This is a genomic window from Saccharothrix coeruleofusca (assembly GCF_017876325.1).
In the GTDB taxonomy this organism is placed as follows: domain Bacteria; phylum Actinomycetota; class Actinomycetes; order Mycobacteriales; family Pseudonocardiaceae; genus Actinosynnema; species Actinosynnema coeruleofuscum.
This window is the reverse complement of the sequence record NZ_JAGINV010000001.1, coordinates 3,649,842-3,705,342: the sequence shown is the minus strand read 5'-3', so window position 1 is coordinate 3,705,342 and position 55,501 is coordinate 3,649,842. Positions and strand designations below refer to the sequence as shown.

General features: G+C 72.9%; 52 protein-coding genes, 4 tRNA genes and 1 pseudogene (2 of these 57 only partly in view). 26 read left to right on the top strand and 31 right to left on the bottom strand.

All coding sequences use genetic code 11. From position 1 onward, the window contains the following. Positions 1-138: the end of a phosphotransferase gene (locus JOF41_RS16730; RefSeq protein ID WP_209620076.1), read on the top strand. Its footprint begins 795 nt before the window's first position; 138 of the gene's 933 nt are visible here — the last part of the coding sequence; its start codon lies off the left edge, out of view; it ends in the stop codon at positions 136-138. A gap of 19 nt (positions 139-157) precedes the next feature. Here JOF41_RS16730 and JOF41_RS16725 read toward each other — a convergent pair whose 3' ends face one another. Both JOF41_RS16725 and JOF41_RS16720 read right to left on the bottom strand, forming a co-directional pair. Further along, positions 158-799 carry a hypothetical protein gene (locus JOF41_RS16725; RefSeq protein ID WP_209620074.1) on the bottom strand — a complete coding sequence of 214 codons (642 nt, stop codon included), beginning with the start codon at positions 797-799 and terminating at the stop codon, positions 158-160. A gap of 129 nt (positions 800-928) precedes the next feature. Continuing rightward, positions 929-1,588 (bottom strand): helix-turn-helix transcriptional regulator, encoded by a 660-nt coding sequence (locus JOF41_RS16720; RefSeq protein WP_189225188.1) that lies wholly within the window; start codon positions 1,586-1,588, stop codon positions 929-931. 240 nt (positions 1,589-1,828) lie between these two features. On the opposite strand from JOF41_RS16720, the gene JOF41_RS16715 reads away from it, so the two are divergent. The 9 genes from JOF41_RS16715 (at position 1,829) to JOF41_RS16675 (ending at position 11,575) form a co-directional block, all read left to right on the top strand. Next, positions 1,829-3,352: an XRE family transcriptional regulator gene (locus JOF41_RS16715; protein ID WP_189225189.1), complete on the top strand. Its 1,524-nt coding sequence runs from the start codon at positions 1,829-1,831 to the stop codon at positions 3,350-3,352. A 31-nt stretch (positions 3,353-3,383) separates the two neighbouring features. Continuing rightward, entirely contained in the window at positions 3,384-5,642 is a 2,259-nt protein-coding gene (locus JOF41_RS16710; protein ID WP_189225190.1) for an ATP-binding protein, read from the top strand. A 244-nt stretch (positions 5,643-5,886) separates the two neighbouring features. Further along, positions 5,887-6,528 (top strand): DJ-1/PfpI family protein, encoded by a 642-nt coding sequence (locus JOF41_RS16705; protein ID WP_307867714.1) that lies wholly within the window; start codon positions 5,887-5,889, stop codon positions 6,526-6,528. Then, the gene (locus JOF41_RS16700; RefSeq protein WP_209620068.1) at positions 6,525-7,544 is read left to right on the top strand and encodes an ABC transporter substrate-binding protein; all 1,020 of its coding nucleotides are present in this window, start codon (positions 6,525-6,527) and stop codon (positions 7,542-7,544) included. The genes JOF41_RS16705 and JOF41_RS16700 overlap by 4 nt, the downstream gene beginning before the upstream one ends. Position 7,545: 1 nt before the next feature. After that, the gene (locus JOF41_RS16695; RefSeq protein WP_209620065.1) at positions 7,546-8,640 is read left to right on the top strand and encodes a FecCD family ABC transporter permease; all 1,095 of its coding nucleotides are present in this window, start codon (positions 7,546-7,548) and stop codon (positions 8,638-8,640) included. Further along, positions 8,637-9,476, top strand: coding sequence for an ABC transporter ATP-binding protein (locus JOF41_RS16690; RefSeq protein ID WP_209620062.1), 840 nt, complete (start codon positions 8,637-8,639; stop codon positions 9,474-9,476). The genes JOF41_RS16695 and JOF41_RS16690 overlap by 4 nt, the downstream gene beginning before the upstream one ends. A gap of 176 nt (positions 9,477-9,652) precedes the next feature. Continuing rightward, complete coding sequence (locus JOF41_RS16685) at positions 9,653-10,612, top strand: alpha/beta fold hydrolase (protein ID WP_244991206.1); 960 nt, start codon at positions 9,653-9,655, stop codon at positions 10,610-10,612. Beyond that, positions 10,609-11,151, top strand: a complete 543-nt coding sequence (locus tag JOF41_RS16680) for a cupin domain-containing protein (RefSeq protein ID WP_189225194.1) — start codon at positions 10,609-10,611, stop codon at positions 11,149-11,151. The genes JOF41_RS16685 and JOF41_RS16680 overlap by 4 nt, the downstream gene beginning before the upstream one ends. Positions 11,152-11,194: 43 nt before the next feature. Continuing rightward, complete coding sequence (locus JOF41_RS16675; protein ID WP_209620058.1) at positions 11,195-11,575, top strand: winged helix-turn-helix transcriptional regulator; 381 nt, start codon at positions 11,195-11,197, stop codon at positions 11,573-11,575. A 402-nt stretch (positions 11,576-11,977) separates the two neighbouring features. Here JOF41_RS16675 and JOF41_RS16670 read toward each other — a convergent pair whose 3' ends face one another. Further along, entirely contained in the window at positions 11,978-12,310 is a 333-nt protein-coding gene (locus JOF41_RS16670) for a nuclear transport factor 2 family protein (protein ID WP_189225196.1), read from the bottom strand. A gap of 142 nt (positions 12,311-12,452) precedes the next feature. On the opposite strand from JOF41_RS16670, the gene JOF41_RS16665 reads away from it, so the two are divergent. The 3 genes from JOF41_RS16665 to JOF41_RS16655 all read left to right on the top strand — a co-directional run bounded on the left by JOF41_RS16665 (position 12,453) and on the right by JOF41_RS16655 (position 17,246). After that, positions 12,453-12,965, top strand: coding sequence for a winged helix-turn-helix transcriptional regulator (locus JOF41_RS16665; protein WP_209620055.1), 513 nt, complete (start codon positions 12,453-12,455; stop codon positions 12,963-12,965). A 298-nt stretch (positions 12,966-13,263) separates the two neighbouring features. Next, on the top strand, positions 13,264-14,133 hold the full coding sequence (locus JOF41_RS16660; protein WP_189225198.1) for an SDR family NAD(P)-dependent oxidoreductase: 870 nt from the start codon (positions 13,264-13,266) through the stop codon (positions 14,131-14,133). A 371-nt stretch (positions 14,134-14,504) separates the two neighbouring features. Then, positions 14,505-17,246 (top strand): type 1 periplasmic-binding domain-containing protein, encoded by a 2,742-nt coding sequence (locus tag JOF41_RS16655; protein ID WP_189225199.1) that lies wholly within the window; start codon positions 14,505-14,507, stop codon positions 17,244-17,246. A gap of 49 nt (positions 17,247-17,295) precedes the next feature. On the opposite strand, the gene JOF41_RS38615 is transcribed toward JOF41_RS16655, so the two are convergent. Beyond that, on the bottom strand, positions 17,296-17,526 hold the full coding sequence (locus JOF41_RS38615; protein ID WP_209624253.1) for a hypothetical protein: 231 nt from the start codon (positions 17,524-17,526) through the stop codon (positions 17,296-17,298). A 277-nt stretch (positions 17,527-17,803) separates the two neighbouring features. Further along, positions 17,804-18,424 (bottom strand): annotated as a pseudogene (locus tag JOF41_RS38610) (FAD-dependent oxidoreductase); the annotation flags it as partial. Between the two features lie 87 nt (positions 18,425-18,511). On the opposite strand from JOF41_RS38610, the gene JOF41_RS16640 reads away from it, so the two are divergent. After that, positions 18,512-19,177, top strand: coding sequence for a TetR/AcrR family transcriptional regulator (locus JOF41_RS16640; protein WP_189225201.1), 666 nt, complete (start codon positions 18,512-18,514; stop codon positions 19,175-19,177). Between the two features lie 85 nt (positions 19,178-19,262). On the opposite strand, the gene JOF41_RS16635 is transcribed toward JOF41_RS16640, so the two are convergent. Then, positions 19,263-20,126 carry a DUF4394 domain-containing protein gene (locus JOF41_RS16635; protein ID WP_189225202.1) on the bottom strand — a complete coding sequence of 288 codons (864 nt, stop codon included), beginning with the start codon at positions 20,124-20,126 and terminating at the stop codon, positions 19,263-19,265. A gap of 172 nt (positions 20,127-20,298) precedes the next feature. On the opposite strand from JOF41_RS16635, the gene JOF41_RS16630 reads away from it, so the two are divergent. Continuing rightward, the gene (locus JOF41_RS16630; RefSeq protein ID WP_189225203.1) at positions 20,299-20,742 is read left to right on the top strand and encodes a hypothetical protein; all 444 of its coding nucleotides are present in this window, start codon (positions 20,299-20,301) and stop codon (positions 20,740-20,742) included. A gap of 6 nt (positions 20,743-20,748) precedes the next feature. On the opposite strand, the gene JOF41_RS16625 is transcribed toward JOF41_RS16630, so the two are convergent. Further along, positions 20,749-23,916, bottom strand: coding sequence for an AfsR/SARP family transcriptional regulator (locus JOF41_RS16625; protein ID WP_209620051.1), 3,168 nt, complete (start codon positions 23,914-23,916; stop codon positions 20,749-20,751). A gap of 145 nt (positions 23,917-24,061) precedes the next feature. Here JOF41_RS16625 and JOF41_RS16620 point away from each other — a divergent pair, with 145 nt between their 5' ends. Then, positions 24,062-24,868 (top strand): alpha/beta hydrolase family protein, encoded by an 807-nt coding sequence (locus tag JOF41_RS16620; protein ID WP_189225205.1) that lies wholly within the window; start codon positions 24,062-24,064, stop codon positions 24,866-24,868. A gap of 49 nt (positions 24,869-24,917) precedes the next feature. Beyond that, the gene (locus JOF41_RS16615; protein WP_209620048.1) at positions 24,918-25,928 is read left to right on the top strand and encodes a methyltransferase; all 1,011 of its coding nucleotides are present in this window, start codon (positions 24,918-24,920) and stop codon (positions 25,926-25,928) included. Between the two features lie 6 nt (positions 25,929-25,934). Here the strand turns inward: JOF41_RS16615 and JOF41_RS16610 are convergent, their stop codons facing one another. From JOF41_RS16610 to JOF41_RS16600, 3 genes are read right to left on the bottom strand one after another with little or no spacing between them, the layout of a single operon-like run. Further along, the gene (locus JOF41_RS16610) at positions 25,935-26,783 is read right to left on the bottom strand and encodes a metal ABC transporter permease (RefSeq protein WP_244991202.1); all 849 of its coding nucleotides are present in this window, start codon (positions 26,781-26,783) and stop codon (positions 25,935-25,937) included. Between the two features lie 26 nt (positions 26,784-26,809). Then, on the bottom strand, positions 26,810-27,550 hold the full coding sequence (locus JOF41_RS16605; protein ID WP_209620042.1) for a metal ABC transporter ATP-binding protein: 741 nt from the start codon (positions 27,548-27,550) through the stop codon (positions 26,810-26,812). Then, complete coding sequence (locus tag JOF41_RS16600) at positions 27,547-28,464, bottom strand: metal ABC transporter substrate-binding protein (RefSeq protein WP_209620039.1); 918 nt, start codon at positions 28,462-28,464, stop codon at positions 27,547-27,549. Before JOF41_RS16600 ends, JOF41_RS16605 begins: the two co-directional genes overlap by 4 nt. A 203-nt stretch (positions 28,465-28,667) precedes the next feature. Between JOF41_RS16600 and JOF41_RS16595 the strand changes: the two genes are divergently transcribed. Then, positions 28,668-29,516 carry an ATP-grasp domain-containing protein gene (locus JOF41_RS16595; RefSeq protein ID WP_209620037.1) on the top strand — a complete coding sequence of 283 codons (849 nt, stop codon included), beginning with the start codon at positions 28,668-28,670 and terminating at the stop codon, positions 29,514-29,516. A gap of 33 nt (positions 29,517-29,549) precedes the next feature. Here JOF41_RS16595 and JOF41_RS16590 read toward each other — a convergent pair whose 3' ends face one another. Together JOF41_RS16590 and JOF41_RS16585 are read right to left on the bottom strand one after the other, a co-directional pair. After that, positions 29,550-30,761 carry a PP2C family protein-serine/threonine phosphatase gene (locus tag JOF41_RS16590; RefSeq protein WP_189225319.1) on the bottom strand — a complete coding sequence of 404 codons (1,212 nt, stop codon included), beginning with the start codon at positions 30,759-30,761 and terminating at the stop codon, positions 29,550-29,552. Positions 30,762-30,883: 122 nt separating this feature from the next. Continuing rightward, a complete protein-coding gene (locus tag JOF41_RS16585) occupies positions 30,884-31,450 on the bottom strand; it encodes a TetR/AcrR family transcriptional regulator (protein WP_189225210.1) in 567 nt (188 codons plus the stop codon). Between the two features lie 120 nt (positions 31,451-31,570). On the opposite strand from JOF41_RS16585, the gene JOF41_RS16580 reads away from it, so the two are divergent. Next, a complete protein-coding gene (locus JOF41_RS16580) occupies positions 31,571-32,815 on the top strand; it encodes a cyclase family protein (protein ID WP_209620033.1) in 1,245 nt (414 codons plus the stop codon). A 49-nt stretch (positions 32,816-32,864) separates the two neighbouring features. On the opposite strand, the gene JOF41_RS16575 is transcribed toward JOF41_RS16580, so the two are convergent. The 5 genes from JOF41_RS16575 to JOF41_RS16555 all read right to left on the bottom strand — a co-directional run bounded on the left by JOF41_RS16575 (position 32,865) and on the right by JOF41_RS16555 (position 38,149). Beyond that, entirely contained in the window at positions 32,865-34,835 is a 1,971-nt protein-coding gene (locus JOF41_RS16575) for a CotH kinase family protein (protein ID WP_307867437.1), read from the bottom strand. Continuing rightward, the gene (locus JOF41_RS16570) at positions 34,826-35,668 is read right to left on the bottom strand and encodes a polyphosphate polymerase domain-containing protein (RefSeq protein ID WP_209620030.1); all 843 of its coding nucleotides are present in this window, start codon (positions 35,666-35,668) and stop codon (positions 34,826-34,828) included. The genes JOF41_RS16575 and JOF41_RS16570 overlap by 10 nt, the downstream gene beginning before the upstream one ends. After that, positions 35,665-36,267, bottom strand: a complete 603-nt coding sequence (locus tag JOF41_RS16565) for a DUF4956 domain-containing protein (RefSeq protein ID WP_189225213.1) — start codon at positions 36,265-36,267, stop codon at positions 35,665-35,667. Before JOF41_RS16565 ends, JOF41_RS16570 begins: the two co-directional genes overlap by 4 nt. A 336-nt stretch (positions 36,268-36,603) precedes the next feature. Then, entirely contained in the window at positions 36,604-37,515 is a 912-nt protein-coding gene (locus tag JOF41_RS16560; RefSeq protein WP_209620027.1) for an SGNH/GDSL hydrolase family protein, read from the bottom strand. A gap of 139 nt (positions 37,516-37,654) precedes the next feature. Then, complete coding sequence (locus JOF41_RS16555; RefSeq protein ID WP_209620024.1) at positions 37,655-38,149, bottom strand: DinB family protein; 495 nt, start codon at positions 38,147-38,149, stop codon at positions 37,655-37,657. Positions 38,150-38,470: 321 nt separating this feature from the next. On the opposite strand from JOF41_RS16555, the gene JOF41_RS16550 reads away from it, so the two are divergent. The 4 genes from JOF41_RS16550 (at position 38,471) to JOF41_RS16535 (ending at position 38,882) form a co-directional block, all read left to right on the top strand. Further along, positions 38,471-38,539, top strand: a tRNA-Trp gene (locus tag JOF41_RS16550). Between the two features lie 54 nt (positions 38,540-38,593). Further along, positions 38,594-38,667 (top strand) — tRNA-Leu (locus JOF41_RS16545). A gap of 5 nt (positions 38,668-38,672) precedes the next feature. Then, positions 38,673-38,745, top strand: a tRNA-Leu gene (locus JOF41_RS16540). Positions 38,746-38,808: 63 nt separating this feature from the next. After that, a tRNA-Cys gene (locus tag JOF41_RS16535) sits at positions 38,809-38,882 on the top strand. Between the two features lie 94 nt (positions 38,883-38,976). Here JOF41_RS16535 and JOF41_RS16530 read toward each other — a convergent pair. The 5 genes from JOF41_RS16530 to JOF41_RS16510 all read right to left on the bottom strand — a co-directional run bounded on the left by JOF41_RS16530 (position 38,977) and on the right by JOF41_RS16510 (position 42,960). After that, complete coding sequence (locus JOF41_RS16530) at positions 38,977-39,771, bottom strand: nuclear transport factor 2 family protein (RefSeq protein ID WP_307867436.1); 795 nt, start codon at positions 39,769-39,771, stop codon at positions 38,977-38,979. Then, positions 39,768-40,115, bottom strand: coding sequence for a VOC family protein (locus JOF41_RS16525; protein WP_209620021.1), 348 nt, complete (start codon positions 40,113-40,115; stop codon positions 39,768-39,770). The genes JOF41_RS16530 and JOF41_RS16525 overlap by 4 nt, the downstream gene beginning before the upstream one ends. Positions 40,116-40,119: 4 nt before the next feature. Then, on the bottom strand, positions 40,120-40,530 hold the full coding sequence (locus JOF41_RS16520; RefSeq protein WP_307867435.1) for a hypothetical protein: 411 nt from the start codon (positions 40,528-40,530) through the stop codon (positions 40,120-40,122). A 12-nt stretch (positions 40,531-40,542) separates the two neighbouring features. After that, entirely contained in the window at positions 40,543-41,163 is a 621-nt protein-coding gene (locus JOF41_RS16515) for a hypothetical protein (RefSeq protein WP_209620019.1), read from the bottom strand. Between the two features lie 300 nt (positions 41,164-41,463). Beyond that, positions 41,464-42,960, bottom strand: coding sequence for an LVIVD repeat-containing protein (locus tag JOF41_RS16510; RefSeq protein ID WP_209620017.1), 1,497 nt, complete (start codon positions 42,958-42,960; stop codon positions 41,464-41,466). Between the two features lie 147 nt (positions 42,961-43,107). Between JOF41_RS16510 and JOF41_RS16505 the strand changes: the two genes are divergently transcribed. Next, positions 43,108-43,743 carry a DUF305 domain-containing protein gene (locus JOF41_RS16505; RefSeq protein WP_189225218.1) on the top strand — a complete coding sequence of 212 codons (636 nt, stop codon included), beginning with the start codon at positions 43,108-43,110 and terminating at the stop codon, positions 43,741-43,743. On the opposite strand, the gene JOF41_RS16500 is transcribed toward JOF41_RS16505, so the two are convergent. The 7 genes from JOF41_RS16500 to JOF41_RS16470 form a co-directional block, all read right to left on the bottom strand. Continuing rightward, on the bottom strand, positions 43,730-44,305 hold the full coding sequence (locus JOF41_RS16500) for a DUF3558 family protein (RefSeq protein WP_189225219.1): 576 nt from the start codon (positions 44,303-44,305) through the stop codon (positions 43,730-43,732). The two genes, JOF41_RS16505 and JOF41_RS16500, sit on opposite strands and share 14 nt — an antisense overlap. A 479-nt stretch (positions 44,306-44,784) precedes the next feature. Continuing rightward, positions 44,785-45,432, bottom strand: a complete 648-nt coding sequence (locus tag JOF41_RS16495) for a hypothetical protein (protein WP_209620014.1) — start codon at positions 45,430-45,432, stop codon at positions 44,785-44,787. A 48-nt stretch (positions 45,433-45,480) separates the two neighbouring features. Further along, complete coding sequence (locus tag JOF41_RS16490) at positions 45,481-45,963, bottom strand: nucleoside deaminase (RefSeq protein WP_189225221.1); 483 nt, start codon at positions 45,961-45,963, stop codon at positions 45,481-45,483. Between the two features lie 17 nt (positions 45,964-45,980). Continuing rightward, positions 45,981-48,218 (bottom strand): xanthine dehydrogenase family protein molybdopterin-binding subunit, encoded by a 2,238-nt coding sequence (locus JOF41_RS16485; protein ID WP_307867434.1) that lies wholly within the window; start codon positions 48,216-48,218, stop codon positions 45,981-45,983. Continuing rightward, positions 48,215-49,591, bottom strand: coding sequence for an 8-oxoguanine deaminase (locus JOF41_RS16480; protein WP_209620011.1), 1,377 nt, complete (start codon positions 49,589-49,591; stop codon positions 48,215-48,217). Before JOF41_RS16480 ends, JOF41_RS16485 begins: the two co-directional genes overlap by 4 nt. After that, on the bottom strand, positions 49,588-50,049 hold the full coding sequence (locus tag JOF41_RS16475; protein ID WP_189225223.1) for a (2Fe-2S)-binding protein: 462 nt from the start codon (positions 50,047-50,049) through the stop codon (positions 49,588-49,590). The genes JOF41_RS16480 and JOF41_RS16475 overlap by 4 nt, the downstream gene beginning before the upstream one ends. Position 50,050: 1 nt before the next feature. Then, positions 50,051-50,941 carry an FAD binding domain-containing protein gene (locus tag JOF41_RS16470; protein ID WP_209620008.1) on the bottom strand — a complete coding sequence of 297 codons (891 nt, stop codon included), beginning with the start codon at positions 50,939-50,941 and terminating at the stop codon, positions 50,051-50,053. A gap of 171 nt (positions 50,942-51,112) precedes the next feature. On the opposite strand from JOF41_RS16470, the gene JOF41_RS16465 reads away from it, so the two are divergent. Then, a complete protein-coding gene (locus tag JOF41_RS16465) occupies positions 51,113-52,597 on the top strand; it encodes a PucR family transcriptional regulator (protein WP_209620004.1) in 1,485 nt (494 codons plus the stop codon). A gap of 190 nt (positions 52,598-52,787) precedes the next feature. Here JOF41_RS16465 and JOF41_RS16460 read toward each other — a convergent pair whose 3' ends face one another. Continuing rightward, complete coding sequence (locus JOF41_RS16460; protein WP_209620001.1) at positions 52,788-53,138, bottom strand: Imm1 family immunity protein; 351 nt, start codon at positions 53,136-53,138, stop codon at positions 52,788-52,790. Positions 53,139-53,142: 4 nt separating this feature from the next. After that, entirely contained in the window at positions 53,143-54,552 is a 1,410-nt protein-coding gene (locus tag JOF41_RS16455) for a DUF1996 domain-containing protein (protein WP_189225227.1), read from the bottom strand. Between the two features lie 265 nt (positions 54,553-54,817). Here JOF41_RS16455 and JOF41_RS16450 point away from each other — a divergent pair, with 265 nt between their 5' ends. Further along, positions 54,818-55,501, top strand: the 5' portion of a protein-coding gene (locus tag JOF41_RS16450; protein ID WP_189225228.1) for an SMP-30/gluconolactonase/LRE family protein. Its footprint extends 243 nt past the window's final position; only the first 684 of its 927 coding nucleotides appear in the window; it begins with the start codon at positions 54,818-54,820; the stop codon falls past the right edge of the window.

The following is a 55,501-nucleotide window of genomic DNA, read 5'->3' as shown; positions in this document are numbered from 1 at the left end:
ATCATCGCCTTCCACCGCTACTACCGCCACAACGTGCGCTTCCCGAACCCGGACAGGGCGGACAGCCACCAGGAGATCGTCCGGTTCGTCCACGAGCTGGCGGACTTCCGCCCCGTTCCGGTCGGGACAGGCGCGTGATCGGCGAAGGGGGGTCAGCTCACCGGCACGGCGGGCGGTAGCCGTTGACGCGCAGCCCGCGGAAGGCGAGCCGGTTCGGGGTCTTGCCGACGAAGACGAGGCCGCGCGCCTCGGCCACGGCCGAGGCGAACGAGTGCGACGGCTCGCCCAGCTCGGGCAGCCACGTCCAGCCGTCGGGGGCGAAGCTGAAGAACCTGCGCACGAGCCTGCCGTCGGTCGAGGGCACGCGGGTGAGCCACTGGGCGCCACCGCTCCAGCGCGAGGCGGAGCGCAACTGGACGTAGAGGTCGTCGGTGGCGCTGTAGGTCAGCCAGAAACCGGCCGAGTCGGACAGGTCGGCCTGGGCTTCGAACTGGTTGCCCAGCCACACCACGGCCACGTGCCACTCGGTGCCGAGGAACTCCACCCTGGCCGCGTACCCGTGGCGCTCGCGCACGAGCAGGCTGCCGGTGGCGGGCACTGTGGTGCCCTCGCCGGAGGCGAGCCACTGCTGGAACCGGTCGATCGACGGGGTCGCGCACTCGTGGCCGCGTCGGGCCGGGGTGTCCGCGTGGGCGACCGCGGTCGAGCCGACGAGGCAGAACGCCACCGCGGCGGCGAGCGCCGCGAACGTCCTGGTGAAGGCGACCGCCGCGGCACCGTGCGTAGAAGCTCCGCGCATTCGCCGGAAACTAGCACACCGACCGGCGCGGTGGTGATCTCGCCGGGGGCCGTCGGAGCCCCGGCTCCCGGATCGGGGGAAAGCCCGTTCCGCCTGCCCCACCACCGGTCCCGCGTCCGTCAGGGGACCTCAGATCACGCCCTGGCGCAGCGCGTAGGCCACGGCGTGGGTCCGGTTGCGCAGGTTGAGCCTGCTGAGCAGGTTGTGCAGCACGTTCTTGACCGTGCGCTCGGAGTAGACCAGCTTCTCGGCGATCTCACCGGTGTCGAACCCGTCCGCGAGCAGCCGGATCACGTCCACTTCGCGCGGGGTGAAGCCGTTGGGGCCCAGGCCGCGCGGGTCGGAGGCGTTCTCCTGCAGCTCCTTGAGCGCTTGCAGCATCGCGCCGAGCTGTTCGGGGGGCAGGTCGCCCCGGCCCTCGTGGGCGTCGTGGACGGCACGCGCCAGCCGCGCCTGATCGCCGGCCTCCGTGCGCGGCACCAGGACGACCAGTCCGCGCCTGATGGCGGTCCAGAGCTCGACCCGCCGCAGGTCGTCGGCGATGATCACGAGGCGCTTGATGTCCGGCGGGAGCAGCTCTCGCAGGCCTGCGTCGGCGACCGCGACCGTGACCTCGGCCTCCGCAGGCTCGTCGACCGGCTCGACGCCGGTGGCGACCTGGAACATCGCGCGCAGGCCCGAGGCGACGAGCGGGTCGGTCGCGTGAACCGAGACCCGGACGGAGGCACGACGCGCATGTCCGCCCTGGGTGTGGCGGCGGTCGATCGGCCAGGCGGTGTGCGAACTCATGTCCACAGCGAACACGGCCGTCCTGCCTGGACACCAGCTCTGCCGGGCGGCAGCTTCTCGGCGGGCGAAAGCTGCCGGTCCGGCCGCGGCGCGCGGTGCCGGTCGGCCGGGTCGGTCGCCTGGTCGGGGGGCTGCCGACCGGTGGTCCCGCGCGGTGACCGTCCGGTTACGCCCAGCGCTCGGTTTTCCGCGGACGGAGTCTGCCGGTTGAATACACGTGTGCTCAAGGCGGACGAGACGATGCCTGCGTTCGGTCAGGCGCTGTTGGGGCACCGGCGGGCGGCCGGTCTGTCGCAGGCGGACCTCGCCCGCGCGACGGGGATGAGCGTCCGCGCGCTGCGCGAGCTGGAGCGCGGGCGGGCGAAGTCGGCCCAGCAGCGCTCGGTCGCGCTGCTGGCCGAGGCGCTGGCGCTCAGCGGCGGCGAGCGGGAGCTGTTCCTGGCACTGGCGGAGCAGGGCCGTCGCCGCCGGAACCGGCCGGTCGACCCGGCGGTGCTGCACTCCCTGCCGCTGGTCACCGACCTGGTGGGCCGCGAGCGGGAACTGCGGGAGCTGAACGAGCTCAGCGCGCGGTCCTCGACCGGGGTCGTGGTCGTCACCGGCCCGCCCGGCGTGGGCAAGACAGCGCTTGCCGTGGCGGCGGCGCACCAGCTCGTGCGGAACTTCCCGGACGGCTGCCTCGCGATCGACCTGAACGGCGTCGGCGACCGGCCAGTGGCGCCGCGTGAGGCCCTGCGCAGGCTGCTGGTCGCGCTCGAGGTGCCGGGCGACCGCGTTCCGGAGGGGGAGGACGAGCGCGCCGAGCTGTTCGGGGTCCTCCTGCGGGAGCGGCGGGTGTTGGTGCTGCTGGACAACGCGCTCGACGAGGCGCAGGTCCGGCCGCTGCTGGGCGCCGGTCCCGGCGGCATGACGCTGGTGACCTGCCGTCGCGCGCTCAGCGGGCTCACCGCGGCGCACCGGATGACGCTCGTGCCGCTGACCCCGGCCAGCGCGGTGGAAGTGCTCGCTTCCGCACTGGGGGAGGACGTGCGGCGGACGGCGCCGGAGGCGGCCCTGGAACTGGTGTCCTGCTGCGGGAACCTGCCGCTGGCCGTGCGGATCGCGGGCAACCGCCTCGCGACGCGTCCGCACTGCTCACTGGCCCACTTCGCGGAGCAGTTGCGCGACGAGGAGGTGCGGCTGAACTCCCTGTCGGCGGGTGACCGCCAGGTGCGGTCGGCGTTCGAGGTCTCCTACCGGCGGCTGTCCCCGTCCGCGCGCCGGGTGTTCCGGCGGCTCGCGGCGATCCCCGGTGACGGCTTCGACGCCGAACTCGCCGCGGCGGCCACCGGTGTGCCGCCGAGCCAGGTGGGCGCCCCGCTCGACGAGCTCGTCGAGGTGTCCCTGCTGTACCGGGTGCCGGAGGGCCGCTTCCGGTTCCACGAGCTGATCCGGCTCTACGCGGCGGAAGTCCTCGTGGACGTGGAGCCGGTGCGGACGCGGGAGGAGCTCCGCGACGCCCTGCTCGCCCAGTTCGGGCAGCGCGACCGGGACGAGTCCGGAGCTGCGCCCGACACCGGTGCGGGGACGATCGGCGACGACCGCGGGCGGGCGCTCCCGCACGTGGGTCGCGGGATGGAGCTGACGAGGCTCTGTCGCGGCGGGGCGAACCCGGTGGCGGGTGTCCCGGAAGCCCGGACGCGGGCGGTCCTTTCGCCTGCCCGCTCGGCGGACACGCGCCGTCCGGGTGGCGCGGGCGGTGTCGCGGGTTTGCTGTCGTGCTGATGGCGGCTGGTGCGCTGGTTAGGTTGGAGCGGTGGACGACAGGACGGACACCCCGTCGCAGTTCGGCGAACTGCTGCTGAGGCACCGGCGCGCGGCCGGTCTCAGCCAGCGGGCGCTGTCCCGGTTGTCCGGTGTCAGCGAGCGCGCCCTGCGTGAACTGGAACGCGGTCGGGCGCGCGCGGCGCAGCGCCGCTCGGCGGAGGTGCTGGCCGACGCGCTGGGGCTCGCGGGCGACGCCCGCGCCGAGTTCCTCGCCGTCGCGCGGGAGGGACGCAGGCGCACCGCGCGGGAAACCGCCGCGGGCGCGGCTGAGCTGCCCCCGCTGCCACCCGACCTGGTCGGCCGCGAAGCGGAGCTGCTCCGGCTGCGCGACCTGGTCTCCGCCCATCCCGCCGTGGCGATCGTGGGACAGCCCGGCGTCGGCAAGACCGTGCTGGCGACGTTCGCGGCGCAGCAGATGCGCGACCAGTTCCCCGACGGCTGCTTCGCGGTCGACCTGCGCGGCGTGGACGAGCAGCCGCTGCCGACGCGGGCGGTCTTCGAGCGGTTGCTCCGGGCGCTGGAGGTGCCGCAGAACGAGATCCCGGCCACCGAGGCCGAGCAGTCCGGGGTGTACCGGGCGGTGCTGAGCAGGCGCAAAGCGCTGATCCTGCTGGACAACGCCGCCAACGAGGCGCAGGTCCGCCCGTTGCTCACCGCGGCGCCGGGCTGTCGCACCCTGATCACCTGCCGCCGCACGCTGGCGGGTCTGGAAGGGGTGCGCTGGCTCCAGCTCGGTCCGCTGGCTGACTCCGACGCCACCGCGCTGCTGCTGTCCATCGTCGGGGGCCGGGTCCGGGCCGCGCCCGGTGAGGCGGCGGAACTGGCGGCGCTGTGCGGCAACCTGCCGCTGGCGCTGCGGATCGCGGGCAAGCGGCTGGCCACCATGCCGCACTGGTCGCTGGACTACCTGGCCGGTCAACTGCGCGACGAGCGCATCCGGCTCACCTCGTTGTCGGCGGTGGACCTGCAGGTGCGGTCGGCGTTCGAGGTGTCCTACCGCCGCCTGTCACCCGGCGGCCGCACGGCGTTCCGCCGCCTCGCGGCCGTGCCCGGCGAGGACTTCGGCGTCGACCTGGCCCGGGTGGCGACCGGGATGACCGCCAGGCAGACCCACGCCCACCTCGACGAGCTGGTGGACGCCAGCATGGTGCTCCTCTGCGGGGAGCAGGGCAGGTTCCGCTTCCACGACCTGATCCGGATCTTCGCGCGGGAGCGGTGGGAGGCCGAGCACGACCAGGCCGAGCGCGACCGGGTCACCGAGACCGTGCTGCGCCACCTGCTGAGCACGGCGTGCGCGGCGGGAGCGGTGTTCTTCCCCGACGGCGCGCGCAGCGACGAGTTCGCCTCGCTCGACCAGGCGCGCACCTGGCTGGAGCAGGAGGCCGCCAACTGGCTCGCGGCGGTGCGGGAGGCGGCGCGGCGCGGCTGGCACCGGGAAGTGCTGGAGCTGGCCAAGTCGATGCACTGGTACTCCGACGACCACTGGTTCACCGTGCCGTGGGAGGAGGTCTTCGGCGCGGGCGTGGCGGCGGCGCGGGAGCTCGGGGACCGGTCGTCCGAAGCGCAGCAGCTCAACTTCGTCGGCTGGGCGGTGCGGCGGGAGATCCCCGCGCTGGCGGCCCACGAGCAGGCGTTGCGCGTGGCCGTCGCGGCCGGTGACGAGTTGGAGCAGGTCTGGGCGCTCGGCTACTGCGGTTCGATCTACGCCAAGCTCGGCGACGGGGAGCGCGCGCGGGAGGCTCTTCGGCGGGCCGTGGCGCTGTCCGCCCGGTTCGACTTCTGGACCGTCCAGCTGCCGGTGCGCCACCGGTACGGGAGGCTGCTGCTCCGGCTCGGCGAGGCCGGGGAGGCGCTGACCGTCATGCTCGACCTGCTGGCGCAGGCGGAGGCCAACAGCGCGGGCGAGCTGCCGCTGCCGCGCAGGCGGCTGGTGGTGATCCTGATCGAAGGAGTCGCGCTGTGCCTGCACGGCATGGGGCAGTGCGAGCAGGCGGCGGACATGTTCACCAGAGCCGGCGCGGCCTACGTCGAGAACGGCTCGAAGATGCTGGAGGCGTACGCGGCGCTGCGGGAAGGTCGTTGCCGGATCGACGCGGGTGACCACGAGCGGGCCGCCGCGGTGCTCGGACGCGCGCTCGCCCTGTACGCGGAGCTGGCGATGCCCGAGGAGCACGCCCAGGTGGAGGCCGAGCTGGCGCGGCTGCCCGGAAGCGGCGGGCGGGAAGCGCCCGCGACCGGGTTCCGCTGAGCCGCTCGCGGTCAGCGGCCGGGAACGAGGACCCCGCACGGGCTGGCGGTCGCGGTGGCGGCCTGCGGGAACTGATCCGGATGCGGTGGCGACTACTCCTACGAACGGCTTGGAGCGCACCCGGAGCCGTGGCGGGATTCGCTCCGGTGCCCGCCCACCCGCCCTCTTCCGGGAGTCGCGCCGAGTGGCGACCGCCGGTCGCCGCGAGCCGACACGACAGCGGTGAGGAGTTGCAGTCTTGCGCGTGGACATCGCCGTCTTCGACGGCATGGACGACTTGGACGTGGTGGGGCCGTTCTCGGTGCTGAGCCTGGCGGGCCGCGCCGGTCTCGGCGTGGCGGTGCGGCTGACCGCGGTCGCGGGGCCGGCCAAGGCGACCACCCAGGGCGGGTTGACCCTGCACGGGGGCCCGTGGGCGCCCCGGAACGCGGACGTGCTGATCGTGCCGGGAGGCGGGTACGCGACGGGTGGAACGGTCGGGGTGCGCGCCGAGATCGTCGACGGGCGGCTGCCCGCCGCGCTGGCCGCGGCGGCCCGGCCCGGCCTGGTCTTCGCCTCGGTCTGCACGGGCGCGCTGCTGCTGGCGGCGGCAGGTCTGGTGACCGGGCGGCCGTGCACCACGCACCACCGGGCCGTCGACGACCTGGCCGCGGCCGGTGGCGAGCCGGTCGAGGCGCGCGTGGTCGACGACGGCGACCTGGTCACCGCGGGCGGCATCACCTCCGGTCTGGACCTGGCGCTGTGGCTGCTGGAGAGGTTCCGCGGGCCGGAGGCGGCGGGCTTCGCGCAGCGGGTCCTGGAGTACGAGCGCAGGGAACCGCTGTGGCGCTCCGGGCGGCACGAGTCGCGGACTGCGGCCGACGAGCGGGAAGCGAGCGCTTGGTGAGGCGAGCACTGCTGGTCCTGGGCGCGGTGCTGCCGCTGCTCGCGGTGACCGCGTGCGGCGACGCGCAGAGCCGGTCCTCGGCGGGGGCGGCGTCCTCGGCGACCGGACCGGTCACCGTCGAGGACTGCGCGGGCCGGGACGTCACGTTCGGCACCACGCCGGAGCGGGTGGTGGCGCTGGACGGGTACGCCGCGCAGGCCCTGGTCCGGCTCGGCTTGGCGGACAAGGTCGTGGGCACCGGCTTCCCCGCCCCGTTCGCCGCGGACACCTCACCCCACCGCGAGCAGCTCGCGAAGATCCCGGTGCTGTCGGACAAGCCGCCGGTCACCGAGGTCGTCGCGGCGCAGCGGCCGGACGTGGTGGTGACCGCCTTCTCGGCGTTCGGCGGTCCACCCGGCAGCCCGAAGGACGCCGACCTGACCACGATGGGCGTCAAGGGGCTGACCGCGTGCATGCCCGAGGGCGGGGACGCGGGCGGTGGCGGCGCGCTGACCGACCTCACCCCGACCTACGACTACCTGCGCAAGCTCGGTGCCGTGTTCCGCGTCCCCGACCGCGCCGAGCAGGTCGTCTCGGAGCTGCGGGCACGTGCGCGGGCGGTGGCCGACCGGGCCGGTCCGGCGGGGGCGAAGCCCCGCGTGCTGGTGCTGCAGGACAACCCGGTGGCGGGGCAACCGATCCAGACCGCGGGCGTCAACACCATCGCGCACGCCCTGATCACCATGGCAGGCGGGCAGAGCCTGTTCACCGACATCTCCTCGATGCACGCGGAGGTCTCGCCCGAGCAGGTCGTCCAGCGCGACCCGGAGGTGATCTGGGTCGTCACGGACTACACCTTCGCCAAGGTGAGGGGGCCGGAGCTGGTCGACGCGGTCAAGGACAACCCGCTGCTGGCGAACACGACCGCCGCCAAGCGCGGGAGGATCGTCTCGACCTCGCAGTTCCGGGTGTCCTTCCCCAGCCCGCTCAACGTCGACGGCCTGGAGCAGCTCGCGACCCAGATGCGCGGGGGCTGACATGACCACCACCATCGACGAGCTCGCGGCCCCGGACGCCTCCCGCGCGCGGCGGCCGCGCGCGGCGGTCCTGCCCTACCCAGCCCTGCTCGCGGTGCTGGCCGCCGCGCTGGCCGGGTCGACGCTGCTGGCCACCGGTGTCGGCCCGGTCGGTGTCCCCGCCGACGAGGTGGCCCGCATCCTCGCCCACCACCTGACCGGTGGCGGTGACACCGCGGCCACCAGCGACCTGATCATCTGGCGCATCCGCTTCCCGCGCGTGCTGCTCGGCGCCGTCGTGGGCGCGGGCCTGGCACTGGCCGGGGCCGTCGTGCAGGGCGTCGTGCGCAACCCGGTCGCCGACCCGTACCTGCTCGGCCTGTCGCACGGCGCCTCGGTGGGCGCGGTCCTGGTGCTGACCACCGGAGTCGCGGCGCTGGGCGCGCTGACCCTGCCGGTGGCGGCGTTCGCCGGTGCCGCCGCCGCGATGGCGGTGGTGCTGGTGATGGCCCGCCACCGCGGTCGGCTGCTGCCGGTGCGGCTGATCCTGGTCGGCGTGGCCATCGGGCACCTGTTCGCCGGGGTCACCTCGTTCGCGCTCGCCCGCACCGACAGCTCCGCCGCCCAGCAGCAGATCATCTTCTGGCTCCTCGGTGGGCTGTCCGGCGCGCAGTGGGCCACCTTGCCGGTGCCCGCCGCGGTGGTCGCGGGAGGTGTCGCGCTGCTGCTGGTGCGGGCGCGGCGGCTGAACGCGCTGGTGCTCGGCGAGGAGGCGGGAGCCGCCCTCGGCGTCAACACCAGCAGGCTGCGCTGGTACCTGCTGATCCTCACCACCCTGGTGACCGGCACCGTCGTCGCCGTCTCCGGCGGGATCGGGTTCGTCGGGCTCATCGTGCCGCACCTGGCCCGGATGCTGGTCGGTGCCGACCACCGGCGGATGCTGCCGGTCACCGCCCTGCTCGGCGCGCTGTTCCTGCTGTGGGCCGACGTGGCCGCGCGGATGCTGATCTCGCCGGCGGAGCTGCCGATCGGCATCCTCACCGCGTTCCTCGGCGTGCCGTTCTTCCTGCTGGTCATGCGGGCTCGCGGCCTGGCCACCCAGGAGAGCGCGTCATGAGGCTCGACATCGACGCCGTCTCGGTCGTGCTGGGGGGCCGCCCGGTCCTCCACGAGGTCGACCTGACCGTGCACCCAGGGCAGTTCACCGCGCTGGTCGGTCCCAACGGCAGCGGCAAGTCCACCCTGCTGCGCGCGGTCTACCGCGCTCGCCGCCCGGACGCGGGCGCGGTCCGGCTCGACGGCCGCGACCTGTGGGCGATGCCCGCCGCCGAGGCGGCCCGGCACACCGGCGTGCTCATGCAGGAGCAGCACACCGGGTTCGAGTTCACCGTCGCCGAGACCGTGGCCCTGGGCCGCACTCCCCACCTCGGGCTGTTCGACAGGTTCACCCGCGCCGACCGGGCGGCCGTCGACGAGGCCGTGGAGCGCACCGGCCTGACGCCCTACCGGGACCGGAGGGTGGGCGAGCTGTCCGGCGGCGAGCGCCAGCGGGTGCTGCTGGCCCGCGCACTGGCCCAGCAGCCCCGGCTGCTGGTGCTGGACGAGCCGACCAACCACCTCGACATCCGCCACCAGCTCGACATCCTCGAACTCGTCCGCGACCTGGGCATCACCGTGCTGGCCGCGCTGCACAGCCTGGATCTGGCCGCCTGCTACGCCGACACCGTCGCCGTGCTGCGAGCGGGCCGCGTCGTCGGGCACGGCAGGCCCGAGGAGGTGCTCACCCCGACCGCGATCGCGGAGGTGTTCGACGTGGACGCCACCGTCCACCACGACGGTGGGGCCACCAGGTTCGCGCTGCGACCGCGCTGCGTGTGCCCCGAGCAGCTGTGCCACTGGAGCTGCCGCACCCGCAGGGCCGCCGCGCTGACCGAGACCACCGACGTCCGGTGAGCCGCACGCCCGACCGAGGCACCCGCGGTGCCCGACATCAGGTGGTGACGGTGGTCACGGGCAGGAAGTGACGACCGCGCGGAAACCGCTGACAGCATCTCGCTAGCAAGAAACTAGCTACTAGCGGGCCGCTTGCCGCGCTCCGGACCGGCGTTCACCCTGTCGGTGTGGAAGAAATGCGGTACATCAACGCCAACGGGGTGAACCTGGCATTCACCCGGAGCGGGACCGGGCCGCTCGTCGTGCTGTTGCACGGTTTCCCGGAGAATCACCACTCATGGCGCCACCAGGTCGAAGCGATATCCGCCGCGGGTTTTCAGGTGATCGCTCCGGATTTGCGGGGTTTCGGGGAGAGCGGTCGCCCCGAGCGGGTGGAGGACTACTCCGTCGTGCACTACGTGGGGGATGTGGTCGCGCTGATCGCGGCGGCCGGGGCCGACCGGGCCGTCGTGGTCGGCCACGACTGGGGCAGCGTGCCCGCCTGGGGGCTCGCGATGATGCGGCCCGACCTCGTGCGCGGCGTCATCGGGATCAGCGGACCGCCGATCCCGAGAGGACCGGTCGGCATGGCCACCGGCTCGAAGGGCGTGTTCCCGGACGGCAGGCGGTTCTACCTGGACTACTTCCAGGACCAGGGGGTGGCCGACGCCGAGTTCGACAGCGACCCGCGGGCGACGTTGCGGGGGATGCTGCACACGCTGAGCTACGAGAACCCGGCCGACGACGTCGACCAGCGGATGGTGGTCCGCCCCGGTGCGGGGATGCTCGGCACGTGGCGCGACCCCGGACGACTGTCCGACTGGCTGTCCGAGCGGGATTTCGACGCTTTCGCGCGCCCCTACGAGGTGCACGGATTCACCCCTTCCCTCGCCTTCTACCGCAATCTGGACCGCAACTGGGAGTTGACCGCGCCGTTCGAAGGCGTCCGGTTGACCGCGCCCGCCATGCTCGTCCTGGGGGAGCGGGACGTGGTGCGATTCATGCCCGGTGTCCCGGAACTCGTCGAGCGGCTCCCGGACGAGCACCCCGGTTTTCGTCGGACGCTGGTCGTTCCCGGCGCCGGGCACTGGGTGCAGCAGGAGCAGCCCGAAATCGTGTCGAAAACCATCATCGAATTCCTCGAGGAGTTGTCATGACCTTCTTCCCGCCCACCGCCGACGACCCCGCCTGGACGGCCCGCCGCGCCGTGATCGTGCCGAGCGGGGAAGGCGAGACCAGGGTGATCAACGGCGACGTCTTCACCGTGAAGCTCAGGGCCGCGCTCTCCACCGGCTCCCTGGGGTTCCTGGAGGCCGACGTCCCACCGGGCATCGGCGCCGACCCGCACGCGCACGGCACCGAGGACGAGGCCTTCTACCTCGTCTCCGGCGACGTCGAGTTCCTCAACGGCGACACCAGGCGGCTCTGCCGCGCGGGCGACTTCGTGTTCATCCCGCGCGGCACCCGGCACGGCTACACCAACGTGGGCAGCGGGACCGCGAAGCTCCTCGTCTTCTTCACCCCCGGCGGCGCCGAGGACTTCTGGCTGGAGGTCGGCGAGCCGCCGACGCCGCGGAACATCGGGGTGCCGTGGAACGAGGAGCAGTTCAAGGCGATCGAAGACCCCCTGCGGCGGTACAACATGACGATGTACCCCGAGGAGTTCGCTCCTCACCGGCGCAATGGGAAAGAGTGAGCGGACGCTTCGCGTGGCGCTCGCATCGCGGTAGCATCGCGTGGTGAGCGCGAATGCCGAAAGGGCCTGGCCCACAGCGCACGACGACGAGCGCTGTCGGACTTTCGTCCCACTGCTGGAACTGGTGGGCCGCCGCTGGGTGGGATTGATCATCCTCGCCGGAATGCGCGGTGCCGAACGATTCGGCCAGTACCGGGCGATGGTCGGCGGAATTTCCGACAGCGTTCTGTCGCAGCGGTTGAAGGAACTGACCCGGTGCGGGCTGATGAACCGCACGGTCGTGCCGACGACCCCGGTGACCGTGCGCTACCGGCCGACGGCCGACGGCGTCGCGCTGGTCGCGGCGCTGCAGCCGCTGATCGATTTCGCCAACCGGACGCGGCTGTTCGACGCCGCCCCGGCGGACTGCTCGACCGGCGGCTAGGCGATCGCCATCCGCCCTGGCGGGGAGAGGTGTCATCGAGCTCCTGCGGTCACTGGGGGGTCAGGAAGTTCCAACCGCCGAACCGCGGCAGCGAGCAGCTGATCTTGCCGCCGGTGAAGTCACCGGGAGTGGAAAGGCACCCGCGAACCGGTGGCGGCGAGCCCGAGGGGTGAACCGGGCGACGCTGTGGCGGCAGTGCCGCGGACGCGCCTGAGCAAGCTTTTCTCCTTTTCTTCCGGTGAACCGGGTCGCCACGCCCGCGCCGGTCCGGGGCAACCCGCCGATAATCGCACTGCCACCTACTCGCCGGGTGGTGCCTCGCGGCGCAATTGGGCAAATCGGATCACCCGCGCCGGGGCAGGATTCGACGGCCGCCCTGGCCGCTGCGCGTTCCCGATTCGCTCAGACGCGGATGCGCAGCACCTTCACGTGCCGCTCGTCGAACCGCTCGAAGTGGAACCTCATGCCCGCGATCGGGCTGCCGGGGAAGTCGCCGGTGATCGTGCAGGTCACCACCAGTCCGGTGGCGGCCGGTTCGACACCGGTGACCACGTGCTCCACGAGGGGGACCTCGGCGCGCCAGGCCCGGATGGCGTCGATGCCCACGTGCTCCCGGCCCTCGTCCTCGACGAGGGCGTCATCGGTGAACAGCTCCAGGTACGCCTCGGTGTCCGGGGAAGAGGCGCGCTCGAAGTAGCGCTGGATGATCCGGGGTGCGGTGATGGTGGTCGTCATGCCGGTCTCCTGTTCGTGCGGGTGGAGCTGCGGTGGGCGCACCGCTGACGTCGGTGGCGCGGTCGCCGCCAGGGCACCCTGTGACTGCTAGAATAGAAGCGAATGACTTCGATGTTAGCAGTGACTCGTGGGAGGTCAACACGTGGCGGCGAAGATCCGACTGGAGGACCGCGAGTGCCCGCTGTCGACGGCCCTGGGCTACGTCGGCGAGTGGTGGACGCTGCTGATCCTGCACGACTGCTTCGACGGCTACAGCCGCTTCGACCAGTTCCAGGACAACCTCAAGATCTCCACCAGCATGCTGACCAGCAGGCTCAAGACCCTCGTGGCCAACGGGCTGCTGGAGAAGAAGCCGTACCAGACCAACCCGGTGCGGTACGAGTACGTGCTGACCGAGCTCGGCCGGTCGTTGCGCCCGGTGGTCGTCGCGCTCGCCGCGTGGGGGAACGCCCGGCTCGATCCCGCCGAGCGCAGCATGATCCTCGTCGACGCGGAGACCGGGGAGGAGGCGGAGCCCGTCCTGGTCGACCGGAAGACCGGGCGGCGGGTCGACGGCGACGACTTCGTCTTCACCGCGGGCCCCGCCGCCAGCGCCGCCTTCCGGGACCGCTACGCCGCCACCGCCGAGGCGGTCGGCGGGCGGTCGGGTCGGTGACGCCGACGGCCTCGGATCGCCGCTGACGCGACGTCGCCGCCGACGTCGTCCGTTCACTGTGGATGATCGGCGGTCGGTGCGCCGGGCGTGGTGGACCGCCGTGCGCGGCGGGGCGGGGTTGCTCGCGTCGGGAGTGGCTGCTAACTTAGAAGTCACTTGGCCGTCGCATCGACGGCGACTCCCGCTGCCCGTGGCATCGGGGAGATCCGCTCCGCGCGGGCAGGCGATCACCTTCGGCAGGGGTGCCGCTCCAGCGCGCCCGACCGGCCCGCCTCCCGCGAATCACCCGGAGGAACGCATGAAGACCTGGTTCATCACCGGTGGCACCCCTGGCGGGTTCGGCATGGCCTACGCCGAGGCCGCGCTCGAACTGGGCGACCGCGTCGTGCTGACCGCCCGCCGTCCCGACGAGCTGGCCGAGTGGGCCGACGGCCACGGTGAGCGGGTGCTGGTCCTGCCCCTGGACGTGACCGACGCCGAGCGGGTCCGGGCCGCGGTCTCGACGGCCGAAGCGCGGTTCGGCGGCATCGACGTGCTGGTCAACAACGCGGGGCGCGGCTGGTACGGCTCGGTGGAGGGGATGGACGAGACGGCGCTGCGCCGCCTGTTCGAGTTGAACTTCTTCTCGGTGGTCACCACGACCCGCGCGGTGCTGCCGGGGATGCGGGCCCGGCGCTCCGGGTGGATCGTCAACATGTCCTCGGTGGCGGGGCTGCGCGGTGTCGTCGGTTTCGGCTTCTACACCGCCGCGAAGTTCGCGATCGAGGGGCTGACCGACGTGCTGCGCCAGGAGGTCGCGCCGCTGGGGATCAAGGTGCTCGCGGTGGAGCCGGGAGCGTTCCGCACGCGGGCCTACGCGGGGTTCGCCGACGAGCCGGTCGAGGAGGGCATCGCCGACTACCGGCCGATGCTCGAATCCGTCCGGGCGGGCATGGTCGAGCAGGACGGCAAGCAGCCGGGAGACCCCGAACGCGGCGTCCGCGCGGTCATCTCGGCGATGGGGTGGGAGAACCCGCCGAATCGGCTGGTGCTCGGTGCCGCCGGGCACGCCGCGGTCGTCGAGCAGTTGCGGACCGCCTTGGCCGAGGTCGAAGCGGGGGAAGCGCTTGCCAAGGCCGCGGACTTCCCCGCTGACCAGGTGTCGCGGCAGCGCTCGCCGGTGGCCTGACCGGTCAAGGCCGGACCGGGCGGGTCGCTTTCGCCGGAATCGCGAGGCGCACGAATGCGGGTTCGCTGCCACCGTGCTCTGTCTGCGGCTCGCCGCAGGTGCGCGCGGACATGTCGAAAGTAAGGAATTCACTCGTTCGGCTGATCAATTCCACTCTGCGTAAAATTCGCGACAGCACGGGGCCTCATCAGGGGGAAGTGGCGGGATGGGCGCCACCCGGGAAGCGGCACGAGCAGGCCCGAGCGCCCGTCCGGCTCCCCGCGATCGTCCGGCCACGCCGTTCCGGCGCACGTGAGCGCGCAACAACCGGGTCGACCCCGTGATACAACGGTTGAACCCCGAAAACCGCCGCAGTAGTGAGTGGGGAGCCTTTGTCCAATCCCGTGTTCCGCGGTGTCGACGACCTGCTGACGCTGGTGCGCAACCTGGTGCGCAGGCCGCGCTTGTTCGAGCGGGACCGCGAACTCGGCGTGCGCGGTGACCTGCCGCTGCCGCTGGTCTGCCTGGTCCGCGAGCCCGGCGCGGACGGTTTCCTCGCCCGCCTCGACCAGGCGCTCGACGCCAAGCTGCCGAAGGTGCCGCACGTGCTGGTCGACGTGGCCGAGCCCGGCGAGCGCTCGGAGGCCGTGCTGCCGCTGCTGCACCAGCTCCACGTCAAGCTGCGCGACCAGCAGTTGGGCCGCAACCCGCTCCGGCGGTTCGACCACTACGAGCTGGCCCACCACCTGACCGGTGTGGAGCTGCCGCCCCGGCAGGTCAAGCGGGAGGAGCCCGTCGAGACCGCGCTGCGCGCGTGGAGCAGCGGCTCCCCGCTGTCCGGCCCGGCGGCCGAGGTCGCGGACAAGGCCGGGGAGCGCGCACAGCTGGTGATGGCGCTGGCGAAGTTCGCCGGACGCCTGATCGGCCTGTACTGGGGCCGCGACCGCGTCCCCGGACTCGGGCGCGAGCGGCGGTGGTTCATGGGCCAGCCCTACATGGTGCCCAGGCACTCCCACGACTTCCTCGACTTCGCCGCCCGGCTCACGCGGGAGCGCCGGAACTTCGAGAACCCCGAGCAGGTGCGCAAGCTGCTGGTGCACGCCTTCCTGGAAGACCTGCGGGTGGCCTACCGGCGCACCAGGCTGCGGTTCCTGCCCCGCCGCCGGGGACTGCGGCGCACCGCCTACGTCACGGTGCTGCTGGACAACGTGGACGCGCCGGGTGGCTGGGAACTGCTGCGGCTGGTCAACGAGGTGCGCAACGAGACCGGCCAGCTCGACCCGCTGCTGATCATCACCGCCAGCCGCGAGCAGCCCGCTCGGCTTGCCGAACCGCCGGGGCCGAACAAGCCGAGCGTGGCCAAGAAGGCGCTGCGCGCCTGGAAGGACCGGTTGCCCAGGCGGCGGCAGCTGCTCGCCGAGGACGCCCGCTACCTCTTCGTCACCCTGCCCGGTGCCGTTCCGCCCGACGACGCCGGGCTGGACGACCAGGACAGGCAGGCGTGGGAGTCCGAGGCGCGCGAGCAGCCGAGGCCGGAACCGCGGCTGGCGCGCCGGGGCGTGGGGGAGATGATCGCGGTCTGCACGCTGCTGGCCGCGCTGGTGGCGCCGGTCATGGCGATCAGGGACCACTGGCGCGCCGACTGCGCCTTCTTCGGCGCGGTGTCCGGTGGTGTCGCCACCGCGCTGGCCCGCATCGGCGGTCACGACCAGTGCGTCGGCTACAGCGACCGCGACAGCCAGGTGTTCGGCACGAACGCGCGGCTGCGCCTGGCGCAGGAGCACGTCTTCGCGCAGAACCGGATCGCCGAGCGGCTGCACCGGGACGTCCGCGGCCGCCCCTACGTCAGCCTGGTCTACTTCGCGGGGCTGACCGCGAACGACAGCGCCCCGGCCACCGAGCACTCCGTGGCGGAGGAGCTGGAGGGCCTGGTGATCCGCCAGCGCGAGCAGAACACCACCACCTCCACGGCGGAACCGCTGCTGCGCGTGGTCGTCGCCAACGGCGGCACCGGGATGGCCGCCGCCGCGACCGTGGCCCGCGACATGATCGTCCCGCTGACCCGAGCCGATCCGAGCATCCTGGGCGTGGTCGGCCTGGACCGCAGCGTCGCCCAGACCGAGGAGGTGATCGCGGAGCTGGGCAGGCACGGCATCCCGACGCTGGGCACCACGCTGACCAAGGTGGGGCTGGGCGAGCTGTCGCCGCTGTACTTCCAGCTGGTGCCCGACAACGGCAAGCAGGCGGAGCTGCTCAGCGAGTACGCGCGCCGCATCGGGGCGACGGCGGTGACGATCTACCACCCGCCGGTCAACGGGCCCAACACCTACGTCACCTCGCTGGTCCAGGTCATGCGCGACCGGCTCGGCGGCACCGGCGTCGGGGTGTCCACGACGGGGTGGGACGACTCGCCCACCGACCTGCCCTCGCTGTGCGCCGACCAGCGCGACCGCAGCCGCGAGATGGTGTTCTACGCGGGGCGGGAGGACGACTTCGGTGACTTCCTGCGCACCGTGCGCCGCAACTGCGCGGACCCCACCGCGCTGCCGCACATCGTGGCCGACGACGCGACGTCCCGGTTCGTCGCCCACGCCCCTGGCCGGGCCCAGAACGAGTTCAACGGCCTGAGCATCTCCTACGTCGGGATGGGCGGGCTGGTGGTGCTGGCGGGGCAGCGCTGCGTCGAGGGCAGGTCGGAGTCGCTGGCGGGCGGGGCCTCCGCTCTCGACGCCTTCTGCGCGGGGTACCGGGAACTGCGCGAGGAGCTGGCGTCGCTGCCCGCCGAGGATCGTCCCGTGATGCGGTGGCCGGGGGAGCGGGTCGGCGGCCTCTACGACACGGCTGGTCTGTTCGTGGACGCGGTGCTGCGGCTGGGGGCGTCCGACCCGCCGCCGCACCGGGCGGCCGTCGCCCAGGTGTTCCGCGAGATGACCTTCCTGGGCGCGACCGGGGCCATCGAGTTCCGGGAGTCGCGCATCGCCAACGACCGCAACCTCGCCGTGCTGACCATCGCCAACGTCCGCGACTTGGAGGGCGGCGAAGGCGTTCCGCGCTGCGTGCTGATGATCGGCACGCTCTACAGCGCGGACCAGCCCAGGGAGGGCAACGGGTGCCCTCGGCCGCCGGGGCCGTGATCGCGGTGGACCGCGCCGCGCGGTACCCGCGGCGATCAGCCGCCGCGGGTCAGGAAACCCGCTCGGCGGGGGTCAGCATGGCGACCGTGCTGTGGGGCGCCTCCTCGCCGAGCATGATCTCGTAGGTGTCGTCGTTCGCGGCTTCGGCCACGCGCGTGAACATGGCCCGCTCGAACTCGGCGAGGGCGGCCTCCGGGTCGTCGGGGTGCGCGGCGATGGCCCTGCCGAGTTCGGCTCCGTCCAGCATGGCCAGGTTGGCCCCTTCCCCGTTGGGCGGCATGAGGTGGGCGGCGTCGCCGAGCAGGGTCACCCCCGGCACGCGGTCCCAGCGGTGTCCGGCGGGCAGTGCGAACAGGCGGCGCAGGACCGGCGGGGTGTCGCTGCCGGTGATCAGGGTGGTGAGCTCGGGGGCCCAGCCGTCGAACTCCTCGACGGTCCGCGCGGTCACGGTCGCGGCGTCGTCGGGGTCGACGTCGGCGAGCCAGTCCCGCGGCTTCAGCAACTGCGCGTAGGCGTGCAGGGTTCCGCCGCTCTCCCGGTGGGCCAGCAGGCCCCTGCCCGGCGCGAGCGCGAACAGCGATCCGGCGCCGACCGCCGCCGCGGCGGCGGGATGGCGGGCGTCGGCGTCGAACAGGAACGTCTCGACGAGGCAGACGCCGGTGTACCGGGGGGGTGCTGTCGGACAGCAGCGGGCGCACCCGTGACCAGGCGCCGTCCGCGCCGACGAGCAGGTTCGTGACCACGGTGGTGCCGTCGGCCAGCCTGACCTCGTGGCGGCCCGCGCCCAGCGCCCGCACACCGGTGACCTTGCTGCCCCACCGGACGGTGCCGCGCGGGAGCGAGTCGAGCAGCAGTCGTCGCAGCGCGCCGCGCTGCACCTCGGGGCGCGCTCCCGTGCCGTCGTCGGGGCGGTCGAGCAGCACGGTCCCCGTCCGGTCGAGGACCCGGTAGGACTCGCGCCCCTCCAGGACGAGTTCGCGCAATCCCCCGAGCAGGCCCGCCGCGTCGAGCGCCGCTTGGCCGCTCCAGGGCTGGACGTCGAGCATCCCGCCCTGGCGGCGCGTGGTCGGCGATGGCTCCGCCTCGTGGACGGTGACGGGGACGCCGTGCAGGTGCAGCACGCGGGCCAGCACGAGACCGCCGAGACCGGCTCCGATGATCGTGACAGGGGTGGTCATGGGTTCCTCCGGCGCACTTGTTGGATCGGCGATCCAAACGCTAGCACGATTTTGGATCGGCGATCCAAAGCCGGCATGATGAGCGCCATGGCGAAGAGGGCCCAACGGCGCGCGGACGGGCTGTCCAGGGAGCTGATCGTCAAGGCCGCGACCGAGCTGCTGGACGCGGGCGGCGAGGCCGCGCTGACCCTGCGCGCGATCACCGACCGCTTGAGCACCGGCTACGGGGCGATCTACCACCACGTCGAGAACAAGGGCGACCTGCTCGCGGCGGCCACCGACGAGGTCGTCGCGGGCGTGATGACCGGGGTGGTCGTCGACGCGGAGCCGCGCCAGGCCCTGCGGGCCGTGGCACTGGGCCTGTTCGACGCCATCGACGCCCACCCCTGGGTCGGCGCCCAGCTGTCCAGGGAGCCGTGGCGTCCCGCGCTGCTGGAGGTCTACGAGCGCGTGGGCGGACTGCTCCACGCGCTCGGCGTGCCCGAGCGGTCGATCTTCGACGCCGCGGGCGCGCTGGTGAACTACGTCCTCGGAGTCGCCGGGCAGAACGCCGCGAACGCCAGGCTCCTCGCCTCCGGCGAGGCGGACCGGGCGGTGGTGCTGTCCACCGCCGCCGCGCGGTGGGCGCGGCTCGACCCCGACAGGTACCCGTTCGTGCACAAGGCGGCGACGCGGCTGCGCGAGCACGACGACCGCGAGCAGTTCCTCGCGGGCGTGGACATCTTCCTGGCCGGTATCGCGGCCCTCCGGTAGAGCGGTCCGGCAGGCCGCCGCCCACCCGGACGCGGCGAGCCCGCCTCGGGTCGGGGCCGAGGCGGGCTCGCGCTTCCCGCGGCGGTCAGTCCGTGTCGAGGGCGGTGGTGATGTCGGCGATGGCCAGCGGGAACTGGCCCACCGGCGTCACCGCGCCGTTGACCAGGTTGACGGTGTAGAGCGTGGCGTTGCCACCCTTGGGGGCGAACGTGGCGAAGCCGGTCAGCGCGGTCGCCTTGCCGTTGACCAGGTCGGTGTGGATCTCGAAGCCCACGCTGCCGTCCGCGTCCACGCCGAGCTTGCCCAGCGGTGCCAGCAGGCCCTTGTTGGCGGGCGACTGGATGATCAGCTCGTCGCTGGCCGGGCTGATGACGTCCAGCTGGGTTCCGGTGTCCGGGTTGAGGTCGTTGTTGGTGTACGCGGCGGCGGTGACGCCCCTGGTCGGCCCGTCGGCGGGCGGCGTGCTCAGCACCGCGTCCTCGACGGTGCTGTGGTCGGAGAGGTTGTGCCGCAGGTTCTGGCCGGTGTCGCTGACCACCCGCAGCCGGTCCGCCGCGGGGTTGAAGTCGACGCCGAAGTTCCTGCCCTCCAGCGGGACCGACAGCTGCGAGACCTTGGTGAAGACCACGTCGGGTGTCGTGGGCGGGGTCTTGATCGAGTAGATGCCACCGGCGTTGCCCAAGCCGTACATCAGGCCGTCCTGGACGCGGGTGTCGATCCCCAGCAGGGTCTTGTCCCCGGTCAGCCCGGTGACGCTGCGGACCCAGTCCAGCACCTGCGGCTTGTCGGTGGTGAAGGTGGCCATCAGGGTGCCGTCGGCGGTGATCCCGTACGCCCGCACGCCGGGGGCCTGGGCCCAGCCGCTGCCCGTCCCGGCTACCACGACCGCCGCCGTGGTGGACACGACCGCGGTCACCGCCGCGATTGCCTTCCTGGTGGCTGCTCTCATCGGTTCTTCCCCCTGGGGCGTTGGTGGGCTGGGCGGGGTGCGACGGTGTCAAGAAGCTAGCCGGCGGGTCTGGACGCCCATTGGACGTGGACTGGACTACGCACTTCAGCGCCTTGTGGGCCTCCGGTGGGGGCAGCAGATTGGTGGGTAGGGCGAATCGGAGGATCGGCTGATGACGTTCAAGCGTGTGATGGCCGCGCTGGCGGGGTGCGCCGCGGTGTGCTCGGCGGTGTCCGCCACCGGGTTCCCGCCCGCCGCGAGCGCGCAGGAGCGCACCTGCGCCTCGACACCGCTGCGCACCGAGCGGGTCGAGCTGGGCGAGCCCGGCTCGTGGCGCTACACCTTCGGCGTCACCTGGTGCGCGGGCAACGGCGCGGTCCTCTGGGCGGACCCGGAGACCACCTACGAACTGCACTCCGCCGACTGCGCGTGGCTGGGGAACCTGGAGGAGTACTCCGGGCCGCTGCCCGGAAACGCGGCCTGGCGGGAGTTCAACATGAACGGGTTCGCGTGCCGCCGGGGTGGCGGGGTGGAGGCGGTGAACCCCTGGGGTGAGTTCATCCTCCGTCCCGACGGCACCTACCAGGTGCGCAGCGGCGTCGAAGCGGACTCCTGAGCGAGGTCAGGGCTCGGCCCGCCGCAGCACGGCGCGGGCGTGCCGCTCGCCGGGGCGGTGACCGGTCTCGCGGTGGACGGCGAGCGCCCGGCGGGCGTGCCAGGCCGCCTGCGCCTGCTCGCCCGCCTCCAGCAGGACTTCGGCGAGCACGCCCAGCGCCAGGCCCGCCAGCGCGCGGTAGCCCGCCCGCTGCGCCAGGGCCAGCGCCTGGCGCGCCGGGTCGGTCCTCGCGGTCGCCGACGCGAGGCCGATGAGCGCGTCGACCTCGGGGTAGCGGTCACCGGTGTCGCGGATCAGCGCGAGCGCCCGCTGGTAGTGGTCGACCGCGTCCTGCCGCTCCCCGCGCGCCTGGTGCACGGCGGCGAGCACCACCAGCGCTTCCGCCTCGGTCCGGGGATCGCCGCTGTCACGGGCCAGCGCGAGACCCGCGCGCGCGTGGTCCATCGCCTCGTCCGGGCGGTCGAGGGCGCGGTGCGCCGCGGCCATGAGACTGCGCGTCTCGGCCTCGACGCCGCGGTTGCCCGCCTCGCGGTGCAGGCCGAGCGCCTCGGTCAGCAGTGCGAGGCCCTCGGCGGTCCGCCCGAGGGCGAGCTGGGTCCGGCCCAGGTTGGTCAGGTTGATCGCCTCGCCGTAGCGGGACCCGATCCGGCGGTACCGCTCCAGCGCCAGGGTGTAGAGCTCGGCCGAGCGCGCCAGCCCGCCCATCTCCCAGTGCACGAGGCCGAGGTTGCCCAGCGCCACGGCCTCGCCCGCCGGTTGGCCGATCGCGCGGCTGAGCGCCAGCCCGCGCTCGAACCGGGCGGCGGCGACCGCGAGCCGCCCCGCCTGCCAGTGCACGCAGCCGAGGTTGCCCAGCACGGCGGCCTGGGCCTCGACCCAGCCCGCTCGGCGGGCCAGCAGCAGCGCGTGCGCGTGGTGGCGGACGGCCTGCCGGTACCGGCCCTGGCGGAAGTGCAGGTCGGCGAGGTTGAGGCGGGTGGCGGCCCGCGCGCGGGGATCGCCCGCCGCCTCGGCCGCGGCCAGTCCGGCTTCACCCGCCGCCAGCCACTCCACGCGCCGCGTGCACATCCAGAAGTAGCCGCGCAGGGCGTCGGCGAGCAGCCACGCCACCGGCTCCGGCCCGGCGCTCGCGGCGTGCCGGATCGTCGCGACGAGGTTGCCGCGCTCGCTGTCCAGCCAGTTCGACGCCTGCGCCGCGGTCGTGACACCCGCGGGCGGGCGCACCCCACCGCCCGAGGAGCCGCCGGGGGAGGGCAGCCGCAGCATGTGCGGGTAGAGCAACCGGGCGGCGTGGTCGACCGAGACCAGGTACCAGTCGTGCAGGCGGCGCAGGGCCGCTTCGCGTCGTGCCGGGGACTCCTGCCGCTCCCACTGCTCGGCCGCGTAGAGGCGGAGCAGGTCGTGGAAGCGGTAGCGCCCCGGCGCGTGCCGCTCGACCAGGTGCGCGGCGGCGAGCCGGTCCAGCAGCCGGGCGGCGTGCGCCGGGTCGGTGTCCGCGAGGGCCGCGACCGCCTCGGCGGTGAAGTCCGCGCCGGGCACCACGCTCAGCATCCCGAACAGCCGCCGCGCCTGGTCGGGCAGCGCGGCGCAGGACAGCTCGAAGGCCGTCCGGACCGCGGTCTGCTCGTCGCCCCGCACCGCCAGCGCGGCCAGCACGTTGCCCTCCCGCAGTTCCGCGACGTGGTCCTCGATGCCGCGGCCGGGGTGCTCGGCCAGGTTCGCCGCCGCGATCCGCAGCGCGAGGGGCAGGTGGGCGCACAGCTTGGCGAACTGCAGCGCCGCCTCCTGCTCGGCACGCACCCGCTGGGGCCCCAGCACGTGCCCCAGCAGTTCCACCGCGTCGTCGGGGCTGAGCACGTCCAGGGTGAGCGAGCGGGCGCCGTGCGCGGCGACCAGGCCCGCCATGCTGTCGCGGCCGGTCACCACCACCACGCACCCCGACCCGGCGGGCAGCAGTGGTCGGACCTGCTCGGGGCCCGCGACGTCGTCCAGCAGCACCAGCGCCTTGCGGTCCGTCATCAGCGTCCGGTACAGGGCGGCGGCGGTGTCCGGGTCGAGGGGCACCCGCTCGGGGGGAACGCCCAGGGCGGACAGGAACTGCGCGAGCACCTCGACCGGCTGCGCGGGCGTGCCGTGCGCGTGCCCGCGCAGGTTCGCGTAGAGCTGCCCGTCGGGGAAGCGGTCGCGGACGCGGTGCGCCCAGTGCACGGCAAGCGCCGTCTTGCCCACGCCCGCGGTGCCCGAGATGGCCGCGATGGTCACCGCGCCACCGGATCTCCCGTGGCCGGGCAACAGGCTGTCCAAAGTGGACAGCTGATCGGCTCGGCCGGTGAACCCGAGCGACTCGGGGGGCAACTGCTTGGGCACCGGGAGCTCGGCGCGCGGCGCCGGGGCGGCGGGCGCGGTGTCCTGGCCGTCGCGCAGCAGCGCCCGGTGGGCCGCGAGGATCTCCGGACCGGGATCCACCCCGAGCTCGTCGAGGAGCCGGTCGCGGACCTCGCGGTAGACCTGGAACGCCCTGGCCCGCTGCCCGGCCGCGTGGTGGGCGCGGATCAGGCGCGCTTGGGCGCGCTCGTCCAGCGGCTGCTCGGCGGCGATCCGGTCGACCTCGCGCAGGACGTCCGAGGCGGCGCCGGTCCCGATCATCGCGTCGCAGTACCTGGTCAGCAGCTCCAGGCGGACCGCGGTCAGCGACACGACCTCCGGGTGCTCGGCGAGGGCGGGGACGTCGAGCAGGACGGGGGCGTGCCACAGCCGCAACGCCTCGCCCAGCGCCGCCGCGACACCGGCCGCGTCACCGTCGCGGTGCGCCTCGTCGGCACGGGCCACCAGGTGCCCGACCCGCAGCAGGTCGATCTCCAGCGCGTCGGGCCGCAGCGCGTAGCCACCGCCGACGTGCCGCAGGACGCCTCCGCTCGACCGCGGCGCCCGATCCGGCTCCAGCAGCCTCCGCAGGTGCTTGACGTGGGTCTGGAGCACGTTCACCGCGCTGCGCGGAGGCCGCTGCCCCCACAGCGCGTCCACCAGTTCCCGCTGGGCGACCACCTCGCCGCGGGCGAGCACGAGCAACCCCAGCACCGCCCGCCGCGCGGGCGGGCCGACGGGGACCTCCACGTCGCCGCGCCACACCCGCAACGAACCGAACACCCGGATACGCACGGCCCTGGCTGCCATTGTGGGCCCCCACGATCGCTACAGGTCCAAGATCGTAAGTGAGCCCGTGACGGCCGCACAAGGGCGGCGTGGCGCTCGCCCCGCCGGTTTTCCGCCTGTGGCGTAACCGGTTCCCGCCGGATGCGCGCGGACCTACCGTGGCCGCGTGAGTTCACGGATCACGGGCACGGCGGCGGGCGTGCCGTTCACCGCGCTGCCGCCTCCGGGCGGCGGTGCCGCGCCACTGGTCGTCACCTGGCACATGCTGGACGCGCCGAGGTCGGACGCCGCGTTCGCCGCCGCGCTGCCGATGGCCGGGCTGCCCGCGTGGCGGGTGCACCTCGGGATGCCGATGTGCGGGGCGCGCATGGTCGGCGGCAGCACCGACGCGGTCGTGGCGCTGATGCGCGAGGACCCGCTGATGTCCTTCCTGCACCCGTTCGTCGAGCAGGCGAGCGGGGAGTTCCCGGCCGCGCTGGCGTCGCTGCGCGCGCGGTTCCCGGTCGGGGAGGGGCCGATCGGGGTGCTGGGCGGGTCGCTGGGCGGGGCCGTCGCGCTGCGGGTCCTGGCCGAGGGCGAGGTCCCGGTCTTCGCGGGCGCCGTGGTGAACGCCGCGATCCGGATGCGCTCCGTCGTCGAGCTGTTCCCCGGCGACTACCCGTACGACGCCGAATCCCGGCAGGCCGTGGACGGCCTGGACTTCGTCGCCAAGGCGGACGCCATCGCCGGTCGCGCGCCGCTGCTGGTGGTCAGCGGCGAACTGGACCACCCGGCGCTGCGCGCCGACGCGCTCGACCTGGCCGCCGCCGTGGGGGAGCGGGCCGAGCTGCTGTCGATCCCGGGGTTGGCGCACCCGCTGGCCGAGGAGCCGGGCATCGAGCCCGCGCCGCAGCTGCCGACGGCCCGCGCGGTGGACACCGGCCTGACCGACTGGTTCCGGCGCCACCTCCCGGACGCGAGCCATCCGGGCTGACCGGTCGCGGGCTGGATCGCGCGGCGGCACCGGGAGCAGCATTGCGGACATGACGAACCCACCCGCAGACCCGGCCGAGGAAGTCCTCGCCGAAGCCATGGGGCACCTGTACCCCGCCGCGCTGCGCGCGGCCGCGCTGCTCGGCGTCGCCGAACAGCTGGCGGACGGGCCGCGCGATCCCGCCGACCTGGCGGGCGCGGTCGGCGCGAACGCCCCCTACCTGCGCAGGCTGCTGCGGTTCCTGGCCACCCGCGGGGTCTTCCGCGAGGACGAGAACGGCAGGTTCCACCTCACCCCGCGCGCGGACGTCCTGCGCGCCGACGCCCCCAGGACGGTCAAACCGTCGGTGCTCGCGATCACCTCGGAGTTCATCTGGCTGCCCACCACGCACGTCGTGGAAGCGGTCCGCCACGGGCGGCCTGCCTTCGACCGGCGCTTCGGACACCCGTTCTTCGACCACCTCGCCGCGCACCCGGCCGAGGCCGCGCTGTTCAACGAGGGCATGGCGAACTTCTCGGCCACCGAGGACGAGCGGATCACGGCCGCCTACGACTTCCCCGGATCGGGCGTGGTGGTCGACGTCGGCGGGGGCTACGGCGCCCTGCTGCTGGGGGTGCTGCGCGCCCGTCCGGGTCTGCGCGGCGTGCTGTTCGACCAGGAGGCCGTGCTGGCGGGCCACGTGCTCGGGCGGTTGGGCGAGGACGACCGCTGGGAGGTCGTCGCGGGCGACTTCTTCGAATCGGTGCCCGAGGGGGACCTCCACCTGCTCAAGAACGTCCTGCACGACTGGAGCGACGAGCAGTGCGTGCGCGTCCTGGGCAACTGCCGCCGCGCCCTGCGCCCCGGCGGCCGGGTGCTCGCCGTCGAGGCGGTCATCCCGCCCGGCAACGACCCGCACTTCGGCAAGCTGCTGGACATGTCCATGCTCGTGCTGCTGACCGGGCACGAGCGCACCGAGCCGGAGTTCCGGGAGCTGTTCGACCGCGCCGGTCTCCGGGTCACCCGCGTGGTGCCCACCGCGGGCGCGCTGTCCCTGGTCGAGGCGGAGGTCGCGGACTGAGCCCGGTCAGCCCGCGGGGGGAGGCGGCGTCCGCGCCGACCGGATCGCCGCGACCCGCCTGCCGAGCACGCCGTGCCGCGGCCCGAACAGGTACGCCAGCAGGAACACCGCGCCCTGCACCAGCACCACCATGCCGCCGGAGGCGGTGTTGAGGTGGTAGCTCAGGTACAGGCCGACCACCGACGCGCAGACCGACAGCGCCGGGGCGATCACCAGCATCCGCCCCAGCCGGTCGGTGAGCAGGTGGGCGGTCGAGCCGGGGATGATCAGCATCGCCACCACCAGCACCACGCCGACCACCTGCAGGGCCACCACGCAGGTCAGCGCCAGCAGGCCCAGCAGGGCCGCGCCGATCAGGCGCGGGTTGAGCCCGATGGCGTGGGCGTGCACGGGGTCGAAGGCGTAGAGGGTGAAGTCGCGGCGCTTGAGCAGCAGGACCAGCAGCGCGGCGCCGCCGATCGCGGTGATCTGGACGAGGTCGGCGCGGTCGACGCCGAGCAGGTTGCCGAAGACGACGTGGTGCAGGTCGACCTGGCTCGGCGTCACCGAGATCAGCACCAGCCCCAGGGCGAACAGCGTGCTGAACACGATGCCGATCGCGGCGTCCTCCTTGACCCGGCTGGTGTCGCGGACCACGCCGATGAGCGCGACGGCGAGGAACCCGAACACCGCCGCGCCCAGCGCGAAGGGGACACCCACGACGTAGGCCAGCACCACGCCCGGCAGCACGGCGTGCGACACCGCGTCCCCCATCAGGGACCAGCCGATGAGCACCAGCCAGCAGGACAGCACCGCGCACACGGCGGCGGCGGTCACCGTGGCGGCCAGCGCCCGGACCATGAACCCGTAGCCCATGGGCACCACGAGCAGCTCGTGCGGGCTCACGCGGGTTCCCCCTCGCGGAGCCCCACGTCGAGCCCGAACGCGCGCGCGAGGTTGTCCGGCCGCAGCACCTCCTGCGGGCTGCCGTGCACGAGGACCCGGCGCATCAGCAGCACCGCCTCGTCGGCCAGGTCGGGCAGCGAGCGCAGGTCGTGGGTGGACACCAGCACCGCCGCGCCGTCCGCGGCCAGTTCCCGCAGCAGCCGCGTGATGGTGCCCTCCGACCGCTTGTCCACGCCCGCGAACGGCTCGTCCAGCAGCAGCACGCGGGCTTGCTGGGCGATGCCGCGGGCGACGAACGCCCGCTTGCGCTGCCCGCCGGAGAGCCCGCCGATCCGCCGGTCCGCGAGGTCGGTCAGGCCGACCCGGTCCAGCGCCCGGTCGACCGCCTCGTGGTCGACGCGGCGCGGGCGGCGGGTCAAGCCCAGTCCGCCGTGCCGCCCCGTCATCACCACCTCCCGCACCGACACCGGGAACGCCCAGTCCACCGCCTCGCTCTGCGGCACGTAGGCCACCGCGCCGCCGCGCCGGGCCAGCGCGGGCGGACCGCCCCTGACCCGCACCGCGCCGCGTTCCGGCCGCACCAGGCCGGTGATCGTCTTGAACAGCGTGGACTTGCCCGAGCCGTTCACGCCCACCAGCCCGCACACCCGGCCCGCGCCCAGCGCCAGGCTGACCCGGTCCAGCGCCAGCACGTCGCCGTAGCGCACGGTCACGCCGTCGACCTCCACCGCGTTCACCCGGCCCCCCGCGTCAGCGCGCCCGCGATGGTCCGCGCGTCGTGGCGGAGCAGCTCCAGGTAGGTCGGCACCGGACCGTCCGCTGTGGACAGCGAGTCCACGTAGAGCACGCCGCCGAAGGCGGCCCCGGTGGCGGCGACGACCTGCCGCATCGGGGCGTCGGACACGGTGGACTCGCAGAACACCGCGGGGACCGCGTTGGCCCGCACGAACTCGATCACGTCCGCTACCCGCCGCGGCGTGGCCTGCTGCTCGGCGTTGACCGCCCACAGGTAGCGCTCGGTCAGCCCCGCGTCGCGCGCCAGGTAGGAGAACGCGCCCTCGCAGGTGACCAGCGCCCGCTTGTCGGGCGGCAGCACCGCCAGCGCCGCCACCAGGTCGTCGTGCACCCGCCGCAGCTCGCCCCGGTAGCGCTCGCCGTTGGCCCGGAACGCCGCGGCGTGCTCGGGGGCCAGCCCGCTGAACGCCTCGACCAGGTTGTCCACGTAAGTCCGCACGTTCAGCGGCGACATCCACGCGTGCGGGTTCGGCTTGCCCGCGTAGGCGTCCTCGGCGATGGCGACGGGTTCCACGCCGTCGCTGACCACCACGTGCGGCGCGTCGACCTCGGCGACGAACCGCTCGAACCACGCCTCCAGGCCCAGCCCGTTGTCGACCACCAGGTCCGCCTCGGCGGCCTTGGCGACGTCCTCGGGGGTCGGCTCGTAGCCGTGGACCTCCGCGCCCGGCTTGGTGATGGACTCGACCCGCAGGTGCTCCCCCGCGACGGTGGCGGCGATGTCGGCGAGCACCGTGAACGTGGTCAGCACCACCGGCCGGTCGTCCGACGCCGTGGCGTCCGTTCCGCCGCACCCGGTGGTGAGCAGCGCCGCCGCGGCGGCGGCCGCGCTGATGACGCTGATCCGCTTGGACATGCCCGGACCGTAAGGTGGGGTTGGTCCGGTCGACAGGCCCGTGCACCGAAAAGCGCAGCGCGGCCACCTCTTCCGGCCCCTGGGGGGCGACACCGCGCAGACGCTGGGCAGCGGTCCTGCCGACGAGCGGTTCCGGTGTTGGGCCATGTGGTGGGCGTGTCGGCCTTGCGGCCCGGCGACGGGCATGAGGGATCATGCGGGCCATGACGCTGCTGCTCCTGCCCTGCGACGTGCTCAACCCCCGCCGTGTCGACGAGCACTTCGCGGCAGAGGCGGAGGCCGCTCGCGCGGCCGGGCTGGAGGTCGCCCTGGTCGACCACGACGCGCTGGCCCGCTCGGGCGACGCCGACCGGGCGGTGCGCCGGGTGCCGGAGGGCGGCGAGGCGGTCTACCGGGGGTGGATGCTGCGCGCGGAGCGGTACGCGGCGTTCGCCGAAGCGCTGCGGCGGCGCGGCGTGGTGCCCAAGACCGGTGCCGAGCAGTACCGCCGGGCGCACGAGCTGCCCGGCTGGTACCGCGACCTGGCCGCGGTGACGCCGCGCTCGGCGTGGACCGGGGGCGACGACCGGGCGGACTTCGACCGCGCCCGCCGTGAGCTGGGCGCCGGTCCGGCGGTGCTGCGCGACTACACCAAGTCGATGAAGCACTACTGGCACGAGGCGGCGTTCATCCCCGAGCTCGGTGACGGCGACGCGGCGTGGGCGGTGGCCCGGCGGTTCCGCGAGCTGCGCGACGAGGACATGGTCGGCGGGTTCGTCCTGCGCCGCTTCGAGCGCTTCGTCTCCGCCGAGGTCCGCACCTGGTGGGCGCACGGCCGGTGCCGCCTGGTCGGCGCCCACCCCGACACCCCGGACGACCTGCCCGCCACCGGACCGGACCTCTCGGTCGTGGCGCCCCTGGTGGCGGGTCTGGGGCTGCCGTTCGTCACGGTCGACCTCGCCCTGCGCGAGGACGGGGCGTGGCGGGTGGTCGAACTCGGCGACGGCCAGGTCAGCGACCGGCCCGCCAGCATCCCGCCCGCCGCCCTGATCGACCTGTTGCGCGAGCTCTGACCAACCCCGCGCCCGCGCGACTGCCCGGACGGGCTACTCGGGGCAGCGCCGGACCGCGAGCAGGGCGATGTCGTCGGTGGCGGGGGTGCTGCCCACCATGGTGGCCATGATCCGCACGCAGGCCGTCTCGGACGGCGTCGGGGACACGGCCTGCCGCAGCTGTTCCAAGCGCTCGTCCAGGTTCGCCTCGCGACGCTCCACCAGGCCGTCGGTGTACAGCGCGACCAGGGCGCCGGGCGGCACGTCCACCTGGGCGGCGCGGCGGCCGGAGACGGCCAGGTGGTAGCCGAGCGGCGGGCCGACGGGCACGTCGACGAACCCGGCCTCCATGCCCGGCACGGCCAGGACGGGCGGCAGGTGGCCCGCCAGGGCGAGGTCCATGCGGTGGGTCGCGGTGTCGATCACGGCGTAGGCGACCGTGGCCATGGTGTTGGCCTCGAAGTGGCTGGCCTTGCGGTCGAGCTTGCCCAGCACCTCGGCGGGGTCGGCGAACTCCAGGGCGTAGGCGCGCAGCGCGCTGCGCAGGCGGCCCATGACGATCGCGGCGGCCAGCCCGCTGCCCACCACGTCGCCGATCACCAGCCCGACGCGCCCGCCGGGCAGGTGGAACACGTCGTACCAGTCGCCGCCGACACCGCTGTCGGTGCCGGGGACGTAGCGGGCGGCCATCTCCCAGCCCTCGGTGGCGGGCAGGTGACTGGGCAGCAGGCTGTCCTGCAGCACGGCGGCCGCGGCCCGCTCGGACTGCGACCGGTGCATGTGCGCGGCCACCGCGAGCCGGTCGGCGACCAGCTGCAGCAGCTCGACCTCGGTGTCGGAGAACCGCCGGGGCGCGGTGCTGCCGACGTGCAGCACACCCACCAGGTCGCCCTGGGCGGTCATCGGCACGCCCAGCAGGACGCGCAGGCCCCGCTCCCACAGCAGGGGGTTGACCACCGTGGACTCGTCGACGTGCTCGACCCGCACCGGCTCCCGGCGCTGGGCCACCTCTCCGGCGAAACCCGTGCCCACCACCACCCGGACGCCCTGGAAGACCTCCTCGTCCAGGCCGGAACTGGCCCTGGCCACCAGCTGCTCGCCGCTGGCGTCGGCCAGCAGGACGGTGACGGTGTCGACCGCGAACAGCTCGCGCACCCGCCACAGCAGCACCTCGAACAGCTTGTCCAGCTGGAACTCCAGCAGTGCGCTGTCGGTGATCGCTTCCAGCACGCGCAGCCGCAGCTCCGGGTTCTGCCCGTCGTCCATCCGAACAATCCCGTCCACGTTCCGACCCCCGCACGACCAGTGAACAACACGAGCACGTGACGGGCGTCATACTGCTGGTGCCGAACACATCAGAGTACCTGGTGAATAGTGAGCCTAGCTAATCAGATCGTCGCGGTGAGGGTTTTGAGCTGGTCGAACGACTGGCGCACGATCCGCGCCAGGTCCTGGTCGGCAGGCCCGCTCAGCCAGTGCTCGAACGCCACGCGCAGGACCGCGATGCCCGCCTCGGCCGCCAGGCTCGCCTCCGGGTCCGCGACACCCCGGCGGCGCAGCCCGTCGGCGATGGCGGCGGACAGCGATGCCAGCTTGATCAGTTCGCGTTCCCGCAGCTCCGCGTTGGCCGAGATGATCGAGTAGCGCTGTCGGGCGGTCTCGTGCTGCCCTCCGAGCACCGCCGCGGCGGCGTCGAGGGCGGCCAGGACGGCCGTCATCGTCGACGCCGAGGCAGGAGCGTCCTCGACGGCTTCGGCGAGGCGGTCGAGCAGGACGGCCGAGCTCGCGAAGAGCACCTCGCGCTTGTCGGCGAAGTGCCGGAAGAACGTCCTGGCCGTCAGCCCCGCCCGCTGGGCGATCTCGGCCACCGTCGTCTGCTCGTACCCGCGTTCGACGAAGAGCTCCATCGCGGCCTGCCTCAGTCGGCCGCTCGCGTCGGGCTCCCATCGACTCATGGCGCGATCCTAGGACATGTCACGTGATGACATGGTCTGCCACGTTGAGGTGACCTCCATTGCGGTCCGCCCACCCGCTCGGTACTGCTCCTGGTAGCCGTCGCGCCGAAGGAGGCCCACGTGAACCCGGATCTGCTGCGCAACTACCTCGTCCAGCACCACGTGGGACGCCGTGACCTGCTGCGCCTGGCGGGCGCGGCGGGCGCGGCACACCTGGTGGCCGCGGCTCCCGCCGCCGCGGCACCCGCCGCGGCACCCGACGCGGGCGGCCTGGACGACACGCCGTTCGACTACGCCGACCCGGCGAACCTGGCCGACTGGGCGCCCAGCCGGTACGGGCCCGACGACCAGCGCGGCGCGCTCAACGAGGTCACCCCGGCCAAGACCGCCGCCGCCCTGGCGCTGCTGCGGCCCCGCCGCGAGGTCACCACCTACAACCTGGGCGAGCTGATGTGGAACGGCTTCCCGGCGTTCAGCACCGACCCCCGCCGCACCTACGAGCAGCGGCTCACCATCTGGGGCTACCCGCCGCCGCCCGGCTTCCAGGAGCAGGGCGGCGTCCTGGTGTCGCTGGAGCCGCTGGGCGCCAACCGGGTCAGCGTCCACGAGGAGCGGTTCGAGGCGGAGTTCTCGACCAGACACCCGAAACCGCTCGCCACCACCTTCCAGATCGGCAGCCAGCTGGACAACCTCAACCACGTCGGCGCGGCCGAGTTCTTCTACAACGGCCTGCGCGGACCGGACATCGCCCGCGCCCACGGCACGATCCGGCTCGGCGCGGAGAACGTGGGACCGGTGGTCACCCGCGGCGTGCTGCTGGACGTGCTGGGCGTCAAGCTCGCCCAAGGCCGCGCGGAGGACCTGGCGGAACCGACGACAGGTGGTCGTCCGCTGCTGCGCGAGAACTACCGCATCACCGTGGAGGACATCCGCGACGCCCTGGAGTTCGGCGGCGTCGAACGGGTCGAGCCCGGTGACGCGGTGCTGTTCCGCACCGGCTGGAGCGGGCTGCTGGCCCACCGGCACCCGGACGACCTCGCCCGCTGGGCGGGCTCGCGCGGCCTGCCCGGCATCTACCTGCGCGAAGCCCGCTGGCTGGCCCGCTCCCGGCCGGCGATCGTCGGCGGCGACACCTGGGCGCTGGAGGTGCTGGGCAACCCGGTCAACGGCGACGGCAGCGCCTTCCCGGTGCACCAGGAGCTGATCATGCGCCACGGCATCCGCATCGGGGAGTCCTACGTCGTGGACCGTCTCGCCGCCGACCGCGTGCACGAGTTCGTGTTCATCGTGACGCCGCAGTACTCCCAGGGGGCGACCGCGGGCAACACCCCGCCCGCCGCGCTGGGGCAGCCCCGGCGGCGCTGAACGGCCGCGTGCCCGGCACCACGTGGGTGGCGCCGGGCACGCGGGTCCATCAACTGCCTGCGCAGGTGAGCGTTGGCGTGCTGGGTGATCCGGTGGACGACCCGAGGAAGCCGAACGTGGTGCTCGCGCCCGCCGCCAGCGAGCCGTTGTGGGAGGCGTTGCGGGCGGTGATCGACGCACCCTGGTTGGTCAGCGCCGTGTTCCACGACTGGTTGACCACCTCACCGCCTGCCGCGGTCCAGGACACGCTCCAGCCGTTGATCGCCGACGCGCCCGCGGTGACCCGGACCTCGGCCTGGAACCCACCGGACCACTGGCCGGTCACGGTGTAGGTCGCGGCGCAGCCCGCCGTGCCGGGCGCGGTCGTGCCGCCCCACCCCTCCGCGGAGTCCAGCCAGGCGATGCGGCGCGCCGTCCAGTCCCGCAGGTGCTGCACCTGGCCTTCCCAGGTGGGTGCGGTGGGGGTGATGAAAGGACCGACCATCCGCGTGCTGAGAATCGGCCAGCGCTGGAAGTTGCGCTGCGCGGCGTTGGTCAGCGGCCGGGCCAGCGCCTCGATCCTGGTCTGCAGCGCGGAGTCGGAGAGCACGCCGCGGCGCAGCGACTGCCAGCGCGCCTTGAGCTCGGTGACGAAGGCGGGGTCGCGCAGCAGTTGGGCGTACCAGTCGTTGGCCACCGGCTGCCGGGTCTGCAGGTACTGCCAGCCCGCCGCCTGGTCGTTCTGGAAGTACCCGCCCACGCCGTAGGTGAGGTCGAAGTCCCACAGCGGACCGGCGAAGATCTTGGTGTCCCGGTCCTTGTAGAAGTGGGAGCTGCGGATGTAGGCGTCCATGTTGCGGCTGAGCTCGTTGACGATCAGGTTGTCGATGAAAGAGCCGACGTCGATGTACTTCCGGTAGCCGGTCGCCGGGTCGGCGAAGTTCGGCGCTCTGAGCACGTCGTGGAACTCCTGTATGTGGTTGCGCAGCCAGTCCCGCTGGGCGGGCTGCAGCGGCGACGGGTCGACCACTTCGAGGTAGTTCCAGCAGGAGGCCGCGGGGCCGGTGCACGGCAGCGTCGGCTCCTCGGCCGCCAGCCACTCGAACTTCCAGATGTACCCGCCCTGGATCGCGGGCAGGGTCGTGTCGGTCTCCTTGAGCTTCTTGAGGTTCAACCGGTTCTTGCTGTTCTTGATCGTCTCGATGAGCAGGTAGACGCCCATGTAGTCGTTGGCGCCCACCGGGGTGGTGTCGGTGTTGAGGTAGAACTCGACGAACGAGTACCGCGGGGCCTTCAGCCCCATCTCCCTGCCCAGCTCGAAGGTAAGCGCTTCCCGGATCAGCGACTTGTCCGGGTAGGGCCCGCGCAGCACCCAGTCGGAGTCGGCGGGCATCCCCAGCACCGGGTAGTCGGCGTCATCGTTGGCGTTGTCGTGGAACTCCATGCGGTACGGCGTCTTCTCGAACATCGCCGACGACTGCCCGCGCAGCCGGACCCCGGCACGGGTGGCCACCGCCGGGGCCTCGGCCAGCGACGTGGTTCCGCCGCTGCCTGGCTGGAAGATCATGGCGGCGGCGTCGATGTCCTGGCGTCCCGGCTTGCCCGCGCCGTAGGAGTCGATCAGCACCAGCGGCAGGTCGTGCGCCGTGGTGGTCTCGCGCGCGGCGTACATGGCCGTTCCGGGGGCCCCGGAGGCGGTCCCGCCGACGAACGCCTGCGCGCGCAGCTGGGTGGTGCGGGTGAACTGCAGCGGGGTGCCCTGGTAGAGCTGGGACTGCGCGGTGGGCAGCGTCCCGTCGGTGGTGTAGCGGATCTGGGCCCCGCTGATCGCGGTGCTCAGCGACACCGACACCTGCCCCTGGAAAGTGCCGCTGGGCACGGAGAAGACGATGTCGCCGGTCAGGTCGCCCGCCGCGCTCGCGGCGGGGTCGGCGGCCTGGCCGCCGGGGGCGGGGGCGGCGCCCGCCGATAACGGGACGAGGAGCCCGGCGAGGAGCACGGCGGCGACCGCGACCCCTCCGGTGCGGTGAGTCAGACGCACGATGCCTCCTGCTCGGGTCGGTGGGACGTGGTCGGTGCCTGCTCCACCGACGGGATGGTGCTGCGGAAGTGGCGGCGCAGCGTCCGCCGCCACGGCACGTCGGGCAGGTCCAGGCGCAGGGCGGCCAGCCCGGTGGCGTACTTGGAGATGCGGACGGGCCGGATGCCCATCTGCCACAGCATCCGGTCGACCGGGGTGGCGGCCGAAGCGCTCTTGGTCTCGACCACGGCCAGCGCGGGCAGCCGCAGCGTGGACTCGGCGTCCCGCCAGGTCAGCCCCAGGTCGACGGTGACCCGGCTGGCCGATGCGGGCAGCAGCAGGGTGGCGCGCTGGTAGTCGGTGATCAGGACCGGGTCCAGGGAGCTGCCCGCCGCGGGGCCGAGCGACTCGCGGGTGAGCGCCTCGTCGATGAAGTCGCGGCCGGGGCGCACGGTGCCGCAGTCCCGCGGGTGGTACGGCAGCCGGTGCTTGGTGATGCTGCCCCGCGCACCGCTGATCTTGACCTCCAGCCAGCACTCGGCGGAGTCGAGGTAGGTGCGGGTGCGCACCTTGAACCGGCGGCGCCTGCGGTAGGCCGCGCAGTGGTAGCTGGCCAGCCGAGGGGTGTCGAAGTACACCGACTCGTAGCGGAAGGTGCGCTGCCCGCCGATGTCCAGCACCTTGGCGAACGGCTCGACCTGCTCCAGCAGGCGCGGCAGCGTCGAGGTGGGGATGAGGTACTTGCGGTCCACCCTGGTCTGCAGCGCGGCGCGGTCGACCAGTTCGGCCAGCCCGACGGCGGCCAGCCGGGCAAGGGCCGCCGTGACGGGCGTCGCGACGGGCGTCGTGGTCATCGGTGTGCTCCCGACCGTGCGGGGGTCCCCGTCGCGGCGGGCAGGCCGCGGTCGGTCAGCGCGTACCGGACGTCGACCACGGTCGTCTCGTTGACCATGTCGAGCCGCTGCACGGTGACGGCGTGCACCCTGGCGTTGAGCAGCTGCTCCAGGTGGGCGATGAGCGCGACGTGGTCGGTGATGGCCGAGTCGAGCACCAGGATCTGGTGCCGATAGTTCCGCAACAGCCGCCGGTGGTCGCCGAGGAACATCACCACGACGATGAGCGCCATCAGACCGCCGTTGAGCCACACCGAGCTGGTGCTCAACGCGCCCAGGATGCCCAGCGCGAGGGCGGAGAAGTAGTACGCGACCTCGTGCTGGTCCAGTTCGGTCGAGCGCAGGCGGATGATGGACAGCACGCCGAACAGCGCCATTCCCAGCCCGAGCCCGGCGCCGACGTTGCTGGAGCTCAGCGCGCTGGCGACGGCGAGGACGCCCGCGTTGACCCCTAAGTAGGCGACGACCAGGTCGCGGCGGCGGTGGCGTGGGAAGTAGAGCCCGAACACGAGCAGTACCACCGCGCAGATGTCGATGGCGAACAAGACGAGCTGGGACATCTCGTACGTTCCTCCTGAGCCGCTGCTGGTCGGCCAGGCGCCGCCCGCGTCTTGGCGGGGGTCTGCAGGACGGTCGCCGAAACTTTTCGTGCCTTCAGGTAAACTTTCGGGAACCCGTTCGAAACCATAGGTGCATGACGGGTGTCACGTCAATGAACTTCCGGCACGCCAACGTATACCAAAAGGGCGAATCTGCCCCAGGTTGGACCGATTAAGCTGCGGTCCGAGCACCTCTTGAGGCAGGCAATGGCCGGTGTCGACGGTCGGAACCCCGAAGCGTCTCGGTTCGAAAATTTCGTAGTCCCGGTGGTGGGTCGCTTGAGCCGAAAGGGTGAATCAGCGGTCGGCGGCCAGCACCGCGTCGGCGATCACCCGGTGTCCCTCCGGGGTGGGGTGCACGTCGGTGAGACGGCAGAAGTAGGTCAGCGAGCACACCCGCGCCACCGGCGCGGGGATCGGGCCGTAGGTCGGGTCCTGGGCCACCTCGGTCAGCGGCCCGTAGCCGCCGGTAACCTCGGTGATGTCGACGAACTTCGCCCCGACCTTCTCGTACTCGGCCCTGAGCGCGGCGTTGAAGAAGTCCCGGAACAGGGTCACCGACAGCCGGGCGAGGTCCTGGCCGTTGCCGAACGCGGGGGACACCCACGCCCCGAGGAACACGTCCGGATAGGTCAACCCCACGATCGGCGCGTCGCCCGCGGCGTCGCGCAGGACGGGCAGCATCGCGGCCAGGTTGGCCCGGACCTCGGTCACGGCCCGTGACGCGCACGCCAGCGCGTCCGACGCCCGCGCGCACGGCGCCAGGTCGTTGCCGCCGATCACCACGGTCACCAGGCCGATCCGCCCCCGGTGCTCGCGCAGCACCCGCACGGCCGCGTCGAGCTGGGTGAGGCCCTGCGGGTCCGGTGCGCCGGTGGCGCGGTTTCCGGGTGCGCACCCGGCTTCACCGCGCATCTGCGCGGAGGTGGCGCCGCTGCACGCCAGGTTGATCAACCGCAGGTCCGACTGGTCGGCCACGAGGTGGGCGAAGCCGTCCGGCGAGGAACCCGCCCCCGAGCCGGCCTCCGCCGGTCGGTAACCGGTCGCGTAGGAATCACCCAGCGACACGTACACGCGCTCGGCGGGCGGTGCGCTGCTCGTCGTCGGGGCCGATGGGTTGGTCGACGTCGTCCCCGGAGTGCCCGCAGGTCCGGCCGTGCACGCCGCGAGCACCGTCAGCAGTGCCGCCACCAGTGCGGATCTTCCCACTCCCGGCACGTCGACCCCTCCCGTTCGGAATACGACCGGGTTCCCAGCCTACCGGGCGGCAAACCTCCATCCACAGTGGACCGTGCTGGCAGTGCCGGTCGGCGGAGGATGTCCGGTCCTGCGGGGCGGCCGGCCACCGCTACCGGTCCAGGACCTGCTCGCGCAGGATGTCCGCGTGCCCGCAGTGCTGGGCGAGCTCGCGCAGCACGTGCAGGTAGACCCAGCGCAGGGGGAGCGGTCCGCGCCGGTTGCCGTGCAGGACGTCGTCCAGCGCCAGGGAAGACGTCGTCAGGCGGGAGGCTTGGCACGCTTCGCGGTGCGCGCGCCGCACGGCGGCGATGGTGTCGTCGTCGGTGAGCACGAACGACTCGTCCGGCGTGGCGGGGATGCCGATCTCGGCGCGCGAGCGGCAGGTGACGGCTTCGTCGAACCAGACCCGCTCCACGAAGGTCGCGTGCTTGACCAGGCCCAGCAGGGTGGTGCGCGACGGCACTAGCGAGCGGCGGGCCTGCTCCTCGGTCAACCCGTCCAGGCAGTCGCCCAGCGCGCGGCGGTGCTCGTCGAGGAACGCCTCGAACTGCGCGCGCAGGGGTCGGTCGAAGACGTCTTGGCTGGACGGCGCCGAAGAGGACATGCGCGCAGCGTCGCAGGAGCGTGTGCGCGGATCAACCCGCGAAAGCGGATTTCGGCTTCCCGTGTGAAAAAGATTGTGCCCGCGATCCCGCGTGGTGCATCCTTGTGGCACATCGGGAAACGGGAGTCGGGAGCAGGTCATGGCGGACATGTGGCGACGAGGTGCGCAGTGCCTCCGCGCGTGCCTCTGCCCGTGGCTGTGCGGCCTGCCGCTGAACCGCGCGGTCTCCCCGCCGTGACCTGAACCAGGTCGGACCGGCAGGAGGCCGCCCATCGGGAAACCGATCCGGGCGGCTTCTCCTTTTCCCGGTCATTTCACCGAGGTGGCGCGCTTCGGAAGCGGAACGGTCTCCAAAACCGTTTCCCGAGGGTTCGACTCCTTCCGCCACTGCTCGACGCCGCCCGTTTCCGCACGGGCGTCGGTGTGCTCGTCGACAACTTCGGAGCGGTTCTAGCCCAACCGGCAGAGGCGTCTGGTTGAGGACCAGTCCAGTCGGGGTTCGAGTCCCCGGAACCGCACTCCGGCCCCCGTAGCCCAACGGCAGAGGCACCGCGTTCAGGACGCGGCCAGTCCAGGTTCGAATCCTGGTGGGGGCACGCGGCGCGTTCGGCACCGGCGGAGGACGCCGGTGTCGGGCGTAAGCGCCGAAGCACGACTCCGGCCCACGTCACGACGGTCGTGAGGCGGCCTGCAAAGCCGTCCGTTCAGGGTTCGACTCCCTGGTGGGTCTCCACACCCGTTCCGGCGAAGCGTCCGATGTGGACTGCTGGGAAGCGCTGGCGCGCCTCATTGTGGTCGGGAGCCCTGCTACCCGGAGTTCCGCCGCGTCAAGCGATCTCGGCGCTGCCTTCACGGTAGATCTTCGCCGATGCTATGCGTCCGTCGCGCAGCTGGTAGAAGCCCGCGATGGAGAAGGTCAGCCGCTCACCGCCTGCGCTCAGCTCCTCGGTCAGCTGACAGGCGGCGCGGTCGCCCACGACGAGCAGGTTGTCGACCACCAGGCTCGGCAGCAGTCCCGCCATGGCGTTCCCGAACAACTCGGCCAGTTCGGCACGTCCCCGCGCCACGCTGGTTCCGGTGATCCACACCGCGTCGTCGGTGAAGCCCGCCAGCAGACCTTCGAGGTCGCGGGAGTTGAACGCGTCCACGTGCTCGCGGATCACCTCGGCCGCCCCCGGTCGCGGTGGGGTCGGAGGCGGGTGCTCCCGGCGACGCCGGGCGGCCTCCGCGCGGACCCGCTTGGTCCTGCCCGTGGTGGCGAGCAGTTCCAGCAGGTCCGGGGAGACCGCTTCGGCCGAGATCTTGCGCTGCAGCCAGTCCGACGCGCTCCGCAGGCGTTCCTCCTCCGGTACCACGCCCTTGCGCACCTCGTCGAACAGGCACCACTCGTCGAGGCAGCGGAGGAGGAAAGCGCGACCGGACAGCAGCGGGCGCACGGTGCTCGCCCAGGACGCGAAGTCCACTCCGGTCGCGGCGATTCGCCCGATGTGGGCGGCCACCGCCGACTCCGCCATGGCGGAGTCGGCATCCGCGAGCACCGCGGCGATGACGTCGCGATCGGCGAACGGGACCGCGGCGGCCAGGACGCGCTGGTGCGCCTCGTAGCGCGCGTGCTCGTTCACCGGCCCGCCGTGTTCACCACGCAGAACAGGTTGCCCTCCGGGTCCGCCAGCACCACGAAGTCGGCACCGGGCGGGTAGTCCCACGCAACGCGCCTGGCCCCCAGCGAGATGAGCCGCTCGACCTCCGACCGCTGCTCCGCGTCGCCGGTCACGTGCAGGTCGAGGTGCGTCCGGTCGGTTTCGTCCAGCGCGATGGCCTGGCCGTTCCCCTCCTCGGGCACGAGGACGGGCGTCTCGTCGCCGACCACGCCGTCGTGGACCTTGTAGCCGAGCGCCTCGGTCCAGAACTTCGTGGCCCGGCGGGCGTTCCCGACGTTCAGGACTACGGTTCCGATGCGCACCATGGCGTCATTGTGCGGCAAGTGGACCGGACCGCGCGATGATGGCGGGCAAGGCGCGCGCGAAGCTGGCGAGGCTCTTGTACGGCTCGCCGGACAGCACTTGGTCCGCGACGCCGAACGGGAAGCCGACGATGCCGCTGATGGCCACGGCGTACGCGCCCTGCGCCCGTTCGTGCGCGATCCACTGCCCGCCGTACGCCTCGACCGCCACCTGCCCGGTGTAGGCGCCGACCAGTTCCCACCACAGGTCGAACCGCTCACCTCGCAACGGCTCGTCGGCCGACAGCTCGGCGCACACCTCGTCGAGCAGGGCGAGGCTGTCGACGGTCCGGTCCAGCTGTCTGCCGAACTGCGCGTCGACCAGCTCCACGCACTGGTTGGCGAGGCGGAGCATGTCGAAGTCCGGGGTGGTGTCCACGGGATGAGTGTGTCATCGGGCGGCAACGGCTTTTCGTCTCCGCGACGACCCGGCGATCCTGCGGGCCACCGGGTAGCAGACCACGAGCAGCAAGGACATCAGCGGGATGGACTGCCCGAGCAGGAACTCGCCCAGCGCGTAGTCGGCGAACGGCACGGCCAGGCACGCGGCGAACGCCCACGGGGGCGCGGTGGGCAGTCTGCCCGCCGAGGCCCACGGCGTGCGCCCACCCGGCTTGGCCACCGACAACCACACCTGGCAGGCCAGCGCGGAGGCCATCAGCAGTGCGCCGACGCGGGTCAGCGCGGCGGATCCGTCCGGGTGCAGGTTCGGGCTGAGCACGAAGATCCCGACGTAGAGCTGGATCAGCGTGATCCCGAACTTCAGCAGCACCCACCAGTGGCGGAAGTAGCCCCACGGCGTCAGGCCGGACAGCATCAGACCGGTGAAGGCCGCGGTCGTCGCGGCGAACTGGAGCACCTCGACGTCCAGCAGGTGCGCGATCTCGAACGCGTGCCGCCGTTGCTCGCCAACGGCTGCCGAGGCGTAGCCGACGACCGCGAACAGGGCCAGCGCCATGCACATCCACGTCGTGGAGCTGACCACGTGGGTCCACACCAAGAGCTTTCGCATCCGTCCCCCCCAACATGTAGGTGTACTACACATAGTACGCCTACATGTTACGTACATGGACTTGCAAGGAGTGCTCCCCGGTCGATTCGGCATACTTGCGGCGGCGCGGAACGGGAGAAGCGGGCTGCGGCCGGGAATGTCCGGCACGGCGAAGCCTTTGGCCATGTCCGACGAGTACACGTAGCTGTTGTAGTAGTAAGCCGACCCGAGCTCGCGTTCTTGCTCTCGGACAGCGGCAGGGAACGCGAAGAGGCCCGCCGCGGGCATCGCGGCGGGCCTCCTCCTGCGTTCGGCGGATCGCTACCGGAACAGCTCCCGGTAGTGGCCCTGGGTCTGCACGTTCAGCTCGCCGACCCGCACCAGCTTCGCCGTGGCCACCCGCGGATCGCGGATGTCCAGCACGTCGAAGCCCTTGGCCATGTCCGACGAGTACACGTATCCGTTGTAGTAGTAGGCCGACCACGAGCCGCCGCCCGCGCCATTGGGCAGCGGGCCGCGCTCGAAGAACCCGATCTCCCTGGGCCTGGACGAGTCGGTGAAGTCCCACACCGAGATACCGCCCTGGTACCACGCCTGGACCATGATGTCCTTGCCCTGCACCGGGATCAGCGACCCGTTGTGCGCCACGCAGTTCTCCGTCTCACCCTGGTGGCGGGGGATCTTGAAGTAGCTGCGGAACACCAGCTTCCGGTCGTCGCCGCGACCGGTGATGTCGTAGATGCCGTTCGCGCCCCGGTTCGGGCCGATCGCCGCGTTGCAGGTCGCCGCGCCGCCGCCGCCCAGCTCGTCGGTGAAGACGACCTTGGTGCCGGTGTTGTTGAACGTCGCCGAGTGCCAGAACGCGAAGTTCACGTCGTCCTGGACCCGGTGGATCTCCCTCGGCCGCTCCCGGTCGGAGATGTCCCACAGCACGCCGTCGCCCATGCAGGCGCCCGCCGCCAGGTCCTTGGACGGGTAGACGGTGATGTCGTGGCAGCCGGAGGTGGCCCGCACGTAGCCGCTCTCGATCGTGCCCTCGCGTCCGGGGTTGCCGCCGTCGGGGAAGACCACGCGCTCGTCGAGCAGCGAGGCCGCCGCCGGGTTGCGCAGCGGCACCTTCACGATGGAGATCAGGTCGTGCGGCGGCTTGCAGTCCGGGAACGCCGCGTCCGGTCCGTACGAGGAGACGTACAGGTAGACGTCGCGGCCCCGCTTGTCCGGCACCATGGTGTGGGTGTGCGAACCGCACTTGGTCTCGACCGCGGCGACGTAGCGCGGGTTGCGCTTGTCGCTGATGTCGAAGACCTTGATGCCCTCCCACGCGTCCTTGTTGGACGCGGGCAGCGATGTGCTGGAGCAGGAGCTGTCGCTGCGCGAGGAGTCGGTGGACAGGAAGAGCAGGTTGTCCTTGACCGAGATGTCGTTCTGCGAGCCGGGGCACAGCACCGAGCTGACGATCTTGGGCTGGTGCGGGTTGCGGATGTCGTAGATGACGAATCCGTTGTAGTTGCCGTCGAAGGCGTAGCCGTCCTGGAAGGCCAGGTCGGTGTAGGTGGACGAGGTGTTGTCGAACGGCGCCTGCTTGGGCAGGTTCGCCAGGTGCTTGATGTTGCGGCTGTTGCGGATCTCGTCGACGCCGGGAATTCCGGCGCCCTGCTGCTCCGCGCTCTCCAGCTGCGCTTCGGACAGACCAGCGAGGTCGTCGTCGGGCGCGGCGGTGGCCTGAGGACCCCACGCCACGGCCGACAAGGCCAACGCGAACGCCCCCACGGCCGCCGCGGTCGCCCGCCGACGGCTCGTGTCGCGATTGTTCTCCACAGGTTCCCCTTCCGACCTGGTGCAGGGAAGGGCAGTATTACCCTTTTGCAAGGCTAAGTACCAGACCCGAACGACCGGTTTTCAGTGGTTCTCACCGGGCGCGATGGCAGGTACCTTGGCGGCCGGGTGGCAGTGGAGGGGGCGAGGATGCGGATCGGGTTGGCGGCGGCGGTGCTGGTCGCGGTGGGCTCGGTGGCCGGGTGCACCGGTGGGGCCGCCCAGGACAGCGCCCCGATCATCGCGCCCCAGGGGCCGGGGGAGCAGGCCCAGACCCTGTCCCCGGACGACATCGGCACCGAGCGCTGGACCGCGCCCAGCGAGGCCGACCTGGCCTACGTGGCCAAGATGATCCGCCACCACGAGCAGGCGCTGGAGATGACCGCGCTGGCCCCCGACCGGGCCCAGCACGAGGCCGTGCGGGGGCTGGCCGCGCGCATCCACGACACCCAGGGCCCCGAGGCGCGGGCCATGGAGTCCTGGCGCGATCAGTTCGCCGCGCAAGCGCCCGCGCACGGCCACTCCGGCGGGCTGCCGCACGTGGACCACGCCTCGATGCCCGGCATGGCCACCCCCGAGCAGCTGGCCGCGCTGCGCGCGGCGGGCGGCGCGGACTTCGACCGGCTGTTCCTCCAGCTGATGATCGCCCACCACGAGGGTGCGATGCGGATGGCCGTGGAGGTGCTGACCACCGGCTCGGACGTGCGGGTGGAGGAGATGGCCACCGACGTGCTGGCCACCCAGACCGACGAGGTGGAGCGGATGAAGGCGATCAGGATCCCGTAGCGCGCAAGGTCTCCACCATGGCCGCCAGCGCGTCCACGCCCAGTTCGCAGGAGTCGACGGGGCGATCGCCCACCGTGGCGTGCGCCGCCTCGGTGGCCGAGACGAACACCGACACCACGCAGCTGCCGCTGTCGCTGCGCGAGGACACGCCGGGATAGCCCGCCACGTCCACGTCGCGGTACTCGTTGACCCGGGGCACGTTGCCGTCCGCGGCGTCCTGCCAGTCGCGGTACATCTCGTCCGGGGTGATCCCCGAACCCAGCGTGACCGACACCTGCGTGCCGTCGCCCGCCTCCAGGTAGCAGATCATCGCCGCGGACCCACCCGCGGGCGTCAAGTCCAGCCGTGCCAGCCGGTCCGCGCCGATCGCGTCGCAGGGCTGGGTGTAGTAGCGCTCCATGGCCGCGCCCAGGGAGGGCTGGTTCGGCGCGCCGCGCTGGGCGCTGGGTGGACCCCCGGTCGCGCCACCGGTGGTCCACAGCAGTAACACCGCCCCGGCGGCGAGCACCGCTGCCGCGATCAACGCGAACACCGGCCAGCGTCGGCGAGCGTTCCTGACCATCCTTGGCCCCTCCAGGGGAATCGGCTCCGGGCAGGATAGGGGCGCCACCCGGTGGCACGACCTGTTCCGGAGGACGGAGCTTCGGTCAACCGATCGGTTGAACCGGGGTTGACCGGGGTCAGCCGGTGGCCACGGCGCGGGAATCCGGCAGCCCCTCGCCGACGGTGGTGTGCGCGGCATCGGTGGGAAGAGGTGGACGGAGGCGACGCGGCCCCGCCGTCCTTGTGGGACGAGACGGCAGGGTAGCGGTTCAGATCGACGTCCCGGTAGTCGTGCGCCGATGAATTTCCATCCCGCGCGGCTTCGGCCCGGTCGCGGCGCGTCCCGTCGGACGCGCGGGAGGGACCGGTGATCAACGACACCCGCACCTCGGGCACGCCTGCGAGTACCACCCGGAGTGCGAGCGCGGGCCGTTGACCGCTACCCGTTGCTCCGAACGTCCCATCCGCGGTGTCCGAACGCGCGGTTCGTGCGGCGGGTCAGGCGGACAGGCGCGGCACGACGGCGCGGCCCGCGGTCTCCAGCACCTTGGCCGCGGTGGTGTCGGCGCCGAAGTAGGTGAACGACACCATCAGGTCGGCCTTGCTCAGCACGAGCTGGCAGGCCGACTCCAGGCCGTTGCGGGCGCAGTAGGAGAACTGCGCGTCCGCGCCCAACTGGGGCAGGGACAGCTCCCCGGCGATGGTGTAGCTCGTGCCGCCGTACTCGAACGTGCCGCACTCCAGCGCCTTGCGGCTCAGCTCGACGGTTTCCGCGGCGGCGGCCACGCGCCAGTAGGAGACGCTGTACTGGTGCAGGTAGAAGCCGGACCGGTCGATCCAGTCGGCGGCCATCCGGGTCGCCGACATCGCGCCGTCGGTGGACAGCTCCCCTGGGCACAGCACGACCGTGTAGTTCTTCTGCTCGCCGCTTGAGTTGCGGGTGTAGCCCAGCGGTGCCAGCACGTCGTCGGGCAGTTGGGCCTGACGCAGCCGAGGCTCGATCAGCGCGGGGTCGGGCCGGGCCGCGGTGGTGGTCGTGGTCGTGGTGGGCGTCGCGCTGGACGACGTTGCGGTGGTCGATGCCACTGGTGCGGCCGAACAGCCTGCCAGCACCAGCAGGGCGAGGAAAGTCCCCCCGTGTCTCATGAGGGGGAACGCTAGCGCAGGGGTTCGCCCCGAAGATCACCCCCGGCGTCAGTAGTCGACGCGATCGGTGCGGGACAGCCACGCGGCGAAGGGCGCGGCGTCGTCATCGGTGGTGATCCGCTCCACCGCCAGGTTCCACGTCTCGCGCGGCCTGCCGAACAAATCGTGGAACTCCCGGTCGTCGAAGCCCGCCGCGGCGGCGTCGTGCCGGTCCGCGGCGTAGACGATCCGGTCCACCCGCGCCCACAGCGCCGCCGCCAGGCACAGCGGGCACGGCTCGCAGGAGGACACCAGGACGCAGCCGGTCAGCCGGAACCGGCCCAGCGCCCGGCAGGCCGCGCGGATGGCCACCACCTCGGCGTGCGCGGTCGGGTCCAGCGTCGCGGTGACGCGGTTGGTGCCCTCGCCGACGACCTCGCCGTCGCGGACCACGACCGCGCCGAAGGGGCCGCCGCCTTCGGTCACGCTGCGGGTGGCCAGCTCGATGGCCGTGCGCAGCCAGGAGTGCTCGGCGGTGGTGGACGTGGTCAAGGACGCGCTCCGGGGGGTCAGGTGCCGGTGATGTGCTCGGGGCGGACCGGCACGCGGGTCAGGGCGAGACCGGTGGCGGCGCGGATCGCCGCCACGATGGCCGGGGTGGAGGATATGGTGGGCGGCTCGCCGACGCCGCGCACGCCGTAGGGCGCGTTCGGGTCGGCCAGTTCCAGCACGTCGACACCCATCGGCGGCATGTCCAGCGTGGTCGGGATCAGGTAGTCGGTGAACGACGGGTTGCGCACCCGGCCGCCGGAGGTGCGGATCTCCTCCATCACCGCCAGGCCCAGGCCCTGCGCGGAACCGCCCTGGATCTGCCCGACCACCGCCTGCGGGTTCAGCGCGCGGCCGACGTCCTGCGCGCAGTCCAGCCGGACCACCTTGACCAGGCCCAGTTCGGTGTCCACGTCCACCACCGCGCGGTGGGCGGCGAAGCCGTACTGCACGTGCGCGTTCCCCTGGCCGGTCACCGGGTCGATCGGCTCGGTCCGGCGGTGGCGGTACTCGGCGGTCCGGTCGACCACCCGGTCGCCCAGCAGCTCCGCCAGGTCGACCTCGGACAGGTCCTCGGTGCCCGCCATGGCGGCCAGTTCGGCGCGGACCGCGGCGCACGCGGCTTTGACCGCGCCACCGGTGACGTAGGTCTGGCGCGAGGCCGAGGTCGATCCGCCGTCGCCGATGGTGGTGTCCATGGGCAGGATCGCCACCCGGCGCACGCCCAGTTCGGTCCGCACGATCTGCTGCACGACCGTGACCAGGCCCTGGCCCACCTCGCACGCCGCGGTGTGCGCCTGCGCCACCGGCTCGCCGTTGACGACCTGCAGGCGCACCCGTGCCGTGGAGTAGTCGTCGTAGCCCTCGGAGAAGCAGATGTTCTTGATCCCCACCGCGTAGCCCACACCGCGCACCACGCCCTCGCCGTGCGTGGTGTTGGCGACGCCGCCGGGCATGTCCCGCAGGTCCAGCGCGCCGCTCGGCGGCGGCAGCGGCTTGTCGCGGACCAGTTCCAGCAGTCGCGCCACGGGCGCGGCCGAGTCGACGAGCTGGCCGGTCGGCATCACCGAGCCCTCCGCCATGGCGTTGCGCAGGCGCAGCTCCACCGGGTGCAGGCCCAGCTCGGCGGCCAGTCTGTCCATTTGGGACTCGTAGGCGAAAGCCGCCTGCACCGCGCCGAACCCGCGCATCGCGCCGCAGGGCGGGTTGTTGGTGTAGAGGCCCCAGGCGTCCACGGTCACGTTGTCGACCTCGTACGGGCCGATGCCCAGTGTCGCGGCGTTGGCCACGACGGCTCCGGTGCTGGAGGCGTACGCGCCGCCGTCGAGGTAGATCTTCGCCTTGACGTACGACAGCTTCCCGGTGCGGTCCGCGCCGTGCTCGTAGTGCAGCACCGCCGGGTGGCGGTGCACGTGCCCGTAGAACGACTCCTCGCGGTTGTAGACCATCTTCACCGGCCTGCCGGTGCGCAGCGCCAGCAGACAGGCGTGGACCTGCATGGACAGGTCTTCGCGCCCGCCGAACGCGCCGCCCACCCCGGACAGCGTCAGCCGCACCTTGTCCTCGGGCATCCCCAGCGCGCGGGCGACCTGCTCCCGGTCCACGTGCAGCCACTGGGTGGCGACGTAGAGGTCCACCCCGCCGTCCTCGGCGGGCACCGCCAGCCCGGACTCCGGCCCCAGGAAAGCCTGGTCCTGCATGCCGACCTCGTAGCGGCCGGTGACCACCACCGCCGCGGTGGCCGCCTGGTCGCCGCGGCGGACCGGCACGTGCCGCAGCAGGTTCCCGCCGGGGTGCAGCGGGGCCGCCCCGGCCGCGGTCTCCACGTCCACCACGGGTTCGAGCACCTCGTAGGCGACCTTGACGCGCCGCATCGCCCGACGCGCGGTCTCGGGGTGGTCAGCGGCCACCAGCGCCACCGGTTCTCCCTGGTAGCGCACGACCCCCTCGGCCAGCACCGGCTGGTCCTTGCGCTCCAGGCCGTAGCGGTTGAGCCCCGGCACGTCCTCGTGCGTGAGCACCGCCCGCACGCCCGGCACCCGGATCGCCTCGGTGAGGTCGACGGAGACGATCCTCGCGTGCGGGTGCGGGCTGCGCAGCGTCGCGCCCCAGACCATGTCCTCGTGCCACAGGTCCGAGGCGTAGGCGAACTCGCCGCGCACCTTGAGGTTGCCGTCGGGGCGCCGGGGGCTGGTGCCGATGCCCCCGGTCACCTCGGAGGTCAGCGCGGAGGTCAGGGCGGTCCGGATCGGGCTCACGTGATCCCCCCTCGTCGTTCGGCGGTGGCCTTCAGGCGGGCGGCGGCGGTGCGCAGCTCGCGCGCCAGCTCGGTCGCGGAGGCGGTGCGCAGCTCCCCGTCGTCGACCACGGTCCGGCCGCCCACCAGCAGCAGCTTGAGCCGCGGGCGGGGACCGAGCACCAGCGCGGCCACCGGGTCGTCGACGCCCGCGTGGTCCAGCCCGTCGAGCCGCCACACCGCCAGGTCGGCCAGCTTTCCCGGCTCGATCGAGCCGATCTCGTCCTGCCGCCCCAGGCACCGCGCGCCGCCCATGGTGGCCAGCCACAGCGCCTGCCGGACGCCCAGCGCCTCGGGACCGCCGCGCTGGCGGGCCTGCAGCAGCGCCTGGTGCAGCTCCTCGACCAGGCCGCCGGACTCGTTGGACGCCGCGCCGTCCACGCCCAGTCCCACCGCGGCCCCCGCGTCGAGCAGCTCGCGCACCGGGGCGATACCTGTGCCCAGTCTGCCGTTGGAGGTGGGGCAGTGCGCGGAGCCGGTCCCGGTGGCGCCCAGGCGCTCGACCTCCTCCGGCGACAGGTGCACGGTGTGCGCCAGCCACACGTCCGCGCCCAGCCAGCCGAGCCGCTCGGCGTACTCGGTGGGCGTGCAGCCGTACTCGGCCCGGCACCGGTGCTGCTCGTCGGTGGTCTCGGCGAGGTGCGTGTGCAGCCGGACGCCCTTGGCGCGGGCCAGCTCCGCCGCGCCGACCATCAGCTCCCGGCTGACCGAGAACGGCGAGCACGGGCCCACGGCCACGCGCACCAGCGCGTCGGGGGAGGGGTCGTGGTGGGTGTCGATCGCCTCCTCCGTCGCCGCCAGCGCGGCGTCGGTCTCCTCCACCAGGTCGTCCGGGGGCAGCCCGCCCCGCGACCGGCCGCGGTCCATCGAGCCGCGCACGGCGTGCAGCCGCAGGCCGATCCGCCGCCCGGCCGAGACCAGCGCCCCGAACTGGTCGCCCCCCTCGCGCGGGAACACGTAGTGGTGGTCGGCGGCGGTGGTGCAGCCGGTGGTGGCGAGCCTGGCCAGCCCGGCCGAGGCCGCGCCGTGGGTGCTCTCCGCGTCCAGCCCCCGCCACACCGGGTACAGCGCGGTCAGCCACTGGAACAGCGGGAGGTCCTGGGCCAAGCCCCTGGTGGCCCACTGGTAGAGGTGGTGGTGGGTGTTGACCAGGCCGGGCGTGACCAGGCAGCCGCTGCCGTCGACCCAGGTGTGCGGTCCGGACGGCCTCGGGGCCTGGCCGGGGCCCACCGCCGCGATCCGGCCGCCCTCGACCACCACGTGGCCGAACGCGAACTCGGTGCCGACGGAGTCCACTGTGGACACGGCGACGCCGTCGATGACGGTGGGCCTCATCGCCTCCGCGCCGCCAATCGCACCGCGTCCAGGATCTTCTCGTACCCGGTGCAGCGGCACAGGTTGCCCGCCAGCGCCTCGCGGATCTCCGGGTCGCTGGGCGCGGCCACCCGGTTGAGCAGGTCGTGCGCGGCGACCACGAGACCGGGGGTGCAGAACCCGCACTGCACCGCCCCCGCCTCCACGAACGCCTCCTGCACGGGGTCCAGCTCGTCGCCCACGGCCAGGCCCTCGACCGTGCGCACCTCGCGCCCGTGCGCCTGCCCGGCCGCCACCAGGCACGCGCACACCGGCACGTCGTCCAGGTACACCGTGCAGGAGCCGCACTCGCCCTGCTCGCAGGCGTTCTTGGCGCCGGGCAGCCCCAGCCGCTCGCGCAGCAGGAAGAGCAGGCTCTCACCCTCCCAGACGTCGTCGGCCCGCCGGGCCTCCCCGTTTACGGTCACGTCCACGCGCATGTCAGACGCTCCCTCCCCAGCGGTCCCGGTGGTCCTGGTAGTCCTGCCACGCCCAGCCCAGCGCCCGCCGGGCCAGCACGGCCAGCGCGTGCCCGCGGTATGCCGCGGTGCCCCGCACGTCGTCAATCGGGCTCGCGGCCTCGGCGACCAGTTCGCCGAACCGGCGCCGCACCGGTTCCGGCAACGGCCGCGGCGACCGCCACTGGTCCGCAGCGGTCAGCTCGCCGGACAGGAACTCCTCGGCGGCGCTCGCCCGGCGCGGGGTCGGCGCGGCCGAGCCGATGGCGGCGGCGACGCGCGCGGCGGCCGGGTGCAGCGCGATGGCGAACGAGCACACCGCGATCACCATGGCGTTGCGCGTGCCCACCTTGCAGAACTGCTGTGGTCCCCGCGCCCGCGGTATCAGCACCGCGGCGATCAGCTCGTCCGGCTCCAGCGCGTTGCGCTTGACGCCCAGGTAGAACTCGGTCGCCGGGATGAGCCGGGTGCCGCGCGCGGACACCGCCTCGACCACCGCGTCGGCGGTCAGCAGCACCGGGTGCGCGTCACCCGCCGGGGAGGCCGCGCCGAGGTTGCCGCCGACCGTGCCCCGGTTGCGGATCTGCGGCGAGCCCACCGTGCGCGACGCCGCCGCCAGCCCCGGCAGCGCCCCGCCCAGCTCGTCGATGACCCGCGCGTAGGGCACCCCGGACCCCAGGCGCACCACCCCGGCCCGCTCCGACCACTGGCGCAGCTCCGCCACGCGGGTCAGGTCCAGCAGCGCGGCGGGCCTGCGGTGGTCGAAGTTCAGCTCCACCATCACGTCCGTGCCGCCCGCGATGGGGACCGCGTCGGGGTGCTCGGCCTTGAGCGCCAGCGCTTCGGCCAGGGTGTCGGGGCGGAGGAAGTCCATCGGCGACCTCGGGTGTGTGCGGTGCGTGCGGGCCAGTACACCGATTCCGGTGGCGGATCAGCTACGGCGGCGGTGCATGAATTCCAGGCTCCTACAGGGTGTTGATTTGTGCTTTCCTACAAACACGATCGGGTGACCGTAAGTGGTGGTTGTGACAGCGGGGAGGCAGGCGTGTTGCTGGTGCGCGGCCTGCTGGGGGCGCCGGAGCTGCGGCTGCGCCTGGTGACCGGCGAAGACCTGCTCGACCGACCGGTCACCGGTCTGTACGGCACCGAGCTGCCCGACCCTGCCCGCTACCTGAGCGGCGGCGAGCTGGTGCTGTCGGGGCTGCTGTGGCACGGCACCGCGGCCGACTGCGAGAGGTTCGCCGCCGCGCTCGCGGGCGCGGGCGTGGCGGCGCTGGCGGCCAGCGGCACCGACGGCAGCGGCCTGCCCGCCGCGCTGGTGGACGCCTGTCGCAGGCACCGGGTGCCGCTGCTGGAGGTCCCCGTCGACCTCTCCTTCGCGGTGATCACCGAGCGGGTCGTGCTGGCGCTGGCGGCCGAGCGCGGCGGCGCGCTGCTGGACGGGCACCGGCGGCTGCTCGCGGTGGCGGCGGGCGAGGGCGGGCTGCCCGCGCTGCTGGCCGCGGGCGCGGCGGAACTGGACGCGCCGTGCCGGGTGCTGTCGACGACCGGGCGCGTGGTCGCCGGGCCGGAGCTGGACCCGCGGGTGCGCACGGCGCTGGTGCGGGAGTTCCTGCGGGCCGACCGGCTGCCGGTGGTGGTGCGCCGCACCACGCTGCTGCCGGTGGCCGAGCGGGGTGGTGACCGGATGACCGGGTGGGTGCTGGCGGTGGACGGCGACCGGGCGCGCGACGAACTGGCCGCCGAGCTGGCCAGCCTGGTCGGCCTGGAGCGGGCGCGGGTGGTGCAGGCCCGGCGAATCGGCAACCGCGCCGCCGGGCCGCTGCTGCGCGAGGTGCGCTCGGGCACCGGCGAGCTGGCCGCGCACGTGGCCGCCGCCGGGTGGGAGCCCGACGTGCCGCTGCGCGTGGTGTCGGCGTCCGCTTCGGACGGTCGCACCGAGCTGGTCGCCGCCCTGCTGGAGGAGGTGCTGGCCGCGGTGACCCCGCACGCGCTGGTCTGCGCGGTCGGCGCGGAGGTCTGCGCGGTCGCCCCGTCCGGCGCGGGCTGGGCGGAGGCGGCGCGGTCGGCGCTGCACACCGTCGAACCGGCGCTGGGCTCGACCCGCGTGGCGGTCGGCATCTCCTCCCCGGTGCTCGCGGCGGGACTGCGCGGTGCGGCGGTGGAGGCCGCGCATGCGCGCCGGCTGGGCGCCCGGCGCGGCGGCCGGACCCGCGTGGTGGCGGGGGAGGAGATCGCGGCGCACCAGTTGCTGCTGGCGAGCGCGCCCGAGGAGCTGCGCGGCTCGCTGCGCCGCCGGGTGCTGGGCCCGGTGCTGGACTACGACGCCGAGCACGGCTCGGACCTGGTGGGCACGCTGCGGGTGTTCCTGGACTGCTCCGGCTCCTGGACCACCGCCGCCGCCAGGCTGCACGTCCACGTCAACACGCTGCGGTACCGGGTCGGCCGGGTGGAGCGGCTGCTCGGCGCGGACCTGTCGGACTTCGCCCGCCGCGTCGACCTGTACCTGGCGTTGCGAGCGGGCGGATAACCGGCGCGCGGTGTTGTGGGGCGATCCGGCGGTGTGTGACGGCTCTCCCGCGCGGCCCGGAACGTCGTACGCCCGCCGCGCCGGGGCGAGGCAGGCGTACGACGTGCTGCCGGGGTCGACCTGCGCGGCGCTCGGGGTGCCGCACCGGTCGGCGGGGCCCCTGACCCGCCGGGGCACGGGAGAGGCTCCCTCACCTCACCCGCTGCCAGGGCACCAGGGTGGGCCGCTGACCGGTGGTGAGGAACTCGTCGATCGCCACCGCCAGCTCGGTGACCGGGATCTCGCAGTGCGACGGGAAGCGCAGACCCGCGTAGCGGGGGCCCATCCGGGGGCCTTCGCCCAGGCTGGCCCAGGAGCCCGTCATCGCGTCGGCGAACAGGATCGCGCCCCGATCGCCCCGCACGCCCACCCACGCGGTGTGCTCGCAGTCGCTGTGCACCAGCGCGGCGTTGCGGGCCACGACCAGCCTGTCCAGCAGCCGGTGCACGTCCTCGGTGCGGCGGACCTGCGCGACGCCGCTGTCGTAGTGCGCCTGGATCACGGGGTCACTCCTTGCAGCGCTTGCCGGTGTTCACGCAGTCGACCAGCCGGTTCATGATCTCCTCGCCCATCACGTTGGCGAAGTCGTCGTGGTCGGAGAACGGGTTGTGCTCCTCCTCCGGGAAGGCGTCGACCGCGTACTGGCCGTTGACCTGGACGTCCCTGGGGATGTTGTAGGTCAGGCTGATGCGCAGCTGCGGCACGGCGGTGAAGCCCTGCGGGCAGCGGCCGTTCTGGTCGGGGTAGACGATGTGGTCGCGGTGGTTGGCGCTGTCGGTGTTCTTGCCGTCCCAGCAGCTGGCGAAGTCGTGGATGCGCTTGACCTTGCTGCCCTGCGGGCAGATCGGGTACTTGTTCATCAGCACCTTGTCCTCGAAACCGGTGCAGGTCCACGAGTTCCGGGCGTTCTTCGGGCCGTTGGTGGTGACCTTGGCGTCGCCGTAGAGGATGCGCAGGAACTGCGGCATCGCGGTGACCTTGCCGACCGGGCTGCCGCGGAAGGTCAGGTCCACCACCTCCGGGCGCTGGATCTCGCCCTCGTTGCCGGGCAGCTCGTTCTCGTCGCTGGCGCTCTTGCCCTCGCCCTTCTCCACCGCATCGGGCTCGGCGGCCCGCTGCTCCTCGGCGACCTGCGCGTCGGCGGCGTCGCCGTCCTTGACCGTGCACGGCGACAGCCGCAGCAGGTTGCGGGTCCGCGCGCCCGCGCGGTTCATCGCCTGGGAGATCTGGACGATCGTGCCGACGCGCTGGTTGCGCAGCGGCCGCAGCACCTGGTTGTTGACGAAGTTGGCGTCGTCGACGTTGCCGCTCTGCAGCTTCTGGTTGGCCTGGGTGACCTGGTCCTTGAGGGCCTGCAGGCCGCGGTCGACCTCAGCGCGGGCGCGCTGCGGGACGTTGCGCAGCTTGCGCCGCAGGTCCGGGCACTCGACGGTGGCCTTGGCCGGTTCGCCCGGCTCCTCCTCCTCGTTCTCCCGGTCGATCCGGACCACGGGCCAGAAGTAGGTGGACTTGTCGCCGTTCTTGCAGGTGGTGTCGGCCTCGGCGAGGCTCTCGTTGGTCGAGTCGGCGTCGGTGGACACGTTGCCCACGTAGTCGTGCAGGTGCTGGGCGCCGTTGCGCACGCCGGGCTGGGCGATGAAGTTGTCCGGGTTGAAGTGGCCGTTCTCGTTGCGGCCGCAGTCGACGGTGAACGTCCCGGTGGAGGCGTCGCGCTGGGGGCGGGGGGTGTTGACGTTGCGGGCCTGCTTGGTGATGTCGACGAACAGGGAGATGTCGGCCCCGTCCGCCTGGGCCGTGCCCTGGTCACCGGCGCTGGAGATCGCGACGGCCAGGCCGATCGTGAGCGCCAGCCCGGTCGCGCCTGCTGTCAGCTTCGTGCGCCGGGAGAAGCGGTGCCGCCCCTGGTTTCGCGTCATGGAAGTGTCACCTCGTCGTAGGTACGCGCATCGATCGCTTGCTTCGAACCCCGACCGCCGGTGGGCGGTGGACACCGGGGCATACGTACCGGTGCCAGTCCGCGACCTGGCCGTTATCGTTTCGTTATATCGGGTGACCCCTATCTTCGGCCCAGGTCGGCGCGCGGCCTGCCCCCGCCGGTGTTCCTGTCGGTTGCACGTGAGGTCTTCACCCGCGCCCACGCCTGCGGAAGACTCGCGAACCGGACAACCGTAAGGAGTGGCCATGTCTCGCACTTTCGGCGTGCTGGCGGCGGTAGTGGTCGGGTTCGCGCTCGTCACCGCCACTCCCGCCGCCGCTGAGCACGTCCATCCGTTCCCCACCGAGATCCCGCTGCCCGAGGGCTTCAGGCCGGAGGGCATCGCCATCGGCGCCGAACCCATCGCGTACTTCGGCTCCCTCGCCGACGGCGACCTCTACCGGGCCGACCTGCGCACCGGTCGGGGCGAGGTCTTCAGCCAGGGGCCGGGAACGCAGTCGGTGGGTCTCCAGATCGACCGGCGTGAGCGGCTGTTCGTGGCGGGCGGCGCGACGGGCGACGCGCGGGTCGTCGACGCCCGCTCCGGCGAAATTCTCAAGTCCTACCGGTTCTCCAGCGGTGACACGTTCGTCAACGACGTGGTTGTCACCCCTAGTGCCGCGTACTTCACGGACAGTTATAGGGCGACCCTTTACAAGGTGCCGTTCGGGCGTTTCGGGCAACTACCCGACACTTTCGTCAGCGTGCCTCTAACGGGTGATTTTGTGCTGACCCCCGGAGTCATCAACGCGAATGGCATCACCACCACCCCGGACGGCCGGGCGCTGCTGGTGGTGCAGAGCAACACCGGCAAGCTGTTCCGGGTCGACCCGGACACCGGGCACTCCGCCGAGGTCGACCTCGGCGGCGAGGTGCTGACCAACGGCGAC

Bases quoted from the DNA above. Each gene is read 5' to 3' on its own strand.
- JOF41_RS16725 (WP_209620074.1), bottom strand. From the start codon at position 799: ATGCGCGGAGCTTCTACGCACGGTGCCGCGGCGGTCGCCTTCACCAGG.
- JOF41_RS16720 (WP_189225188.1), bottom strand. From the start codon at position 1,588: ATGAGTTCGCACACCGCCTGGCCGATCGACCGCCGCCACACCCAGGGC.
- JOF41_RS16715 (WP_189225189.1), top strand. From the start codon at position 1,829: ATGCCTGCGTTCGGTCAGGCGCTGTTGGGGCACCGGCGGGCGGCCGGT.
- JOF41_RS16695 (WP_209620065.1), top strand. From the start codon at position 7,546: ATGACCACCACCATCGACGAGCTCGCGGCCCCGGACGCCTCCCGCGCG.
- JOF41_RS16690 (WP_209620062.1), top strand. From the start codon at position 8,637: ATGAGGCTCGACATCGACGCCGTCTCGGTCGTGCTGGGGGGCCGCCCG.
- JOF41_RS16685 (WP_244991206.1), top strand. From the start codon at position 9,653: ATGCGGTACATCAACGCCAACGGGGTGAACCTGGCATTCACCCGGAGC.
- JOF41_RS16680 (WP_189225194.1), top strand. From the start codon at position 10,609: ATGACCTTCTTCCCGCCCACCGCCGACGACCCCGCCTGGACGGCCCGC.
- JOF41_RS16670 (WP_189225196.1), bottom strand. From the start codon at position 12,310: ATGACGACCACCATCACCGCACCCCGGATCATCCAGCGCTACTTCGAG.
- JOF41_RS16660 (WP_189225198.1), top strand. From the start codon at position 13,264: ATGAAGACCTGGTTCATCACCGGTGGCACCCCTGGCGGGTTCGGCATG.
- JOF41_RS38615 (WP_209624253.1), bottom strand. From the start codon at position 17,526: ATGCCGCCCAACGGGGAAGGGGCCAACCTGGCCATGCTGGACGGAGCC.
- JOF41_RS16640 (WP_189225201.1), top strand. From the start codon at position 18,512: ATGGCGAAGAGGGCCCAACGGCGCGCGGACGGGCTGTCCAGGGAGCTG.
- JOF41_RS16635 (WP_189225202.1), bottom strand. From the start codon at position 20,126: ATGAGAGCAGCCACCAGGAAGGCAATCGCGGCGGTGACCGCGGTCGTG.
- JOF41_RS16630 (WP_189225203.1), top strand. From the start codon at position 20,299: ATGACGTTCAAGCGTGTGATGGCCGCGCTGGCGGGGTGCGCCGCGGTG.
- JOF41_RS16625 (WP_209620051.1), bottom strand. From the start codon at position 23,916: ATGGCAGCCAGGGCCGTGCGTATCCGGGTGTTCGGTTCGTTGCGGGTG.
- JOF41_RS16615 (WP_209620048.1), top strand. From the start codon at position 24,918: ATGACGAACCCACCCGCAGACCCGGCCGAGGAAGTCCTCGCCGAAGCC.
- JOF41_RS16610 (WP_244991202.1), bottom strand. From the start codon at position 26,783: ATGGGCTACGGGTTCATGGTCCGGGCGCTGGCCGCCACGGTGACCGCC.
- JOF41_RS16600 (WP_209620039.1), bottom strand. From the start codon at position 28,464: ATGTCCAAGCGGATCAGCGTCATCAGCGCGGCCGCCGCCGCGGCGGCG.
- JOF41_RS16595 (WP_209620037.1), top strand. From the start codon at position 28,668: ATGACGCTGCTGCTCCTGCCCTGCGACGTGCTCAACCCCCGCCGTGTC.
- JOF41_RS16590 (WP_189225319.1), bottom strand. From the start codon at position 30,761: ATGGACGACGGGCAGAACCCGGAGCTGCGGCTGCGCGTGCTGGAAGCG.
- JOF41_RS16585 (WP_189225210.1), bottom strand. From the start codon at position 31,450: ATGAGTCGATGGGAGCCCGACGCGAGCGGCCGACTGAGGCAGGCCGCG.
- JOF41_RS16570 (WP_209620030.1), bottom strand. From the start codon at position 35,668: ATGACCACGACGCCCGTCGCGACGCCCGTCACGGCGGCCCTTGCCCGG.
- JOF41_RS16565 (WP_189225213.1), bottom strand. From the start codon at position 36,267: ATGTCCCAGCTCGTCTTGTTCGCCATCGACATCTGCGCGGTGGTACTG.
- JOF41_RS16555 (WP_209620024.1), bottom strand. From the start codon at position 38,149: ATGTCCTCTTCGGCGCCGTCCAGCCAAGACGTCTTCGACCGACCCCTG.
- JOF41_RS16525 (WP_209620021.1), bottom strand. From the start codon at position 40,115: ATGGTGCGCATCGGAACCGTAGTCCTGAACGTCGGGAACGCCCGCCGG.
- JOF41_RS16515 (WP_209620019.1), bottom strand. From the start codon at position 41,163: ATGCGAAAGCTCTTGGTGTGGACCCACGTGGTCAGCTCCACGACGTGG.
- JOF41_RS16505 (WP_189225218.1), top strand. From the start codon at position 43,108: ATGCGGATCGGGTTGGCGGCGGCGGTGCTGGTCGCGGTGGGCTCGGTG.
- JOF41_RS16500 (WP_189225219.1), bottom strand. From the start codon at position 44,305: ATGGTCAGGAACGCTCGCCGACGCTGGCCGGTGTTCGCGTTGATCGCG.
- JOF41_RS16495 (WP_209620014.1), bottom strand. From the start codon at position 45,432: ATGAGACACGGGGGGACTTTCCTCGCCCTGCTGGTGCTGGCAGGCTGT.
- JOF41_RS16480 (WP_209620011.1), bottom strand. From the start codon at position 49,591: ATGAGGCCCACCGTCATCGACGGCGTCGCCGTGTCCACAGTGGACTCC.
- JOF41_RS16475 (WP_189225223.1), bottom strand. From the start codon at position 50,049: ATGCGCGTGGACGTGACCGTAAACGGGGAGGCCCGGCGGGCCGACGAC.
- JOF41_RS16470 (WP_209620008.1), bottom strand. From the start codon at position 50,941: ATGGACTTCCTCCGCCCCGACACCCTGGCCGAAGCGCTGGCGCTCAAG.
- JOF41_RS16455 (WP_189225227.1), bottom strand. From the start codon at position 54,552: ATGACGCGAAACCAGGGGCGGCACCGCTTCTCCCGGCGCACGAAGCTG.